This window comes from Flavobacterium chilense (assembly GCF_001602525.1).
GTDB classification, from domain to species: domain Bacteria; phylum Bacteroidota; class Bacteroidia; order Flavobacteriales; family Flavobacteriaceae; genus Flavobacterium; species Flavobacterium chilense.
The window spans coordinates 57,672-115,342 of sequence record NZ_LSYT01000001.1 but is presented as its reverse complement, the minus strand read 5'-3'; the positions used below and the strand labels follow the sequence as shown (position 1 = coordinate 115,342).

The following is a 57,671-nucleotide window of genomic DNA, read 5'->3' as shown; positions in this document are numbered from 1 at the left end:
GCCAGTGAAGCAGGTGATAATTTAAAACACATTCTAAATCACGAAAAACGACGTATTGCAGGCTATTTTCTGTTACAGTTCGATACCGAAGTATTACCGCAGATACATCGTTTAAGACATGCTTATATTCATAACGATGCCAATGATTATAATGTATTAGTACAAAACAACCGTATTAGCGGACTAATTGATTTTGGCGATATGGTGTATACAGCACTTGTCAATAATCTGGCAATCGCTTGTACATATGCCATGCTCGACGAAAAAGATCCGTTAGCAGTTGCAGTAGCCATTGTTCAGGGATATCACCAATCTTATGCATTAACAGAACAGGAATTAGACCTACTCTACTATTTAATTGCAGGAAGACTTTGTATCAGCGTAACACAATCTGCTTACAACGCCTCGCTCGACAGTAATAACGAACATCATTTTATTACCGAAAAACCAGCCTGGGATTTACTGTATAAACTCATTCAGATTAATCCAGTTAAAGCTCAGGATGCTTTTAGAAGAGCCTGTGGATTTACAGGAGTAATAGATAATAACGATTACAGTGATTTACTCGAAGTTCGAAAAAAGAAAATAGGCAGAAACCTAAGTATCGGTTACAAAGACAAACTAAAAATCGTTAAAGGTGCTTTACAGTATTTGTACGATGATAAAGGAAGAACATTTGTAGATTGTGTCAATAATCCATCGCATGTAGGACATTGTCATCCTGTTGTGGTTAGAAAAATGCAAAAACAAATAGCTACTTTAAATACCAATACCCGATATTTAAACGACGCTATAACTGAGTATGCAGAAAAACTAACAGCAACATTACCAGCAAAATTAAGTGTTTGCTATTTTGTAAATTCAGGCAGTGAAGCCAATGATTTAGCAATCAGAATGAGCCGTCATTTTACAAAACAAAAAGATATTATCGTACTCGATCATGCTTATCACGGTACCTCTACTGTAGCAATGGAAATGAGTCCGTATAAATTTGACAGCAAAGGCGGTTCAGGTCAAATGCCCTGGATACACAAAGCAATTAATCCGGATTTATATCGCGGTCCTTACAAATATGGCGATGCACAAGCAGGTGAAAAATATGCTGCAGATGTACAAAGAATTATTGATGAGCTGAAAAAAGAAGACAAAGCTCCAGCCGTATTTATCTGTGAAACCTTATTAGGAGTTGGAGGTCAGATTCCGTTACCGGAAAATTATCTAAAAACCGTTTACGATCATGTAAGAGCTGCCGGAGGTGTTTGCATTGCAGATGAAGTTCAGGTAGGATTTGGAAGAATTGGCGATCATTTCTGGGGATTCGAATTACAGAATGTGGTTCCGGATATTGTGGTTCTTGGAAAACCAATTGGTAACGGTCACCCACTTGCAGCAGTTGTCGTTACAGAAGAAATTGCAGATGCTTTTAATAACGGACTGGAATACTTTAACACCTTTGGAGGAAATCCTGTTTCGATGACCACAGGATTAGCTGTTCTGGATGTTATTCAGGAAGAAGAAATGCAAAAACATGCTCTGGAAACAGGAAATCATTTAATGAACGGCCTTAAAGAATTAATGGCAAAATATCCTGTTATCAGCGATGTTCGCGGACATGGATTGTTTATTGGTGCCGAAATGGTAAAAGATAGAACAACGATGGAACCCGCTATTCCTGAAATAGATATCGTCGTAGAAAAAATGAAGGCAAACGGATATTTATTGAGTACAGACGGACCTTTGCATAATGTCTTAAAAATAAAACCGCCAATGCCATTTAATAAACAAAATGCCGATGAAATGGTAAAATTATTAGATATCGCATTAAGCGAATTGTAAAAAATTTAACCCATAATCCTAAAACTATTTCTGACTTATCCTTTTTATGGATAAGAGCAAACCTGCCTATAATTAAAGTATTAAAATGAATGATAATAATATCCTTTCGGGGAATTCTGTTCCTCTTGAAGGTTTAGAAAAACAATTAGAAGGTAAATTATTTTACGATCATACCATGCGTTTGCTTTATGCTACAGATGCCAGCGCTTACAAAGAAATGCCTCTGGCAGTAGCAATTCCGAAAACTAAAAAAGATATTCAAAAAATTATTGATTTTGCCAGACAGCATAACAGCAGTGTTATTCCGCGTGCAGCCGGAACTTCACTTGCAGGTCAGGTCGTAGGAAACGGAATTATAGTTGATATTTCGCAGGAATTTACCAAAATTATTTCTCTTGATCAGGCAAATAAATCGGTTTGGGTAGAACCTGGCGTTATTCGTGATGAACTTAATCTTTATTTAAAACCGTACCATCTTTTTTTTGGTCCCGAAACTTCTACGAGTAATCGTTGTATGATTGGCGGAATGGTAGGAAACAATGCCTGTGGAGCAAGATCTGTAATTTACGGGTCAACACGTGAACATTTACTTGAAATTAAAGGTTTTCTGGCTGATGGCAATGAAGTTACTTTTGGTTCTTTAACCAATGCTGAGTTCGAAGAAAAATGCAACGGAATAAATGTAGTTAGTCCTTTGGAACAAGCCATTTATGTACAGGCCAGAGATTTATTATCATCAGAATCCAACAGGAATTTATTTGAAAATAACTTTCCAAAGAAAACAATTCCAAGAAGAAATACCGGTTATGCTTTAGATTTATTAGCTGATTCGATGCCTTTTGGAGATTCAGCTGAAAAATTCAATTTTTGTAAATTAATTGCAGGATCAGAAGGAACATTATTTTTTTCTACCGCAATAAAACTCAATCTCGTTGATGCCTTAAAACCTTATGCCGCTTTAGTTTGCATTCATTTTGACAGTATCAACGAATCCTTAAAAGCCAATATCGAAGCTTTAAAATTCAATCCGGACAGTGTAGAGTTAATCGATCACTATATTCTGGAATGTACCAAAGAAAACAGGGAACAAAGCAAAAATCGTTTTTTTGTAAAAGGAGATCCACAAGCCATATTAGCCATTGAATTTTTACGCGATTCACCAGAAGAAATCGATACAATTGCCCAGGAAATGGAAGCTTTAATGCGTTCTAAAAATCTGGGATATCATTTTCCTGTTGTATATGGAGACGATACCAATAAAGTATGGGCATTAAGAAAAGCAGGATTAGGATTATTGTCTAACATTCCCGGCGATGCCAAAGCCGTTGCGGTAATAGAAGATACAGCTGTAGATGTAAACGATCTGCCACAATTTATTGACGATTTTAATGCCATTCTTAAAGAACGAAATTTAAACTGTGTACATTATGCACATGCCGCAACCGGAGAATTGCACCTGCGCCCTATTATAAATTTAAAAACTAAAGAAGGAACAGAACTTTTTAGAACCATTGCAACAGATATTGCGCATCTGGTAAAAAAATACAAAGGCTCCTTAAGTGGAGAACATGGCGACGGAAGACTTAGAGGAGAATTTATTCCTCTAATGTTAGGAGAAGAAATCTATCAAATATTTCTTCAGATCAAACAAATTTGGGATCCCTGGGGTGTTTTTAATCCCGGTAAAATTGTGAATACTCCGCCTATGGATACCAGTTTAAGATATTCTGCAGGTCAGGATACCCCAATACCTGAAACTTATTTTGATTTTACGGAGCATAACGGAATTCTTCGTGCAGCCGAAATGTGCAACGGATCGGGAGATTGCAGAAAAACAGAAAAAAGCGGTGGTACCATGTGTCCGAGTTATATGGCTACACGCGATGAAAAACATACCACACGTGCCAGAGCAAATATGCTAAGAGAAACCATTACAACCTCAACAAAAAAGAACAGGTTTGATGATGAAAATCTTCTTGATGTACTCGACCTGTGTTTGAGCTGCAAAGGCTGTAAATCTGAATGTCCGTCAAATGTAGATATGGCAAAGCTAAAAGCCGAAACGCTACAGCAATATCACGATAAAAACGGTGTCAAACTACGCTCCCGACTCATTGGAAACACACCAAAGATCAATCAAATGTTTGCTTCAATTCCGTGGGCTTATAACTTATCAACTCAGGGTATTTTAGGCAAAATCATCCAAAAAACATCCGGTTTTGCAACTGAGAGAAAACTGCCGGCAATGCATAAAACTACTTTTGCTAAATGGATGAAAAACTACACTCAAAAAGGAGATTTTATAAACGGTATTGTATACTTATATAATGATGAATTTTTGAATTATTATGATGTCGAAATAGGGCAAACGGCCGTAAAACTGCTGAACTCTTTAGGTTATGAAATCAAAATTCCTAAAATTGGCATTAGCGGAAGAACGTACCTTTCGAAAGGAATGGTAAAAGAAGCCCGCGAAATAGCCGAACAAAATATCCTGAGTTTTGAGAAAGCAATACCAAACGATGGTATTTTAATCGGAATAGAACCTTCGGCAATACTCACCTTTCGTGATGAATACCCGGATTTATGCCGTGGGGATTTAAAAGCAAAAGCTAAAACATTTGCTGCTAAAACTTTTTTAATTGAGGAGTTTTTAGCCAAAGAATTAGACGAGGGACGAGTTTCATCAAACAGTTTTACAGAGAAAGCAGAACGTGTTCGTATGCACGGCCATTGTTTTCAGAAAGCCTTATCGTCATTGGTTCCGTTAAAGAAAATTTTAATGTTGCCTAAAAATTATACTGTATTAAATATCCCTAGTGGCTGTTGTGGTATGGCAGGTTCTTTTGGTTATGAAAAAGAGCATTACGATATTTCTATGAAAATAGGAGAACTTGTTTTGTTTCCAACTATTCGGGCAGAAGAACAAGCTACATTAATCTCAGCATCGGGAACAAGTTGCAGGCATCAAATTTCAGACGGAACAGCCCGAAAAGCACAGCATCCGGTCGAAATATTATATACTGCTTTAAAATAGAATTCAAGAGATACAGCAATATAATAAGTTGTTTCAGAACAGATTGACAGCAATTTTATCTGTCAATCTGTTTGTCTTAACTCATTCTTATGACTCGCTTTTTATCAGTTCCATTCCTTGTTTATAGGTTGTAATCTTAAAACCAGAAAAACGTTTTTTAAATTTAGCATCATCAAATAAATTATCATGCTGATATCTTGGCAATAATTCCTGCAGTTCCTTTACTCTTTTATTGAATATTGCGCCAATTTTAAACATAAATCCGGAAATAATAGAATAGGCTAACGGTTTCCCATACACTTCAGATGCCATAGCGATAAACCCTTTATAAGTCAGTTTATGATCGTCAATAGGCAAATGCCATGTTTGACCAAAAGCATCCGGCGTATTCCCAATTAAAGCAGTTGCACGACTCGCATCCGGTGTCCAGATTAAACTTCTTAATTTAGCATCACTCAAAGGCACTTTTAATTTTTTATTTTCTTTTATATTATTAAAAATCAAAGTATTGGTGATACTCTGCGTTTTACCAGGACCATAAAATTCAGGTGCACGGCAAATAACGGCTTCAATTGCTCCGGTTTTCATTTCTTTTAAAAGCATTTCTGCCATTTCTGCCCTTACCTTTCCTTTTCTTCCTACGGGAGCAAAATGAGTTTTCTCTGTCAATATTTCGTCAGTCTGCGGATACATATAAGTATTATCAAAAAACACCAGCTTTGTTTTATTGATTTTACAGGCATCAATAACATTTTGGGTAATAAGTAAAAATTGTTTTTCCCATAAATCAGAATCCATCGGAAGACCTAATGTAAAATAAGCTATTTCACTTCCTTTTACAGCCTCGATCGCTTGTTCTTTAATAGATAAATCAGCAGAAAAAATCGTATCGGTATCGTTTACTTTCTTTGCTTTCCTGCTTACAATGCGAATATCCGAGGTGTAATTTCGTTTTAATTCTCTCGCCAGTTCTTCGCCAATTTGTCCGTTGGCACCTAATATCGTCTGCATCGTTTTACTTTCTTTATTAATCTTTTGTTTATGAAATATTTGGGGCTTTTTATCGCAGTTCATTTCCATGTGATAAAATGTATAACAAAAATATCGTAAAATAATGACATAAAAAGTAAATTCCTGCTCTCAGATCAACAGAATCAGGCTTGTCATACATTTAACAAACGTTTATATGTTATTATTCATACTTTTGCATTTTACCCCAAATTACAATGAATAATCCGGAACAGCCTATACCACACAGCGAACTCGATCGCCTGGCAGCATTAAAACGTTATAATATTCTTGATACCCTTCCTGAACATGCGTTTGATGATGCTACAAAACTTGTTTCGTATATCTGCTCTGTGCCTATCGCCCATATTTCGTTTATAGATGAAAACAGGCAATGGTTTAAATCTGAAATTGGAATTGGAGTATCTGAAGTACCACGCGAAATTAGTTTTTGCCGATATACAATTATGGAATCGGAAATGGTCGAAATAGTCGATACGTACTTAAACGAACGGTTTAAAGATGATCCTAATGTTGTAGACGGATTTAAAGTGAGATTCTATGCCGGAATTCCGCTTACTACACCAGATGGTTATAATATAGGAACCATTTGTGCAATTGATCATGTTTCTAAAAAACTCGATGAAAATCAGCGAAATGCCCTTTCTATTGTAGCAAGACACGTTATAAATCAATTAGAATTAAGAACAAAAAATATCGAACTGTCTGCTCAGAAAAAAATTGCCGAGCGTGCCGTATTTGCCAAAGACAGTTTTCTGGCCAATATGAGTCATGAAATCAGAACACCTTTGAATGCGATAATTGGTTTTACAGATCTTCTTGCACAGACAAGACTGGATGATGTACAGCGTGATTATATCGACAGTGTACAAATTGCCGAAGAAAACCTGCTTTTGATCATTAATGATATTCTTGACCTTTCGAAAATCGAATCGGGCAATTTGATTATCGATGCACATCCGTTTCATTTAAAAAATACCCTTAAACATGTTTATGACTTACTAAAAGTCAAAGTTCCTAAAGATGTTGAATTCAATTTGTTTCTGGATGCCGAAATGCCTGAAATCGTAATTGGCGATCAGGGAAGATTAAATCAAATACTGGTTAACCTTACGGGAAATGCTTTAAAATTTACCGAAGAAGGAGAAGTAACTGTTTCCGTTAAAAAAGTAGCCGAAACTGCTGATGACTATTCGCTTAAATTTTCAGTAAAAGATACAGGAATAGGAATTCCTGAAGATAAACTTGAAACCATTTTTGAACGATTTACACAAGCAGAAGAAAGTACGACAAGAAAATTTGGCGGTACAGGACTTGGGCTTAATATTGTAAAACAGCTCGTTGAATTGCAAAATGGAGAAATTCATGTAAAAAGCAAAACAGGACGCGGTTCTGAGTTTTTCTTTGTGCTTACTTATAAAAAAACAAATCATATTGAGGTAGAAACCAAACCTCTGGCAGGATATAATTTAGGAAAACTTAAAATATTACTTTGTGAAGACAATGTTTTAAACCAGAAACTGGTAAAGAATGTTATCTCTAATTTTGGTTTTGAACTGGATATTGCAGAAAATGGTGAAGCCGGAATAGAACTTTTATCAAAAAACAACTACGATCTGGTACTAATGGATCTTCAGATGCCTGTTAAAGACGGATATCAAACCACCCGTTATATTAGAAATCAGTTAAAATTAAGTATTCCGATTATAGCCATGACTGCACATTCTCTAGTGGGCGAACAGGAACGCTGTTATCAGGAAGGCATGAATGGTTATGTGCCAAAACCTTTTAAACAGACTGTATTACTGGACACTATAAAAACAGTAATGACCAAAAAAAAGAATCCTGTTCATGAAAGAAAAATAGATCTTTCTTTTTTAAATGAAGTATCGTGCGATGATCCTGATTTTATACAAGATATGATTGACTTGTTTTTAGAAAAAATCCCGAATGAGGTTACGCAATTAAACGAAGCCATTCATACCAATGACCATGATAAAGTAATGAGACTTTCGCATAATATGAAATCCAGTCTGGATATCTTTATGCTAAAAGATCTAAGCAATTATTTATCTATTATTGAGAAAGAAGCTAAACTTGGACAATTTAATACCGAAACCGTAGCCAAAATAAATATTTTGCAAAGTGAAATTATTGAGGTCGCTAAAATCCTGAAAGAACTGAGATAAAAGAACATACAGCAATAACTTCTTCAAAAAGATATTGTTTCTCCTGAGCTTTACACGCAACCAAATTTGAGCTTTTCAGACAAGTGAGCATTTGTTTTCTATCCTAATTTTGTGGTGTAAAAGAATCAAAGATGACACAAACTAAAAAATGGCAACGCTTACTTCAGTTTTTAAAACGGGTAACCCTGGCATTTGTGATCCTCATTGGTATTATAACACTTTATATGATGCATCCACAATTTGGCAAAAGACCATCCGGTGAAAAACTGGAACGCATAAAACAATCGGCACAATTTAAGAACGGTAAGTTTCGAAATACCAATAATACACCGCAGCTCACTCAAAGTCTGCGTGTAGCACTCTACGATTATTTGTTTAATAAATCGAAAGAAAGCGCGCCAAATCAGGCTATTCCTTCGGTAAAAATCAATTGGAATACCATTTCAGAACAGGAAAACAGTTTAATCTGGCTCGGGCATTCCTCCTATTTTATTCGTATTGATGGTAAAAATATTCTGGTCGATCCTGTGTTAAGCGGAAGCGCATCTCCGATTCCCGGCGGCGGAAAAGCCTTTAAAGGTTCAGATATTACAACTGCCGAAGCGCTTCCAAATATTGATTACCTCTTCATTTCGCATGATCATTACGATCATATGGATTATAAAACCCTGAAAACTTTACAGACCAAAGTAAGTAAGGTAATTGTAGGTTTGGGTGTTGGTTCGCATCTGGAATATTGGGGTTATACACCCGATCAGATCATAGAAAAAGACTGGTGGGAAGAAATTGATTTAGGTGCTGGTTTTAAAGTTACCGTAACGCCTGCCCGACATTTTTCAGGACGCAGTATCTGGTCTGCCAATACACTTTGGACATCTTATGTATTACAAACGCCTTCGAAAAAATTGTATTTTGGCGGTGATAGTGGTTACGATACTCATTTTAAAGAAATTGGAGAAAAACTTGGACCTTTTGATCTGGCAATTCTGGAAAACGGACAATACGATCTGAGCTGGAAATACATTCATATGATGCCCGAAGAAGTGGTTCAGGCAGCAAAAGATCTAAAAGCAGCCGTTTTATTTCCGGTTCATTCATCAAAATTTGTACTGGCAAATCATTCCTGGTACGAACCTTTGGAACGGGTTTCAAACGAAGCTTTAAAACAAAATCAGTCTTTAATCACTCCCTTAATTGGCGAAATTGTCAACCTCAACAATCTGGACACAAAGCCGGTTTATTGGTGGAAAAAATAAAAGCGATGAAACAAATAGAAGATATACACGGCATTCAAAGAGCCTGCTATTCTAAGAGCAGTAAATCGGGTGAGCAATTCATAAAAGAGCACGGTATTTCGTTTATTGTTTCGGGCGAAATTGAAGCTTATGATGGTAACACCAAACATTATTATCATAAAGGTGATGTGGTACTTTTCCGGAAAAATGCTTTAGTCCGTTTTGTGAAATATCCGCCAAAAGATGAAGCTTTTGAAGCCATTTCGATTATACTGGATGAAGACCTCCTCAAGGAATTTGCCCAACAACAGGAAATTTCATCCGAGAAAAATCCAAAAGAAAGTTTGTTTAAACTGGAACCTGACGAACTGATTACGTCCTGTTTTAAAGGACTTGAATCCTGGTTTGGAAATAAAATCAGTGCCGAACTGGCTGAGATTAAAAAGAAAGAAATGATTTATCTTTTGTTGCGAAATGATAAGGCTTTGAAAAATGTCCTGTTTCATTTTGCAATGCCGGGAAAAATCAATCTCGAAGCTTTTATGAATACCAATTTCAGGTTTAATGTGCCTTTAACACAGTTTGCTTTTCTTACCGGCAGAAGTCTGGCCAGTTTTAAAAGAGATTTCGAAAAACTTTTTCAGACATCGCCTAACAAATGGTTGCAGCAAAAAAGACTGGAAGAAGCATATTACTTACTTTTCAATAAAAAAATGAAACCCAAAGATGTGTATCTGGAAGTGGGATTTGAAACCTTATCTCATTTTTCATTTGCTTTCAAAAACAAATTTGGCATAAGTCCATCCGGTATTTACCATTAAAATTTAAAGATCAATAAGACTGTTTTAAAAACAGGCACTTCTGTACCAACCGGAAGAGCCAGGCATTCTTTTGTCATAAAAAACCGGAATACTTCCTAAACTGAAACAATGCAGGATTGGCTGTCATAAAAAGAAATCACTTATTTAACTCCTATTTTTTTAACTCTAAAAATAAAACAATGAGCAAAACCATTTTTATCACCGGAGCATCTTCCGGTATCGGACAAGCTACGGCTTTATATTTTGCAGGACAAGGCTGGAATGTAGTCGCTACGATGCGTCATCCTGAAAAACAAGATGTATTGAAAAACAGCGAAAATATGCTGGTGTTAAAACTGGATGTCGAACAGCCTAAAACCTTTAACAACGTCATTAAAGCTGTTCTTTCTAAATTCGGAAGTATTGATGCTTTGCTAAACAATGCAGGTTACGGACAGCATGGTTTGTTTGAAGCCACTACTTATGAGCAGATTCAACGTCAGTTTTCTGTAAATCTTTTTGGTGCAATGGAAATCACCAGAGCATTACTGCCTCATTTTCGCCAACAGCAAAAGGGCACAATTATTACCATTACATCTGGTGTTGGTCGTGTAACCGTTCCGTTGGTATCTATTTATGCCGCATCTAAATTTGCTTTGGAAGGCTTCTGCGAATCGCTTTCGTTTGAACTGGCATCACAAAACATCAAAGTAAAAATTATCGAACCGGGCAATATCAGTACGAATTTCGAACAAACTACAAAGGCCAACTTTGCAACAGATGAAGCGCTGACAGATTATGCGGATTACCTGCAAAAAATGGAGGCTGTTTTTAAAGGTATTTATAGTGGTGGCGGATCAACAGCAAATGATGTGGCAGCTACTATCTTCAAGGCCGCTACAGATGATACAAATGTATTGCGTTATGTTGTAGGTGCCGATTTACAGCCTTTAATCGATATTCGAAACGGCGGAACAGATGAAAACTATATGAACGTACTCAGAAGCACTTTTGTTCCTGAAAACTAAATCCCTAAAAACAATAAAGAGAAAAAGGCATTTGCTTTTTTCTCTTTAGTTTATGATCTCGTTACAAGAAACAGGTTGTTATTTTCTCCCGTGACACTTTATGATAATCCGAATTGTTTTTTCATATCAGCAATAAAAACAGCATCACTTTCTTTTTCTCTTTTTTCCAGCAAAGCTGCGGCATCAGGCGTTGCGGCATATCTTAAACGATCTGTACCATCTGTAGCGGCTTCGTAAATTTTTGCGGCTACTACGCGCGCCGGAAAACTGTTTGCACCAAGACTCTGAATCAAACTCATTAAGTTATCCATCAAGCCCTGATATTCAGTTAGGTTTTCATCGTTTTTAAAATCAAAAGAGCGTCCTGCAAAATCAGTAGCTGTTGCGCCTGGTTCGACAATTTTGACTTTTCCGCCAAATGCTGCTACTTCAAAATTAAGCGACTCCGAAATTCCTTCAACTGCAAATTTGGTTCCGTGATACAAAGCGCCAAAAGGAAAAGTCAATCGTCCGCCCATAGAAGAAATGTTGATAATGATTCCATCTTTATTTTTTCTAAAATGCGGCAATACTTCTTTAGTAACATCCAATAAACCAATCACATTGGTATTGAACTGACGAATAATGCTTTCTCTTTCAAACACTTCTAACGGGCCATAGGCTCCATATCCGGCGTTATTGACCAAAACATCTATTTTTCCAAAACGTTCAATACCTTCACGTACTGTTTTCTCAATACTTTCGGGATTTAAAACGTCCAGCGAAGCTACCCACACATTATCTAATACGGTTAGTTCGGTTTCTTTTTCGGGTGTTCTCATTGTGGCAATAACGTTCCAGCCCTGTTCTGCAAAAAATAGCGCTGTTGCTTTACCAATGCCACTGCTGGCTCCTGTTATTAATACGGTCTTATTCATTTTTTTTGAATTAAAATTAATAAGACAAATTTCCTTCATTTTTTAAAGATTTTATGTCCTGAAAAGCTCAAAGTCTATGTTCTGAAAAGCTCATTATTAAATGATTATTTTGCTTTGAAATATTGGAATTTGAAAATGTAGTACAGGATTCTTTTTTGCATTGTAATCCTAAAAGGGTCAATAAGTTAAAAACACATTCTGCACATGTGAATTTGATAAGAACTCCAGCTTTAAATATAAAATTCTAAAGCCATTCTGCATGTATATTTACCAATAAATCAATTAAACTTTTACGATAATGGAAAATGTAAATAATCCCTCTTCAGAAAACTATTGTAAATGTTTTCACAGCAGTATTTATACAGCAGGCAATACCGATTTTATATACACAAAAGCGTATCAGGGAGATTGGGGTGACTGGGATGACCAGCCGGAAATTGTCATTATAGAAACGAATGTTTATGATCTGTCGGTTAACGATACGCGGACAGCAGAAGATTCTATTGTTTAAAATTTTTAATCTTACATTTGGTTTAATTGATTCTTAAAAAACAACCGATTCCAGAAATTCGATCACTTCACCGTTTGGACTGTAAACTAAACTATTACTCACCGTTACGGATTTTCTTAGGCTTTTTAATTCCAGTGTTTCTTTTTCTGATAATGGTTTTGCGCCATTTTCGATGGCCTCTTTGTATGCTTTTTTGGCATCTTCAACCACAAAACAAATATGCAAAAGTGCATTTTCGATATAAGGATCACCTGCTTTTCTTTTGCGTCCCTGAGTGGGAAAATTAGCATTGTTGTCGCATATCTCCAGGTAGCAGTCAAAAGCTTTATTTTTCATCATGACGCACTTTTCTAAGTTAAATTCGGGCAGGCTCCAACTGTGTGTTACTTCAAAATTAAGCGTTTTATAAAATGCTATTGTCTCTTCAACATCGTACGCTTTAATGGCAAAATGATGAAATCCTTTTATATTGTTATTCATTATAATTATTTTGATGCAAATATGTTTTGTAATGGCTTTCGAAAGATAGTTTAGGATTTATTTCAGGTTAAACCATTCCTTTACCTCTTCTAGTATATTTTCTTCTCTTGCAATACTTTCAAACTCATTTGTAGCAATATTATGCTGATAATCCTTCTGCCATTTTTTATGATTTTGAACTACCGCTTTTATCGCATCACAAATAAATACAAGTTCCTGATTTGTCATTATCGGATGCAGTGATAAACGCACCCATCCCGGTTTATTGCTTTGATTTTTCTGAAGCAGTTCATCTGTAAATTGCTTCGATTTTTCTTCATCAATATCAAACAAATAATGGGCATACGTACTCGCACAAGACCAGCCGCCACGAACCTGAATCCCAAAACGGTCATTTAGAAGTCTTACGATTAAATTATAATGAATATCTTCGACTATAAAAGATACACACCCAATTCTGTCTGCCTGAGTATCTCCTAAAATTTTTAAACCGTCTATTTCCTGAAGTTTAGAAAAACAAAGGTCCAGTAATTCTTTTTCTCGTTTTTTAATGTTTGTTACGCCCATTTCATCTTTCAGTCCTAAGGCTAATGCGGCTCTGATTACCTGTAAAAATCCCGGAGTTCCGCCATCTTCCCTCACTTCTATTACATCACTGTAGCTATATTTCCCCGAAGGATTAGTCCATTTTACATTTCCTCCGCCAGGATTATCCGGAATCGTACTTTGATACAACTTCTCATTAAAAACCAAAACTCCGCAAGTTCCCGGTCCGCCTAAGAATTTATGTGGCGAAAAGAAAATAGCATCCAGTTGTTGTTCAGGATCTTCCGGATGCATATCTATTTGAACATACGGTGCCGAAGCTGCAAAATCAACAAAGCAAAATCCGCCATTTTGATGCATGATCTTAGCCAGTTCATGATACGGAGTAATAATTCCGGTAACATTGGAACAGGCTGTAAATGAACCAATTTTTAAAGTTCTGTTGGCATATTTTTTTATTTCCTGAGCCAGTATTTCGGGATTGACCAGATTGTTTTCATCTGCGGGTAAAATCACAACATCTGCCTGGGTTTCATACCATGGAACCTGATTAGAATGATGCTCCATATGCGTGATAAAAACGACTGGTTTATCAAGCTCATTTGTCTGAACCGCAGATTTGTTATCTGTAGAACGCAAACCTATAAAACGCTGTAATTTAGATAAACCCGCTGTCATTCCGGTTCCGGTTGTAACCAGAACATCAGATTCGTTTGCGTTAACATGTTTTTTGATTAATTCTCTCGCATGCTGATAGGCATATGTAGAAGCTTTACCGGTCTGACTTGAAAATGAATGCGTATTGGCGATCATTGGACCTATTTTATTGAGCATAATATCTTCAATAGGTACATATAACCTTCCGCTGGCAACCCAATCGGCGTATATTAAATCCTGTTCTCCGTAAACAGACTCAAAACTGTGATGTACTCCTAATGTATTTCCTCTAAATTTAGAGAAATAAGGTTCTAACTGAGTTGATTTCGGTTTTCTCTCAATAGCATTCATTTCCTGATCATTTTAATTAACTTATATTATGGGTGATTGAATTTGTAATTTCAGGGCACAAGCAATCACACCAGAAATACTACACAACATATTGCCAATCTTTATTGGATTACAGAAGTGTTTTTCTTGTGCCTTGAAATAGTAAACTAAAACTTTAAATGTTTAAAGCTTATTATCTAAAAGTGATTTTAGCGTTGACTGAAGTTCTTCTCCATGCAGATTTCTGGCTACAATAATACCTTTTGAATCTACAAGATAGTTAGCCGGAATTGCTCTTACACCATATAATTTAGCAATTTCGCTGTTCCAGAAAAGTAAGTCCGAAACCTGAATCCAGTTTAAATTATCGTCTTTAATTCCTTTAACCCAGTTTTCTTTCTTTTTGTCCAGAGAAATTCCAATAATATTAAATCCTTTATCATGAAATTCTTTGTAAGCTGCTACAATGTTTGGATTTTCTCTTCGGCATGGTCCGCACCATGAAGCCCAAAAATCAACCAATGTATATCCTTTTAGGTTTTCTGAAAAACGAACCGCTTTTCCTTCGGGATCTTTTGATACAAAATCCGGTGCTTTTTTTCCAATCTGCAATCCGCCCAGTACTTTTACCAGTTCCTGAAGCTCTTTCACGTAAGTGCTGTTTTGCTGACTTTTATCCAGCAAAGCAATGTTTTGTGTAATTTGTTCCGGTGTTAATCTATACGACCAGTTTCTATACAAGACATAAGCCGAAACTATAGACGCTGGATGTTCTGTAATAAATTTGCTGATTTCTATATCTTTCGATTTTTTGTATTCTTCAAACAAATCCTGAGATGCTGAACCTTCGACAACTGAATTACTGTAATATTTTACCGGGCTCAGTTTTACTGAAACAGGTCCTTTTTCAAGGAAAATGTATAATGGAGAATTGGTTGTGTTTACGCTTAAGCCATATAATTCCGGTGTTTTAACTTTAGTTTTAAAACTGAAATTTCCGTTGGTTACTTTTACAGAATCAATGGTAGTAAACATTTTATTATGAAACTTCTGCAAATACACGTATTGCGCTACTGTATCTACGACTGTTCCTTTTAGTTGTAAATTATTTTCTTGTGCCTGAACTCCTGTTGTGGCAAGGCATAAGGTCAAAAAAGCTATTATTTTTTTCATTATAAGTTTGGGTTTTAAAAATTAGACATAGTAGTTCCATGGTCAATAGTAAAATGACCTGAATATTTATATGATAAAAGAGGGATTTTTTTAGAAGAAAAGCTAAGTGTATTGCATTCGGAGCGCCTGAGAGTGGTTTCCTTTTTTCGAAAACAGATTAAGTTGTTCCGTACAGCTGTGTAATAAAAGTTGTGTTTTCATTTTAAAACTAAATCATTTTAATAATAATGTCTTATTCAGATTTTCTAAAAGAAATCTTTCTTATCTGTCCGCCATAACGGAAGGATTTAGCACCTTATTTGGCAACAGGTTGCTAAGACTTCATTGGGCCTACTCCCTCAGTCTTTCTGGATAAGTCATGTAGAACTTTTTTCTACTCTGCAAATATAATATAAATTCTACCAACTTAGTCGAGTTTAAAAATATTTTTTTGAAAATAACTTAAAACATTTTGAAAACGGAATTCTTTTGAACTTTCAAACAAGACATAAACACTTGTTTTACAAACACATAAATCACTAAATTAAATTTTACTTTCTTTTACAAAAATTATTTTAAAATAAGTTCTGCTATTGTTTCTTTACAGGAAAATACTATCAAAACAACTGTCCGGAGAGAAATTCAAGGGTTTATTTTCTTCTAAAAAAACTGATTTTAAAATACCTTTTAACTGATAAAGTATCAACAGCAGCAGGTTTTTCGCTATATTTGAAAATAGAAAAACAGTTTAATGCAAGATGGAATAAAAAATAGTATCACAAGAACAATCATCATTTTGATGCTTTTTTTGTTGTGTCTTCCATGTTCTGCCAAAAGAGAAATTAAACTAACACTCGATATTCCTCTTAACGAGATCGAAAATAAATTTAGCAGTACACAATCCGGTATTTGTTTTATAACGGCAGTTAAAAAAGCTTCGGTTTCATTTGAGGCTAAAGTGGTGAAGAAATATCATTCTAATAACTTTTCTTCTTTCCAACACGTTATTCTTACTTCTCCCCTTTTCAGCACTTCATTTCCCGAAAAGAAAGTGTCGAAAATTATTCCCATTTATATCTTACACGAACAATACCTGATTTGATTTTTGATTTTAATTCTGATGTACTTCAATACTATTACTATTGAAGCGATTCCCTTTGTTTTATCATTAAATTTCAATTCAAATTATTATGAACAATTACAACTATATGTATGGCGGAATGTTTACTACGGCATTGCGCTGGGTAGCAGGCTGGACTTATTTTTCTGCTTTCTGGAGAAGGCTTGTTTTAGAAAATAAACTTAATCCTGATGAAGCAGGATATATTGGCGAAAAATTCAATCATTTCTTACCTAATGCGCTGGGTATAAAACCTGTTATTGAACATCTTGTTTCCAATCCTGAAAGTCTCTGGTGGGCAATGGTATCTTTTACGCTTATCGAAGGAATTGTTGGATTATTTTTTATGCTTGGTCTTTTTACCCGATTGATGAGTTTTGGTGTTTTTAGTCTGGCATTCGGTATTTTATTAGGTTCAGGATGGTTAGGCACTACTTGTCTGGACGAATGGCAAATAGGTGTTCTGGGTGTTGCTGCCGGATTTACTGTTTTTATGTCCGGTGGAGGAAAATATGCTCTCGACGAATATTGTATTCGGAAAAATAAATCTTTTACCCATAAAAAATGGTTTGCAGTTATAGGCTCCGGAATTTTGCCTGTAAAAGATAAAACTGCCGGCAAAATAGTATTAATTGGTTCTGTTTTTATCTTAGGATTAACGTTATATACCAATCAATATTTTCATGGAGGAGTTTATGGCAAACTGCATAATCTTTCGGTTCGTCCACATGTTATCATTAGTAATGCCTCTGTTCAAAATGAGGTGCTGACTTTTACCGTATTCAGGGATGAAGGTGCAGATGTTTATGGCTCTTTCCTTATCGGAATCCAATTAAAAGATGAAAACGGCAACATTATTTTTGAGCAGAATCAGGCACAGCTTTCACAACTCCCTCATAAACAAATCAAAAATGATTATGTTGCTAAAGTAAAACCCGGAAAACACAGCCTGATTTTACCTTTGGGTGCAAAAGCTACATTGCATTTTCAAATACCTTCTTTTAAAAATACCAGCAAAAAATACACATTGGAACTCACAGATATAAGCGGACTTAACTGGACACAAGAAATAACGATACTATAAAGTTGAATGCTAAAAGCTTCAAAAACAATTTTCTATTCGCATTTTTACAATTATTTATCAGTATCTTAAAGTAACTTTGGCAGATTGCAATAAAATTTCAAAACTGATACATTCCACGACTGAAAAAAAACTTTATATGTTAAAGATTATTATCATTATTATTACTGCCCTGATTTCTCTTATTCCCAACTATATCATGGGACAATCCGGAGAAACGAATAAAGGAAAAGCGACTTATGGCGATTGGGGTATCGAAACTCAGTTTATCAGTAAAACGATAGCGCCGGGTAATGATTTTTACAGTTATGTTAACGAAGGCTGGTTTAAGCTTGCAACAATTCCGGCTGGTGCTTCAGGATTTAGTAATTATAACGATGTTCAGAATAAAGTGAACCAAAGAATAGCAGGTATCATTCATGGAGATGTAACTGTTGAAAATACTTCAAAAGCTGCCCTGCAACAAATTACAGCACTTTATTCCGGTTATGTTAATACGGATAACATCGAAAAACTGGGATTAAAACCTATTCAACAGGATTTAAAACATATTCTTGCTTTAAACAATTATCAAGATGTGGCAAAATGGATGGCAAATCCTAAATCTTTTAGTATTGTATCCATCCATGCCTCGCCGGATCTTAAGGACAGAAGCAGATTTCTTATTACGCTTAGCGAAAGTGGTATTGGTTTGCCTTCGCCGGAATATTACGAAAAACAGGACGGCCCTTATCCGGGTTATCGAAAGGCTTACAAAGAATACATCATTAAAACTTTGCAGCTTGCCGGAATTTCGAATCCTGAAAAACGGGCAAATGACATTCTGGATATTGAAACCCAGTTAGCCGCAGTACAATGGACACCCGGACAAATACGTGATACTAAAATCAATTCGACTATATTATCGGTTTCACAGCTTAATGATTATGCACCGGGATTTCCGTGGAAAGTATTTTTAGCCAACAGGCAGGTTGAAAATGTGACTGAACTAATTTTACAGGCAGATTCTGCCCTTAAGGCCAAAGCAGCTTTATTTGCCAAAACGCCTGTTGACGTCTGGTCTTCGTATCTGGCATTTCACTGGATTGTAAACCACTCTACTCTTTTACCTGCTGAATTTCGCAAGAACCTTTTTGACTTTTATTCTGCTACTTTAAGCGGAATTACAAAAGATGCACCGAGAGAACAGAAATCCATACAGTATGTTAACAATCGTCTGGATCAATTGATTGGAAAATTATATGCAGAACGTTACTTTCCTGTTGATTACAAACAGCGTATTAAGGATTTGGTTGATTATCTGCGTAAAGCTTTTGTTGCCAGAATTGAAAGACTGGACTGGCTGGACGACAGCAGCCGAAAAGAAGCTCTGGCAAAACTGGATGCTCTTACGGTAAGAATTGGTTATCCTGATGTTTGGCGTGATTATTCGGTATTAAAATTTAATGCCAACAATCCTGTTGGTAATGAGCACCGTATTGCAAAAGCAAAATGGGATTATGAACGTTCCCTTCTTACTAAAACTTTTACGAGTAAAGAATGGTATGATGTTCCGCAAACTGTTGATGCTACAAGCAGTAAATTATACAACTCGATTGAATTTCCGGCGGGAATTTTACAGCCTCCGTTTTTTGATCCTTTTGCAGATGCTGCAGTAAATTTTGGGGCTATTGGTGCGATAATCGGACATGAATTAGGGCATTGCTTTGATGATGAAGGATCAAAGTTTGATGGCAATGGTGTAATGCGCGACTGGTGGACTCCGGAAACCCGAAAATCTTTTGAAGCCCGAACCACACAACTTGTAGAACAATATAATGCTTTTACCTCACCGGAAGGAATTCATATTAACGGAAAACAAACTCTTGGCGAGAATATTGGCGATCTAACGGGACTTGCGGTTGCCTACGAAGCGTACCAGTTGTATCGTGCTGATCATGATAACAATCCGCCAGTTTTAGACGGATATACTGCTGATCAGCGCTTTTTTATATCTCTGGCTCAGGTAAGCCGTAGTCTTTATACTCCTGAAGCGTATCGAATGGCAGTAACAAAAGACTATCATTCTCCGGCAGAATATCGCGTAAATGGTGTTGTTCGAAATATCGATGCCTGGTACAAAGCTTTTAGTATAAAACCGGAAGACAAACTGTATTTAGCACCTGAAAAAAGAGTACGCATCTGGTAAAAAAAAGCCGGAAACAATGATGTTTCCGGCTTTATAAAAATTTTAATGTATTATTATTTCCCTAATAAATGATTTTTTAGTTTTTCATCTATCGGTTTATCAGACAACCAAATACCAAAAAGTGCTTTTTTAAAATTAAGTCCTTTAACCTTACCTTTTAGTTTATCATTTTTATAAACATATACAGAAGACTCAGTTGCAGAATACATAAACTTAAACACATCTCCTTTATTAATATCACCATGTAAAAAACCTAAAAATTTTGCAATTTCAGATTTTAAATCATCTTCTTTTTTACCTAGTGTTTTTTCAAAGCTATCATCAAAAATTTTAATTAGTTTATTAGAAGTTAATCCTGAAGAGGTAATCTGAATTCGCATTCCCATTTCTGAATTATCTGCAATAATATACTTTGCATCTTGTCTTAACTGTGATAAATATAAAGCCTGTACAAAGCCATTTGAGGAAGATTTTGAGATCGTTCCGCCACCATTTAATGACAATTTTGCATCTAAAAATTCAATTGTTCTTGGCACATTTACACCATCAATAGTAAAAGTTTTTTGTGCAGAAACTGTTGAAATTTGAAAAGTAAGAATCAGAGTGATTAATTGTAAGATTTTCATTATGATATATTTTTAATTTTTTGCAATTTACCACTATTTTTAGGGTTTATAGTAATGAAAAAGCTTTTTTATAAGAATCAAAATTTAGAAATTACTCCAAACAATTCAAAAGGAATTGACAATCAATAATTTATTTATAAAAAAGAATTGGGCTTTATATTCTTAAAATTATCCTGATTTCCAAAATAATCAGGAAAACAAGGTGTTTATTATAATTTTCCTTCATAATAAAACAAGTATTTATACGTAAAAACGCTGCACACTATATTTTTATATTAGCCCTGTAAAAATGTTAACTTCTAAATTCCTGCAATAACACATGAGCAATTTCTATCTTACAGCGCTGTTACCAATACAAAAAGAACATCATTACTATTTACCCAACAGGAATTTCCTTCCTTTTAATGGCAAACCCATGTACCAGCATATGATTGAAAAATTACTGGCAATTCCGGAGTTTGAAAGTATAGTAATTAATACCGACTCTGATGAAGTGAAGGAATATTGCAAATGGAATGGAAGGTTAAGAATCATTGACCGTCCAAAATCACTAACAGGCGAAGATGTAAAATCAGATCAGATTACGGCTCATACACTGGAGAAAATTTCAGGCGAACATTTTATTGAATTGCAAAGTTTTAATCCGTTAGTCACTCAATTTACGATACTGGATTTTATTAAAATATACAAGGAATATGTAGTGCCGGGAGAATATTTTGATTGTGCCTATAGCGTTCAGCGACATGAATTAAGAAATTTTGATCTTGATAAAAGGGAACTGAATGATACTTATCCGTTTGTATTGTTCGAAAATAAAATTCTTCATGGGTTTACCCGCTCTGTTTTTCATAAATACAGAAACCGAAAAGTTGGAAAAATGCCAATGCATACTGAAGTAAGAGAAGTCGAAAATACACTGCTGGATTCAGAAACGAATTACGAATTAGCCAAACTCGTTTATGCAAACCGTGATAAGTTTCCTGCTATTTTTCATAGTGGCGTTTAAGTAGAAAATACATATCATAAAAGTCCGTCTGAGAATTTTCTTCTCAAACGGATTTTTTTATTTTAAACATCATACAAAATCCTAAATCAAAATGTTGAATATTATAAAATCTGTTAATTATAATTACTCTGAGCTATTTCCTGTGATAATTAGTCAAAATTCAATAACTTAGTAAATAAGTAATACCACTAAAAAATAGCATAAGCCTAAACAAGAGATTATGGATATCACTACAGCAGAAAAAAACAATGTAACCATCAAAAAAGTTTTACCTGTTATTCTGGCTACTTCTATTTTTATGCAGATGCTTGATTCGACAATTTTAAATACCTCCATTACAGCTATCGCCAAAGACTTGCACGAGTCTCCGCTTGAAATGCAAAATGCGATTATTAGTTATGTATTGACTTTGGCACTTTTTATGCCGGTTAGCGGTTTTTTATCAGACAAATTTGGGACAAAGAAAGTTTTCATTTTTGCCTTGTTTTTATTTAGCACAGGATCTTTATTTTGTTCCCTTTCTCAAAACCTTACACATTTGGTTTTTGCACGTGTTGTTCAGGGAGTTGGAGGAAGTTTAATGACTCCCGTTGGAAAACTGGCACTCATTAGAACATTTCCAAAAAATGAATTATTAAAAGCCATGAACTTTGCCATTATTCCTGCCCTTATTGGTCCGGTATTAGGTCCGTTAGTAGGAGGTTATATGGTTGATTATTTGTCCTGGCACTGGATTTTTCTAATCAATATTCCTTTTGGCCTTATTGGTATACTATTAAGTTTAAAATACATGCCTGATTACAAATCGCCAATAATCGATTTCGACTTAAAAGGGTTTCTTATTTTTGCGGCAGCCTCACTTCTACTCTCCATTGCACTCGAGTTATTTGGTAATACAGCTCGTGTATCATCAGTTTTAATGATCTTTATGGCTGGTTTCTTAATGCTGTATTGGTATTATCGCCATGCGGTTAAAGACAATAATCCTATTTTTCCATTAAATCTGTTTCAGGTACGAACTTTTCGCGTAGGCATATTAGGAAATCTGGCAACACGTTTAGGGATTAGTGCGATTCCGTTATTACTTCCTATGATGATTCAGATTGCTTATGGACAATCAGCAGTAACTTCGGGATGGATTGTAGCACCAATGGCTGTAACAGCAATGTTTGGAAAATCGGCAGTAATTAAAATTTTAAATACTTTTGGATATAGAAAAACCCTGATGGTCAACACTTTTATTATTGGTGTTTTAATTTGCGCTTTGGCTATTCCATCCATACACAACTCTATTTACTGGTATATTCCTATTATCTCTGTTCTGGGTTTCTTTAACTCGATACAATTTACTTCTATGAACTCTATTTCTATTGCCGATTTAAGAAATTATCACACCAGTAGCGGTAACTCATTGGTTTCTGTCAATCAGCAATTGGCGATCGGATTTGGGATTGCTTTTGGTCTTTTGGTACTTAAAGTTTTTCAGGGCGATGTAAAGCTTATTCATAACGAAATTCACAATGCCTTTCGTTACACTTTTCTGGTCGTAGGTTCTTTGACTATTTTGTCCGGTTTAGTTTTCAGGAGACTGCATTTTAAAGATGGCGACAATTTAAAATCGGCTGTTTAGTTCCATTTAGAACATCTCACTATTGTTATTTATACGAATAAACCAATAGATCAAAAATCTTATTCTGAGCTCTTACAGGGCTAAAAACAGCAGGTTTACACAAATTCAAAACATTTATGATAGAATTTGAAAGACCGTTTTCGACCTCGCGTTTAACTTCGCTTTATAAAATATTCCCTAAAACAGAATACAGCTATAAACGATTAAACTATGAAAAAAACTTTCAACCTGCTTCTGGCTTTCTCTACACTCACGTTAAGCACTTTTGCAAAACCTGTACAAACTGATGATCCGTCTTTACTTTGGTTTAAAAAAACAACCGAGGTTATCCATTTTCAATTAAACAAAGCCGCCCAAACTTATAAACCGGGAAAAAATCCGCGTTCTGTAAATCCTGACGGAACTGTACGACTGGCGGGATTAACAGACTGGACAACAGGTTTTTTTCCGGGAAGTCTTTGGTACGGATATGAACTTACAGGAGATAAAACATTAGCTGGTGAAGCTAAAAAGTTTACACTCGCTTTAGATTCAATCCGAAACATAAAAAGCACTCATGATGTTGGTTTTATGCTGTATTGCTCTTACGGAAATGCATACAGAATTACAGGCGATAAAATTTATCTTCCTGCTCTGGCAGATGGTGCAGCAAACCTTTACGCCCGTTTTAGCCCAATTGTAGGGACGATTCGTTCCTGGGATTTTGCCTGGCTGCATTATCCGGTTATTATCGATAATATGATGAATCTGGAATATTTGTATTGGAGTGCCAGCCAATTTAACAAACCTGAATATGCAAATGCTGCCAGTACGCATGCATTAACGACCATAAAAAATCATTTTAGAAAAGATTACAGTTCTTACCATTTAGTAGATTATGATCCAAAAACAGGTAAAGTAATCCATAAAGGCACCCATCAGGGCGTTACTGATGAGTCGGCCTGGGCACGCGGACAAGCCTGGGGATTATACGGTTACACGATGTGTTATGCCAATACCAAAAATCCAAAGTTTCTGCAACAGGCAGAACATATTGCCGCTTTTATTATGAACCATCCAAGAATGCCAAAAGACAAGGTTCCGGTTTGGGATTTTGATGTTCATAATGCCATGGATACTGAAGTTCTGGCACCAAGAGATGCATCTGCTGCTGCCGTTATAGCATCTGCTTTACTGGATTTAAGCACTCAGGTAAAAGACGGAAAAAAATATGCTGATTATGCCGAAGACATTCTGAAATCATTATCATCTGATACTTATCTCGCAAAAGAGGGCGAAAATAATTTCTTTTTATTAAAACACAGTGTTGGAGCTTTTTTATACAATTCAGAGATTGATACTCCACTTGATTATGCTGATTATTATTATCTCGAGGCACTAAAAAGATACGCCACAATCAAAAAAATTGAAATCTAAGCCAATAAACTGAATGACCAGCCAACGGAAATAAAGACCTGAAATTAGGTTTGTCAGGTTAGGAATGATATAAAAGTAGTCCTGCTCAAATGATAACCAGTTTGCCAAAAACATTTGAAATCTAACTCACTACTAAAATTCCTGACCTGACAGCCTTATTTAAAACCGGAAATATTCTGATGTAAACTGAATTGACTTTAAGAATATCTGACGTAGTACCTGATAAGAATACAGCAATAATAAAATGCTAACTATTAGTCTCTTAAAAAATAATCTTATGTGCAAAAAATTACTTTTATCCGTTTGGTTCATCATCTTGATTTTCAACTTTTCGTATGCTCAGATCAACGATATAAACAACATTAAAACCAAATATCAAAACTGGCTTACAGGCGAAAATCTGGATTATTCAAAATCGCAGGTTAACGAAAGATACAGCCGTTATCTGACTAACGGAATAGCCGCCAAAAACCTTTCGGCTTATGATTTTGCCAATCCCGGACCGGTTTGGAATTTTAATGTTGGTGCAGACCAAAATGCCTATCAGGTTCTGGTGGAGCAAAAACTAATCCGTCTTGTATTTTTATATCAGTTAAAAGGTTCAGTAACCAATCCTAATCCGGATTATCATAGTGTGACAGTCCGCAATATGATTCTGTCCCTTTTTAATTATATGAAAGCAAAAGGAATCAGCAGTACAACTGATTTTGCTTACCTCGCCATTCCTGCCACTGAAGAAGTTATTAGCAGCGGTCACGGGGTTTGCTTACGTTCGTCCGGATATGCCACTTCTGTTTTTTTGATGAAAGACGAATTAATCGCTGCAGGAGAATTTAATCATCATATGGGAGCACTTAAAACCTTAACTGCTTTTATAGCGCCGGATTATCCGTATTTTAATTTCACCAATCCCGGTTTTAATACTGATATTATTCGTTCATCGATACAACAACGGCTATGTTATATATTGGCTCAGGACGATACTGACCCTGATAAATTAGCCAATATGAATTTCCTGAAAAGATACATTGACAATGCACTAAAAATCAGCAACGGCTGGAACGATTGTATCAAACCTGATTTTATTACTTATCATCACAGAGGAGCGTATTCAATTTCGTATGGTGTAGATGCCTTACATCAGTCTTCGATTATGAATATGATGCTAAAAAATACGGCTTACGAACTGAATCCGGAAGCACAAGGCAATTTAAAAAATGCCATTTTAAACTATAGTAAATTCAGTAAAGGTTTTGAAATGCCTTTGGGTCTTGCCGGAAGGTTTCCTACCAACACAGACGGACTGAACGATTTAAGACCGGCTTTGGCATATTTATATATAACAGATCCTGTTGCTAATGCAGATGCCGGAAGAGAATTTCTGAGACTGTGGAATCTTTCTGCTACAGCAAACACTAATTTGCTCAGACAAAATGTATTATCGATTACTATGGTTTATACTCCGGGCGGTGTAATGGATATTCTGCAAACGTTAAACTCCAGTCTTACTGCACTTCCGGAAATAACCGAAGCACAATTTAATTTTCCGTACGCAGGTTTGAGTGTCCATAAATACAATGGCTTTCAGGCCAGCATAAAAGGAACAAGCAAAAACATCTGGCATTTTGAAAACTCAACTACCGAAAATGTTTTTGGAAGATATACTTCTGCCGGAGCTTTAGAACTTTTTACAGCAGGAAACCCAACCACACGAAACACAAACGGTTATATTGAAAATGGATGGGATTGGTCACATGTTCCCGGAACAACGGTTGCATATCTTCCGCTCAGTGTCCTGGGAACCGGAACCATGCGCGAAATGAGCGGAAAATCTTTTCTGGCAATGGGTTCTTTAGATACTAATGGCGTTTTTGGTATGGATTATAAAGACATTAATTCTGCTACGGGAATGACCGCTTTAAAATCTAATTTCTTTTTTAAAGACATCATCCTTTGCCTTGCTTCAAACATAAAAGATGCAAACGGAACCTATCCTGTTCATACCACTTTATTTCAAACCGCATTGGCAGACAGCAATACTGCTACTTACGTAAACGGAACAGCTGCTACAGGAACAAATTATAGCCAGACACAAACAACAGGTTCATTCTGGGCTACAGATGCTATTGGAAATGGTTATGTAATCCCATCAAATACGACCAATACTGATGCTGTTACCATCAATAGGTCTGTACAAAACTCACGCAACAATAGCAACACGGCAAATACAACCGGCAATTTTACTTCGGCATATATCAATCATGGTATTGCGCCTGCTGCTGCAAAATTTCAATATGCCGTTGTGATACAGGGCGGTCAAACCAAAACGCAGCAGTTAGCGAATAATTTTGCTTCCTATTTTAAAATATACCATCAAAACAGTCAGGCCCATATTGTACAATACATTCCTGATGCGATATTTGGCTATGTTATTTTTACTGCGGCTACAGTATTTGCATACGATGTTGTAGTAAGTGTAGATAAACCGGCTATTGTAATGACTCAAAAAACCGATGGCGGAAACAAATTAAAAATAAGCCTTACCAACCCGAATTTAGGTTTATTGTCTTCGAATGAAACCTATACATGGAGTCAGATTAGTGCACAAAATTCGATTTTAAACCGGTTACCACAAACGGACATGGTTACGCTAACTCTTGCAGGTAACTGGACTTTAACAACAACGGTAAACAATGTAACTGCAATTAGTAATGGTGCTAATACAGAAGTAACATTTAGTACCATTAACGGTTTCACCATACAAACTGAATTGACAAAATCAACTTTAGGAATTAATAATCCGGAGACAGAACAATCAAATGAGTTAAACGTAATTGTGGCGCCAAATCCTACTCAGACAGAATTTAGAATAAATGTTACAGAAGATCCTGCCCAACCTGTTTCAGTTCTTGTTTTTGATACTTTGGGAAGACGAATAAAAACTATCAAATCAAATTACGGACAACCAATATTATTAGGCAGCGACTGGACTCCGGGCATTTACCTTGCTGAAATTCGCCAGGGAGAAAGAAAAAAAACGGTTAAGCTAATAAAGCAATAACCTGATTTTTATGACCATCATGAATAAATAAAACTTTATGAAGCTATCTTTGATATTCAAAATGAAATCAAACAGCTTTTTACTATAAATAACCACAAACTATCTAAATCATTTAATTAAAAATCTGAATGAAAAATTTAAAAACTATTACAACCGTATTATTTCTATCGGTGATGGTTTTCACAACCAATGCACAAGAAACCCCAGCGCTCAGCAAAGAAAGTTTTGATGTTGTAAACCTTAAATATCCGGGGCTGGAAAAAGTAAATCAGCTTTTTAATTCAGGAAAATATGATGAGGCAGCAAGAGAATTACTAAGTTATTACCGTAATCGCAAAAACATTAAAAATCCTGATTTTAATGTGGGAGATGAAGCACGTTTTAGAGGAAAAGATATTGGCAAAGCCAATCAGGAAAAAGCAGATAATGCCTTATTACATCTCTTTAAACCGCAAAAAGGCTACGGATTTTTCGATTACGGAAAAGATATCAATTGGGATTACTGGCCTGTAAAAGACAACGAAGTTCGCTGGCAGCTGCACCGTGTAACCTGGTGGCAATCTATGGGAATGGCCTATCGCAGCAGTGCCGATGAAAAATATGCTAAAGAATGGGTTTTTCAATTTCGGGATTGGGAAAAGAAAAATTATTTGGGACGTTCTGCAGAAAATGACAATATTGCCTGGCGTCCGTTAGAAGTTTCAGAACGTTTACAGAGCCTTCCGGGAACATTTAATTTATTTGTGATTTCGCCCAACTTTACACCTGTTTTTTTAATGGAATTTTTAAACAGCTTTAACAAACAAGCCCCTTATATCCCAAAACATTACAGCAAAGAAGGAAATCATTTGTTGTTTGAAGCACAACGTGTTTTAGGAGCCGGAGCTTCTTTTCCTGAATTAAAACAAGCCGAAGATTGGCGTAAAAGCGGTATCGAAATCTTAAACAGAGAAATAAAATTGCAGGTGTTTGATGATGGTGTGCAATGGGAACTCTCTCCTACTTATCATGTAGCCTGTATTGAGATTTTCTTAAAAGCTTACAATTCGGCAAAAATGGCGGGAGTCGAAAAAGAATTTCCGGAAACCTATAGCAAAACCATCGAAAAAATGATTGTGGCTACCGCCAATATATCTTTTCCGGATTACAACAATCCGATGTTTGGAGATTCCTGGCCAATTGAAAAAAATGCCCGAATAAAACAATTTTCAGGCTGGTCGAAACTATTTCCTGATAACGGACTCATTAAATATTTTGCTACTGATGGCGCAGAAGGAAACCTGCCAGATTATCTCTCAAACGCATTGCCAAATGGCGGTTTTTATACCTTTAGAAACGGATGGAACGATAAAGCCACCGTAATGATTGTAAAAGCCGGGCCACCAGCAGAGTTTCATGCGCAACCGGATAACGGAACTTTTGAACTTTGGGTAAAAGGACGCGATTTTATGCCGGACACAGGATGTTATTTATACAGCGGTGATGCCGAAGTAACCAAAATGAGAAACTGGTTTCGCCAAACAAGAGTACACAATACGCTTACTTTGAATAATGAAAATATGGTTATCACCAAAGCCATACAAAATAAGTGGAAAACCAGTAAAAACCTTGATATTTTAACCTATACCAATCCAAGCTATACTGATTTGAACCATCAAAGAAGTATTCTTTTTATGGACCAAAAATACTTTCTTATCATTGATAAGGCTATTGGCAAAGCAACCGGAAATTTAGGCGTTCATTTTCAGCTGAAAGAAGACAGTAAACCTGTATATGATAAGACAAGTAATAAAGTTTATACCACTTATGAAGATGGAAACAATCTCCTCATTCAATCCTTAAATACAGACAAAGTAACGCTTAGCGAAGAAGAAGGAAAAGTATCCTATGTTTATGCCAAAGAAATGGCAAGACCTGCTTTTGTCTTCGAAAAGTCTAAAACTGATGCCGTAACGCAGCAATTTATATCAATTGTTTATCCCTACAATGGTAATAAAACTCCTGAAATCATTGTTCAGCCAAATGCAGATAATGATTTTGAAAAAGGAAACATCAGTTTAACGATTCTGATTGATGGTAAAAAGAGTAACATTAAAGCCGTTTTAAATGATTAAGCAACTTTAAATCCTCTTTAAAAGTTATATTTTAAAAGACGTCTGAAAGTATTTTCAGGCGTCTTTTTTATTTATAATCGAGTTTATAAAATCATAGATTGCGCCTTTATCCCGTTTAAAAAACCTTACCTATTGGTGTATTTATGGCAAAAGAAACTTCAAGCCGCATTCTGTCCGTTTTAAATTCATCAGTTTTATCTGAATCAAGAAAATAAACAAATAAAAGAACAACTAAAAATCACCTCAAAAAAGAATCATTTTGCTTAACAATACGCTGAATTTTACTTAACTATTATCCAATACAAAATATTTCAAAATTGATCAGTAATAGCGGTACTTCTTTATAAAATTATTTCACAAAAAACACTACAAAATCCTGATTTTCCCTTTATTTACGGGCAACGAAAACGTTATATTAATCAAAATCAATAGCATTTTGGACGTATTCAAAACTGTCATGTATACCCGATTTCTATATTTGTTTTTCATTAAATCCAAAAAAAACATGACTAGACCAAAAAAAATGAACCGACATCAGACAAACCTATTATTGTTTAACAGACGTAAAATTCCCCAGCCTGTTTTTCAAGTTAATAAATTGTTATAGATTTCTGCGCGATCCATATTAGATTTGCAAAAATCATGAGATCAATACCTTTTCGCTTTCGGGCAAAATAGTAGCGGATTAAATAACAAAGACCCAACCAAAATAACATCAATAAGAAATAAGCCCAAAACTTATTCTGATATAAAAAAAATTATGAAAAGGACTCTATTTTTATTTTTGCTCCTGGCAACTTGCAAAGTAATGTACGGGCAGGATATTATTACCGTAAAAGGTGTAGTAACAGATGCACAAAACATGCCTATGCCGGGAACAACAGTTTCTGAAAAAGGAACTAAAAATTCTACCGTTACCGCTATGGACGGTGATTATCAAATTAAGGTAAAACCTAATGCTATATTGGTATTTTCTTTTATAGGAACAAAAACCAAAGAAGAACAGGTAAAAAACAGAACACTCATCAATACTAAATTAATAGATGATGCCAATAATCTTGATGAAGTAGTTGTGGTAGGTTACGGTACAAAAACCAGAAAAGACTTAACGGGAGCTATCTCTTCTGTAAAAGGTCAGGAACTGGCTAAGATTCCGGTACAAAACGTTGCACAGGCTTTACAGGGACGTATTGCAGGTATGCAGGTTACAATGCCTGACGGAACACCGGGAGCAGAACCATCATTACGAATTAGAGGCGGAACTTCGATTACACAGAGCAACGAACCTTTGTATGTAGTTGACGGAGTAGCACAAACAGGCGGACTAAGCTTTCTGGATCCAATGGATATTGAATCTATAGATGTATTAAAAGATGCATCCTCTACCTCTATTTATGGTGCTCAGGGTGCAAACGGAGTTGTTTTGGTTACCACCAAAAAAGCAAAAGGCGGAAAACTATCTATTAGTTACGATACTTACGGCGGTATAAAAACAATAGCCAAAACACTTCCGGTTATGAATCCTTATCAGTATACACAGTTATTGTACGAGGCGGCTACTGATGACGCCAGAATGCAAAAATTCGTAAACGTTTTTGGTACTTATGATGAACTTGAAGGTTTGTATAAAAACAGAAAAGGAATCAACTGGCAAGACGAGGTTTTTGGCAATGCTGTAGAAAGTCAATACCATAAAATAAGCATTAGCGGTGGTGAAAATGATACCAAATACAACGCTTTTTATTCTGTTAATAACGATCAGGGAATTATGCTGGGAAGCGCCTCTGTAAAGAATATTGCAAAACTGAATGTAGTGAATAGCATCAGTAAAAAATTTACTGTAAATGCAATTGTTAACTATTCAAATCAAAAAGTAACCGGATTATCTACAGGCGATGGCGGAAATGCCCGATTAAGCATGCTGCAAAATGTATTACAATACAGACCAACAATTGGCAAAATCGGATCAGATGAAGATCTTAAAACCTTATTTATCGATCCGTTAGACAATCAGGATTCACCAACATTACAAAGTCCGCTGGTTACAATCGACAGTCAGAAAAGAGAAGCCGTTACCAGAGCGATTAATATGAGTTTACAACTTCAGTATAATATTACGCCAAATTTAATTTATCGTGGTTTAGTGAGTTACACTGATAATAGTGTTAAAAGCAAATATTTTAACGATTCCAGAGGTATTCAGGCCATCAGAAGCGGTGGTGCAAATGGCGGAGTAACCAATAATACCTCGACACGTTTAAACTATAACAATGTATTAACCTATACCAATACATTCAATAAAAAACACAAACTGGATGTTACAGCCGGACAGGAATACATCTACAATTATAACGAAGGAATTACGGCTACTGCATCTGCTTTTCCGGAAGTTAATTTAGGCTGGGATAAATTACAATTGGGAACCATTGCCGGGATTCCGACCACTTTTGCCGAAGACGATAAACTGTTGTCTTTTTTCGCCAAAACAAACTATTCTTATAAAAACAGATACTTATTTTCTGCCAGCATCAGAGCCGATGGTTCTTCTAAATTTGGAACTGAAAACCAATGGGGATACTTCCCGTCAGTTTCAGCAGCGTGGAGAGTTATCGAAGAAAATTTCATGAAAAAACTGCCTGTTTTCTCTGATTTAAAATTCCGTTTAAGCTATGGTGAAGCAGGAAATAACCGAATTGCAAATTATGCTGCTTTGGGTATTTTTAACTCCGGTTCATATCCGTTGAACAACCAAACGAACATTACGGCATTTCAAAACAATCTGCCAAATCCGTTTCTGAAATGGGAAGCTACAAAATCGACCAATTTAGGTATTGACATAGGATTTTTTAAACAAAGAATATCTTTAACTACAGAGTTATACGATAACAAATCTAAAGATTTACTTTATAACACCCGTGTTCCTGCAAGTTCAGGTTTCAAAAAGCAATTTCAGAATATTGGAGCTACTTCTAACCGCGGAATCGAGTTTACTTTGAATACGGTAAACATCAAAAACAACAACTTTACCTGGAACACGACTTTAAATCTTGCTTTTAACAAAACCAAAGTTCTGGCTCTCAGCGAAGGCGAAAACTCACTAATCACCAATAGTTATACAGACAAAAGTGACTACATTTTACAAGTTGGAAAACCAGTTGGAACCATGTACGGTTATGTGAGAGACGGTTTGTATCAGGTGAGCGATTTTGATTATAATCCAACAACTAAAGCTTATACCTTAAAAAGTGGCGTTGTAAGCGACAATATTGTAGTACAACCCGGATTTATTAAATTTAAAGATATCAGCGGACCAAACGGAACTCCTGATGGTGTAATTAATGATTATGACAGAACGGTTATTGGAGATGCAAATCCTAAATACACAGGAGGTTTAAACAACACCTTTAGTTACAAAGGAATTGACCTGAGTATATTTCTTGATTTTACTGTGGGCAACGACATCTACAATGCCAATGTATTAAACAACTCAAGATTAAATTTAGACAACCTGAATACACTTGCCATTTATGCAGACAGATGGACAACAATCAATGCTGCCGGACAACGTGTAACTGATCCTGCTGAACTAACGGCTTTAAATGTTGGAAAAACCAATCCGGCTTTCAACGGAAACACAACAGGACGTTTGTACAGTGATATTATCGAAGACGGTTCATTTTTAAGAATCAACAACATTAGCCTGGGATATACATTGCCTAAAGACTGGTTAAAAAAATCTAAGATTTCTAATCTGAGAATCTATTTTACAGCCTATAATTTATATGTATTTACCAAATATTCCGGATATGATCCTGAAGTAAGTGTGATCAATAATGCCATAACCCGCGGAGTAGATTTTAGTGCTTATCCAAGAAGCAAGTCCTTTGTTACAGGTTTGAATATCACACTATAATTTAAAGTTTAAAAAGATGAAAAAATATATATTTTCCCGTAGAGCAATACTAGCTGCAGGCATTACCTGTTTGTTGCTGCCTCTTAATTCCTGTGATAAAGAACTAGACACTACGCCTTACTCCTACTTCACGACTGCGAACTTTTTTTCGAATGTAAACGAAGCCTACATGGCAACATTAGGTGTTTACGAATCAATGTCGTCTCTGGACAGTTATGGCTGGAATATTTCTCTAATTTTTGATGCCGATACTGATATTGAACAAATGACCGGAATTGGTGCCGATGACTGGAGAACAATCGCACATTATCAGGGAATCTCTCAAACTACAACCTTTTATACCGCATGGAGCAAATTGTATGAAGGTGTTGACAGAGCCAATGTTGTGATCGAAAGAATTCCTCAAATGGATTTATATACCAACGGAACTCAGCCTCAAAAAGATCAATTGAACAGAATGCTTGGCGAAGCAAAGTTTTTACGCGGATTCTACTATTCTGAACTCGTTCGTTTATGGGGTGATGTACCCTTTAAAACCAAAAGCTCACAATCTGGAGATAATCTAAAAGTAGGTTTGGTGGACCGTTATGAAATCTACACCCAAATTATAAAAGACATGCAGGAAGCTGCTCTTGTATTGCCGGAGCAAACACCTACAGATGAACGTATCAATAAATGGGGTGCAAAAGCAATGCTGGCAAGAGTAGCCTTATTTGCCGGAGGATATTCTCTTGCTGCTGACGGAACAATGAAACGTCCTTCCAATTACAAAGACTATTATAAATTGGCACAAAAAGAGATTAATGATGTCATGGCTCAAAATCCGTACAAATTAAATCCGTCTTATTCAAAAGTATTCAAAAACCAATGTCAGCATGTACTGGAACCTACAGAAAATATTTTTCAGGTTGCCTTTTACAATCCTGCCGGAACATTAGGAAATGCATCATGGGTAGGTAATTTTAATGGTCCTGCAACAGCAAACGGAGTTTACCCGTCTAATATCTCCAGATGTTTAGTGCCAAAACCATTCTACAACAGTTTTAATGAAGCAGATCAACGCAGGGATTTTTCTATTGCAACTTATTCTATAAACAATCTTGGGAACAAATTACCGCTTTTAACCACCAATCAGGACGAAAGATGGACCGTTGGAAAATGGAGCAGAGAATACCAAACCAATGCAACAGCCGAAAGAGTTTATACACACATCAACTGGGTGATTATGCGTTACTCTGATTTGCTTTTAATGCGTGCCGAAGTAGAAAATGAATTAAACGAAGGTCCCAATGCAATCGCTTACGATGCCATTAACCAAGTTAGAAAAAGAGCTTTTGGAGCAGATATTCAGGGAAGCAGAATCGCCATTGACTTAAAAACAAAAGGATCAGGATATACCAATGCAGCCAACGTTGTGATACAAATTACAGGCGGTGGCGGTACAGATGCAGCAGCAGCTGTAATAACACTTGCAAGCGGTGGTATTGGTACAATTGGAATGTTACGTTCCGGTGATGGCTATACTTCTGTGCCAACAGTAACCATTACAAGTACAGACGGAAAAGGTACCGGAGCAACAGCAACCGCAAGACTTTTAACCAAACCGGCACCTACAGAAATGAATTTGCCAACAGGACTTAACAAAGATAGTTTCTTAAAAGCCCTGCAACAGGAAAGAGCCTGGGAACTTTCAGGCGAAGGAATGCGAAGAGCAGATTTGATCAGATGGGGAATATTAGCAGATAAATTAATCGAAACAAGCGCCGCTGTAAAAGCAATCCGATCAACTTACTTCTACCCTTCTGTCACCAATTTTGTGGCCGGAAAACACGAATTATATCCTTATCCGCAAAACGAAACAGATGTCAACAAAAGTATTACGCGTCAAAATCCAAAGTATTAAAATTCCTTTTGAATCAAAAATTACATTTTAAACATTTAAAACTAAAATTATGAAAAAGATAGTATTAGTCTTCAGTTTGATCCTAATGACGACATTTACGTTTGCCCAGGACAAACCCAGAGATATGAAAGTGCTAAGAGATTCTATTTTTACAGTCATGAACCTGAGCAAGGTAAACCGACAAAAAATGCACGACCTTATCGCTGAAAATGGCAAAGGACAAAAAGCAATTAAAGATGATCCGGCACTATTTTATGACCAGAGACAAGAAAAACTCGAAGCCTGGAAAAAAGAAATAACAGCCAGAGAAAAAGCAATTCTGACTCCGGAACAATTTCAAATATGGAGAGATTTTGTCAAATCGTTAAATAAACCTAAGTCATAATAGGAATCAGCTCAAAATAAGAGCATATTTTTTTTAGATAATTACCCGATTTTTGGACATTAATGCAGAACTTGCCGTTCTGCATTAGTTGTTTTCAGTAGAGTATAAAAAGCTGTTGGTACAATTAATGAATTTTTATTTAAACACATAGAAACATAGGGTTTTATGCTTAAAAAGAATTACAAAAAAGAAACACATTTCTTCTACATAGCGATGTCTATTCAAATAAGTAAAACACCTTTTTCTGAGTTTACAAGATCTTTATTTCTATGAGCTAAAAGATAATTATACCAAACAGATACTATAAAATAATAAAATTGACACTATGAATACCTTAAACGATACGCCAACATCTCAATCGTATGCAATCGGGATAGATATTGGCGGTACTTCACTTAAATGTGGCGTTGTTAATGAACTTGGCGAAATCCTCTTTTCTTTTTTGGTTTCTCTAAGCGAAGCAAAAACCGAAGAAGAAATTATCACATTGATTGTTAATGCTATCACACAATGTACAGCGCAATTAAATGAACCTATTGTGGGTATTGGAATTGGTTTTCCCGGTCTGATCGAAAATAATGTAATCGTTGGTGGCGGAGTTAATCTTCCGGGATTTGAGCAATTGCCTTTAGGTAAAATCCTAAACGACCGAACCGGACACCATATCGTGATTGATAATGATGCCAACCTAATGGGACTTGCCGAAGTAATGTACGGTGCAGCCAAAGACAGCGATGATGCTATTTTTCTAACTATTGGTACCGGAATTGGCGGTGCTATCATGATTGACAAAAAACTTTTTGGGGGCTATAAAAATCGTGGTGCCGAATTGGGTCACACCGTAATTCAGCAAAACGGAATACAATGTGCCTGTGGCGGACAAGGCTGTTTAGAAACCTATGCTTCTGTCACCGCATTAATTAAACATTACAAAACGCAAAACAATATTGCAGACGAAAATATCGATGGCAAAACCATTATCGAAAAATACCTTGCCAACGAAGACCACGCTATAAAAACCATGCAGCATCATTTTGATTATCTGGCTGCCGGAATCGTAAATTGTGTGAACATATTTAGTCCGCAAAAAGTGATTATTGGCGGAGGTATCAGCGAAGCAGGTCAGTTTTATATTGATGAATTAACCCACAGAGTAAAAAAGACGGCAATTCCGGTTTCTTTTTCCAATACCGAAATTGTAGCCGCAACTCTTGGCAACAAAGCTGGCTTATTAGGTGCATGCGCTAATGCTTTCCAGAAATTCAAAAAAACAGAATACGCGTTATAATAAAACCTTACTTCAAAATTAATCATGCAAAGACATACAGTTTGTTTTCAGATGATGATTGAATAGCGTCCAGCTTTAGCTGGATGTAAAATGATACGAAGCGAAATAGGCTTTAGCCAAACCAGTAATAGTTTGGCTAAAGCCTTTTCTATTTAAATCTAAATTCCCTGGCTAAAGCCAGGGGCAATTCAAAAAAGCTTCTTGTTATTTACTAAAATCTTTGTGACCTTTGCGGTTAAATTAGCCACGAATTTCACTAATCTGCACAAATCAAAAATTTACAGCTCTAAAAAAATCTCCAAAATCTGCGTGAAATAAACTTTGCGCCTTCGCGACTTTGCGAGAAAAAAACTTCGCGAGCTTTGCGGTTAAGTTAGCCACGAATTTCACGAATCTGCACAAATCAAAATTTACAGCTCTTATAAAAAAATCTGAAAAATCTGCGTGAAATAAACTTTGCGCCTTCGCAACTTTGCGAGCAAAAAACCTCGCGAACTTTGCAGTTAAATTCGCCACGAATTTCACAAATCTGCACAAATCAAAATTTACAACTCTTAAAAAAATCTCCAAAATCTGCGTGAAATAAACTTTGCGCCTTCGCGACTTTGCGAGAAAAAAACTTCGTGCTCTTTGCGGTTAAATTAGCCACGAATTTCACAAATCTGCACAAATCAAAATTTACAGTAGTTAAATCCGCATCAATCTACCCCAATTAAAGGCTTTTAGATAAATTTAATATCATTTTGTACAAATTCAAAACCTTACTAAAGCATTGATCATTAAATTCGTTTTGTATTTAAGAAATTACAAATCAAAAAATAATCTGTTAAAATAGGTAGAGCTCATGTTTCAAAAAAGCATATTGTTTTTAAGTCTATTGATGGTTTTGAACATTCCATTTTTAAGCAATGCACAAACTTCCCGTCCCAATATTCTGATCATTATGACTGATCAGCAGACAGCTGACGCGATGAGTATTGCCAGAAACAAAGATTTGCATACACCCGCAATGGATAAACTGGCTCAAAACGGAGTCAGGTTTACCAAAGCCTATTGCGCCCAGCCTTTATGCACGCCGTCACGCGCTTCTATAATGAGCGGAAAAATGCCTTATGAAAACGGATTTATAGGAAATGCACCCGAAAAAGACGGACAATGGCCGGAAAATCTCCTGATGATGGGGAAAATTTTCCAAAACGGAGGTTATAAAACCGGATATGTCGGCAAATGGCATTTACCAGTTCCAACAACCAAAAAAAGTCAGCATGGATTTGAATACATCGAAAACACCAATTTTCAGGATTATAATGATGCAGCGACACCTTCTTTCTGTGCCCGTTTCATCAAAGAAAATAAAAACACACCTTTTTTACTCGTAGCTTCCTTTTTAAATCCGCATGACATTTGCGAATGGGCACGCGGAGAAGATTTAAAAATGGATGTTTTAGAAAATGCACCACCCGCAGACCAATGTCCGCCGTTGCCTGCCAATTGGAAAATCCCCGATCAGGAACCTAAAATTGTACGCGATCAGCAAAAAGTAAGTTTCAGAACCTACCCAACAGTCCATTGGACTTCTGATCAATGGCGTCAATACCGTTGGGCATATAACCGTTTAGTAGAAAAAGTAGACCGTTATATCGAAATGGTTTTGGCTTCTTTAAAAAAGTACAACATCGAAAAAAACACCATTATTATTTTTACCGCAGATCATGGGGATGGTTATGCAGGTCATAGCTGGAACCAGAAACAAATTCTATACGAAGAATCAGCCAAAATACCCTTTATCATTTCTAAAATAGGCGAATGGAAACCGCAAACCGATGATATGCTGGTTTGCAATGGTACCGATATTATCCCTACAATGTGTGGATTTACAGGAGTACCCAAACCATCTTATTTAAAAGGAATCGACATCAGTAAAAAAATAGAAAACCCAAATCAAAGTCTTCGCGATACGCTGGTAATCGAAACCGATTTTGCCGATAACGAAGAACTCTTAAACATTAGTGGACGTGCCGTAATTACGAAAGATTATAAATATATCGTTTATAACAAAGGAGATTTAAAAGAACAGCTTTTCGACTTAACAAAAGATCCGGGAGAAATTACCAATCTGGCAGTAAATCCATCCTGTAAAAAAGAACTAATCGCCATGCGTCGTTACCTGAAACAATGGTGTAAAAAGAACGGAGATTCTTTTGTTTCAGGAATATAATTTGATTTTAAAGTAAATTTTATGAAAAATATAGTTGCCTTATTTTTATCATTCACAACAGTTTCTGTTTTCAGCCAGCAATCTGCCATACTAAAACTGACCGCAGAAAAACTGCATTCAAGAGTTCGTGAATGGCCTTATCCTGTAAACGGAATAACGGTTCCTACCAATGCTCCTGCTCTGCTTTGGCCGGCAACAAATGGAAAAGAAATGGTGAAACCAATGGAAAGCGGCAGCGAAGTTCCCGAAGATCCAAACATTGGTAATGTTCGTTACAAAGTAATCCTTGCCAGCAATAAAGATTTCAGCAGGGATTTAATTGCCAGTGCAGAACAGCGCTGGGCTGTTTATCCGCTTCACCAGGCTTTAAAACCAGGAAAATGGTACTGGAAATATGGTTATGCTTTAAAAGGCAGTAATCTATGGATATGGTCTGCTGTGTTCGATTTTGTGGTCGATGCCCAATATACCAATCAGAAAGTATCTCCGCCAATAAGCGAAGTTTTAAAACGCAACGAAGGATCGCACCCGCTTTTATGGAACATGAATCATATTGGCGAAGATTTTTACAAAAACAATCTCAACAATCCTGAGGCCAAAAAATTTATCGCTTTCGCGGAAAAACTAATGCTGGCTCCGCTTCCTACCGAAAAACCACAAAGAATAATTGATACCACAGGCAAGAATAAATTAGAAAAAAAGATCATTATAGAACGTATGTATCACGGTTTTGGTGATGCAGTGGGCAATCCGGTTCGTAATTTATGCATTGCTTATCAATTGACTAAAGACGAACGTTTTATTCAGGATGCCAAACGCAGAGCCTTGAATCTTGCTGCGATGAATCCGGACGGATTAGCTACAGGCGATGATTTTACAAGCGGAGCCGTACTTGAAGCAATGGGCTGGTTTTATGATGCCGGATATCAGTTTTTAACGCCACAGGAAAAAGAAATCTTTATAAACAGCATTACCATCAGGGCAAAACGAGTGTACAATCATTTGCCTAATCGTTTTGAGTTGCATGTAAGCGACAATCACGTTTGGCAGATTACTTTGAGAAATCTTGCCATTGCAACCGTTGCCGTAATCAATGATGTTCCCGAAGCCAAAGAATGGCTGACCTATATGTACGAAGTCTGGTCGGCACGTTTTCCGGTTTTAGGCACAACAGATGGCGGTTGGCACGAAGGAAACGGCTATTTCAGAGTTAACTTTAAATCCATCATTTACTTATCCCAAATGTTTGGCGATTTTAGCGGAGTCGATTATTTTAAATTACCATGGATGGAAAACCTTCCGTATTATATGCTGTACACACATCCAAACGGAGCTGCAAGTACCGCAATTGGTGATATGTGGGAGAATATTCCATACATTGTAAAAGGCGAAGCCTGGTTTGCTGATGCACTGACTTATAAAATGAATAATCCCTATTTAAACTGGTATGTTAATGAAATAAAACGTGATTATCCCAGCTATTATCATGGTACAGATGATTTCTTATTCTTTAGATTACTAAACTATAAACCTAATAAAAATCTTCCTGCAACCTCGCCGGAGAACTTGCCTAAAACCCGCAAATTTGGCGATGTTGGTGTAGTCGCCATGCACGAAGATTTGACTAAAGCCAACAAAACCTTAAGCAGTTATTTATTCAGCAGTCCGTTTGGTTCTTCGGGTCATGGTCATGCGTCACAAAATGCTTTTACCATTAATTATAAAGGAAAAGTAATCTTTGGCGGAACAGGTTATTACAGCAATTTCAGCGACAAGCATAACCTTTTATATCACAGAACATCAAAAGCTTACAATACAATTCTAGCCGATAGTTTAAATCAGAAAATTGGTGAAGAAGGTTACGGATGGATTCCCAGAGCGATTTCAGGGCAACACATTCAGTATGCTTTAGGCGATGCCAGCAATGCGTATGGCGCAATAAAAAGCGATTTCTGGTTAGACCGATTCAGACAAATTAATGTTATACCCAACAAAGAAAATGGTTACGGAGAATCCGGTGTAACCCTATACCGCAGACATATGCTGCAATTAGAAGGCGGTTATATTGTTTTATACGATGAATTAGAAGCTAAAACTCCCGTAAAATGGACCACACAATTTCATTGTCCGTATTATACCATCGAAAGAGAAAATTCGGCGAATGCCAAACAACAAAATTTCAGGGTACAAACCGATTTAGGAAATGTCAATGCCAGCGTTTTTGCCAATACTCCTTTAAAAATGGATGTTCATAACCGATTTTTTGAACCTGCCGTAAACTGGAACAAAGTCACGAATGACGAAGGCGAAATCAAAGATTTTAAAAACCAATGGCATGCCGGAATTACTTCAGAACCCAAACAAAAATTCAGGTTCTTAACCATTATTCAGATTAAAGATGGAAGAACAGAAGTGATCAAAACCATTTCAGACAATACAGGTTTATCACATCTGCAAATTGGGAATTGGGAGATTAAGGCACAATTAGATGGTGAAAAACCTGCCGCTTTACAGATTTCCGGTAAAGAGATTAAATCATTATTTAGCTATGGTAATGTGCCGGTAAAATTTGAAGGAAAAGCTTACTCCCCAAAAATTGCAGGAAGTTCATTATTGCTGGAATTGGATGGTACCAAAGTAAACAAGCAAGAAGCCATAGACGAATTACCGGATGTAGCCAAATATGATAAAAATTAAAACAAACGAGATGTTCGCTTTTTCTTTAATTTAGAGCCCAATCTCTTCTGTAAAAGAGAAAATAAACAACCACAAAACAATTATAATACTAATATTCATGAAGAAAAAGATTGCTATTATTGCCCTTTTCTGCATTCTTCTTTTCGCAGCCAAAAGCCATGCACAAGTTCAGGATCGATATTTTCGTAATATTTCGGTTGATAAAGGCTTGTCGCAAAGTTCGGTTTTTGCCATTCAGCAGGATACACTCGGTTTTATCTGGATTGGAACTCAGGACGGACTTAATCGTTATGACAGCAAAGGTTTTAAAGTCTACCGACCAGTCAAAAACGTTAAAAGCAGCTTGCAATCGTATTATATCCGAAGTTTATTTACCGATCATAAAGGGCAATTATGGGTTGGTGGCAATCAGGGAATCAGCGTTTACAATTACAATACAGACAGTTTTACCAATTATCAACTTCCGCGTAATATTGGCGAATGGTATATTTCGTCTATAACCGAAGACAAACAGCATAGAATCTGGGCAACCTCGATTGTAGGCGATGTTTTTGTACTTCATCCAAAAGAAGAGAATTTTACGGCTGTAAAGTTTAATGCTTCTTCTCATGAAATCAAAAAAATTGCTTACATCGGACTTTGGGAACAGCAAATTATTTTAGGAACCGATGTAGGACTTTTTAAACTGAAACAAAATACACATCAGCTGATTAAAGTAAACTTAGGGACAAAAAAAACATATATCAACGACGTTTATATTGATGGCAAAAAATTGTGGGTTGCTACTGAAGGCGAAGGTGTAATACGATATAATGCCGAAAACGGACAGACTTCTTCTCTGCTTCACAGCGCCGGAAGCAATAGTGTTGCCGACAATAACATTCGATGCGTAGGAAAAGATACAGAAGGGAATATCTGGCTGGGAACTTTTAAAGGGCTTAGTATTTTTAATCCAAAAAGCAATTCGTTTACCAATTATTACCACCAGATATCACAGCCTTATACCATTAGTCAAAATTCTGTACGTTGTTTTTTTAAAGACAAGCAAAACGGAATCTGGCTGGGAACGTATTATGGCGGTTTAAACTACTATCATAAAAACGATATCAAGTTCAATCTGTTGAGTCAAAACTCTGGAAAACCGTCCTTAAATGATGAAGTGATTGGAGTTATCAAACAAGATTCAAAAGGTAATTTCTGGATAGGAAGCAACGATAAAGGCTTAAATTACTGGAATAAAAATGCCAATACGATTACCTATTATTCCAACAGCGAAAACAATCCAAACAGTTTAAGTTCTAACAATATCAAGGCGATTGCATTTGATGACAACGGTAATGTATTGATTGGCACACACAATGGCGGACTAAATTTACTAAATCAGAATAGCGGTTCTGTACAGCGTTTTCGCCACGACGAAAATAATCCAAACACGATTGCAGGAGATCTGGTTTATAGTTTATTAAAAGATTCCAAAGGCCGAATTTGGGTAGGAACAAGATCCGGATTAGATCAGTTTCATCCGGAAACCAAAACGTTTACACACATTCATCTGGATAAAGCCGGAAAAAGGCTGACCTCAGATGATATTACATTTTTGTTTGAAGACAGCAAACACAGAATCTGGATTGGAACTACAAACGGCGTAACGCTTTTTTATCCTGATACGCTCTTGTTTGGAAACATCGGACACGGAAAACTTAGCGATGATATTGTAAATTGCATTACCGAAGATCAAAAACACCGCATTTGGATTGGTACCAGAGAAGGTTTACGATTGTATAATGAAACTCAGGAATCCTTTATTAGTTTTAAAGCAGGAAAAGATTTCGTAAAACAAACCATTTACGGCATAATTCCCGATGATGATGCCAATCTTTGGATTTCAACCAACAGCGGTTTAATCAAATTTAATCCGGATAAAGGTTCTGTTCAGACTTTTGATGAAAGCGATGGTTTACAGAACAAACAATTTAATGATTATGCTTTCTGCAAGGCTCAGGATGGTATGCTACTTTTTGGCGGAATAAAAGGAATTTCGTATTTCTATCCTTCCATGATTAAACAACAGCCGCTTCCGCTAAAATTAAGTTTTACAGCATTAGAAGTTTTAAATAAAACAGTAGCGGTTGATGATGAAACAGGTATTTTAGAAGCGCATATTGATCAGGCAAACGAATTAGAAATTGGACCGGAATACAAACAGTTCAGTATCTTTTTTAATACATTCAATTATATTTCTTCAAACCGGACTTACTATTATTATAAACTGGAAGGAATCGATAAAGACTGGCAGCGTACAGATGAATTAAAGGTAAGTTACAGTAATTTACCCGCCGGAAAATATAGCTTTCAGATCAAGGCAATTGGACCAAATGGTGAAACGAGTGCCATTAGAAATTTAAAGATTGTAATTCTTCCGCCCTGGTATAAAACCATCTGGTTTTCATTGTTATTAGTAACGATTATTGGTACAGCCGGATACATTGGTTTCAGGATTATAAAAGAACGAATAAAAGCCGTTCAGCAATTAAAACTGGAACGTATAGACAAAGAAAGGGTAAGTTATATCAATCAGGTAAAAATGGATTTCTTTACTAATGTATCGCATGAATTAAGAACGCCTTTAACACTGATTTTAGCACCTTTAGAAGAATTATTAAAAATACCGTTTGCCGATAAAGTTTCCAAAAAGAAACACGAATTAATGTTCATCAATGCCAAAAGACTTTATAATTTGGTCGATCAGCTTTTTGAGTTTAGAAAAACCGAAATGGGAACCCGACAACTTAAAGTAGGCAAAGGAGATATTGTAAATTTTACACAGGAAATTTTCGAATCATTCAAGCCGCTTTCAGAGAAAAATGGTATCCAGTATTCTTATCATACTGCTGAGCCGCAACTTTTGTTTTATTTTGATAAAGATGCCATGGAGAAAATCCTTTTTAATCTTTTATCTAATGCTTTTAAATACACCAAAACTGGTCAAAGTATTCATGTTGAACTGATCAGAAAAAATGAAACGGTACAAATAAAAGTCGCTGATACAGGAGTTGGAATCAGCAAAGAAGATCTGTCTAAAGTTTTTGACCGTTTTTATCAGGTAAACAATCGCGAGATGAATTTGGGTTCCGGTGTTGGTCTCGCCTTTACAAAACGTCTGGTCGAATTGCATCATGGCGAAATTTCTGCCGAAAGTACTCCTGAAGAAGGAAGTACTTTTACAGTAACGATTCCAACTTCAGATCAAGTTTACAAAAACGATCAGCAAATCGAAACTTCATTGTATGACTTGTCTATTATATCAGATAATGAACTGGATGAAGACGCGGCATCAGAAGAAGAAAACCAAATCATCGAAAGAGATCAGCCTGTTAAACTGCTTATTGTAGACGATAATAAAGAGATTTTAGATTATCTGCAGGATTATTTCAGTAAAATATATGAGGTTATAACCGCTAATAATGGTCAAATGGCTTTGGATCTTTTAGAAATTCAGCCGTTTGACCTGATCATCAGCGATGTGATGATGCCGGAACTCGACGGTTTGCATTTCTGTAAAAAAGTAAAACAAAACATCAATACCTCTCATATTCCGCTGATGCTTTTAACGGCAAGAAATGAAACCAGCCAACAAATAAAAGGGCTCGAAATGGGTGCCGATGATTATATTACCAAACCCTTTTCGACTCCGTTACTGGCAGCAAAAATTACAAACCTGTTACGTTCCCGTAATCGATTAAAAGAATACTATTCTGTAGGCAAAGAAATGGTTCCGGAGAATATTGCTTTTAATACACTGGACGAAGAATTTCTAAAACAAGCCATTCAAATTGTCGAAGATCATCTGGCTGATTCTGAATTTTCGGTAGATCAGTTTAGCAAAGAAATCGGTATGAGCCGATCAAACCTTTACTTGAAATTAAAGGCCATAACTGGCGAATCTGCAATGGATTTCATAAAACGAATCCGATTTAAAAAAGCAGTTGAACTCATGCAAAGCAAGCGCTATACGATTGCACAAATCACGTATATGTGTGGTTTTAACTCGCCATCGTATTTTTCTACAGCCTTTAAGCAACATTACGGTTGTATGCCAAGTGAGTATTTAGCCAAAACAGATGATCCGAAAGAATAACAAAATTTAAAACAACACAAACTACATACAATGAAAAATAACAACTCATTTCAATAAAAATCTTTTAAAACCGAGTCTGTAAGAGACTAAAAACGATCCTTATTTCTTATTCTGAAAAGCCTTAACTCGTACAAGTGCAAAATGCATTTGGAATCGAGAAGCCACAACTATGTCTTTTTGGAATGGATTTCCATAAAAATTATATTAAAAAACAACAATTATTGCAACTCATGAAATTAATGAAACTTCACTTTTTACTCGCATTCGTTTTGCCTTTAACCGTCTTGGCACAAACAAAAGCAACCATTAGCATTCAGAATAATTCGATTGTAAACCGAAAAAAATCAGTAATAGCCATAAAATGGAAAACAGTCCTTTCCTCCTTTCCACAAATCGATACAGCAAATTTTATTGTAATAAACAGCATTACCAAAAAACAAGTTCCTTTTCAACTGGAACATCGTGGTAACCCGGCGATTCAGAATCTTTTGGTGCAAGTAGATGTTAAAGCAAAATCGTCTCTTGTACTTTCTGTCCAAAAAGGGAAACCTGAAATATTTACTGCCAAAACTTATGCACGTTATGTGCCGGAACGACTGGATGACTTTGCGTGGGAAAATGATAAAATCGCATTTCGTGCTTACGGAAAAGCATTGGAAAAAACCGAAGGAGACGCTTACGGTTATGATGTTTGGGTAAAACGAACCAATAAATTAGTGCTAAACGACCGCTATAAACGAAACGATTATCATATCGATCATGGCGACGGATTAGATTATTATCATGTTGGTTATACGTTAGGTGCCGGAAATATGGCTCCGTTTGTAAAAGACACCATTCGTTATTCCGGAAATTATCATAATTGGAAAATTTTAGACAATGGTCCGCTTCGATCTACTTTTCAATTGCGTTATGATTCCTGGAATGCCGGCGGTATAAAAGTGACCAATACAAAAATCATTTCGCTTGACGCCGGTTCTCAGTTAAACCGAATCGAAAACGTCTATACTTTCGATGATAAAAAACCTTTGGATGTTGTAGTTGGAATCATCAGACGTGATAAAGCAGGCGTAATGTACTTAAACGAACAACAAGGTATTATGGGCTACTGGGAACCTGCTTCTGACAAAGACGGTACTACCGCCGTGGGTTCGATATTGAGTACTCCGGCAAATAAAATGTGGGTTGATAAAGAACAGTTATTAACCAAAACAGCCGTAAAAAATAATGAAACCATTGTGTATTATAGTGGTGCAGCCTGGGATAAAGCAGGTCAGATTACTAACTCAAAACAATGGCAGGATTATTTAGATCATTTTAATCAGGAACTTCAAAATCCTTTGAGTATAAGTATCAAATAGTACTTATAATAAACAACTTCAATACCTAAAAAATTAAGATTACTAATAACCAAAAACTTAAAAAATGTCAATTAACTTATTTGATTTAACGGGAAAAACAGCGCTCATTACAGGAGGAGTTCATGGTCTGGGAATGGCAATGGCAAAAGGACTGGGACATGCAGGTGCAAAAATTGTAGTAAACGACCACTCTTCGCAGGAAGCGGTAGACAATGCTATCGCCGAATACAAAGCTGAAGGAATCGAAGCACACGGATACTTGTTTGATGTAACCGATGAAGCTGCTGTAATCGCTGCAATTAACAAAATAGAAACCGAAGTAGGTCCGATCGATATTTTAATCAACAATGCCGGAATTATCAAAAGAACTCCAATAATTGAAATGGAAGTAGCAGATTTCGAAGCCGTAATAAAAGTAGATTTAACAGGTCCGTTTATCGTTTCTAAAAATGTGGCTAAAGGAATGATTGAACGCGGAGGCGGAAAAATCATAAACATGTGTTCGATGATGAGCGAATTAGGAAGGGATTCAGTAAGTGCGTACGCATCGGCAAAAGGCGGACTAAAAATGCTGACCAAAAATATGGCTACTGAATGGGCTAAATTTAATATTCAGACTAACGGAATTGGTCCGGGATATTTCGCAACAAGTCAAACCGCTCCTATTCGTGTAAACGGACATCCATTTAATGAATTTATTATGGGAAGAACGCCTGCAGGACGTTGGGGAGATCCCGATGATTTGCAAGGTGCAGCTATATTTTTAAGCTCAAAAGCCAGTGATTTTGTAAACGGACATGTGGTATATGTAGACGGTGGAATTCTGGCTACTATAGGGAAACCATCTAACGAATAATACTTTTTAAACACATAGAAACATAGTTTTTCCAGCTTAACAAAAGGCGTTTCACTTATTTAAAACAAACATAGCTTACTGTTTTTAAGCTATGTTTTTAAAAATAAAGTCACTCCTGATAGTTATCGGAATAAAGAATTAAAAAGATTTAAAAAAAATCTGCTAAATCTGCTAAATCTGCGTGAAAAAAAATCAGCATATAGAATCTAAAATCAACACACAATCTATGTGTTTAAATAAAACATATTCAAGGTCTATTGATATATTAAAAAATAAAAGTAAAATGTTAAAAAGTAAAATAGATAAAGCGACAGGTTTTGAGAAACGATTCGAAAACATCAATACTGTTGTTTTCGAAAATTCTGGCGATGCTTCAAAAGCCGTAGCGCAGGAAATTGCAGCTTTAATTCAATCCAAACAAAAAGAAAATAAACCTTGTATATTAGGTTTGGCAACCGGTTCTTCACCAAAAGGATTATATGCTGAATTGGTTCGTTTACATAAAGAAGAAGGTTTGAGTTTTAAAAACGTAATCAGTTTTAATCTGGATGAATATTATCCAATGGAGCCGGATTCTATCAATAGTTATGTTCGGTTTATGAAAGAACTGTTGTTAGATCAGGTAGATATTTTACCGGAAAATTATCATATTCCTGACGGAACTTTATCAAAAGAAGCCATTGCAGATTATTGCCATAATTACGAAGCTAAAATTGAAGCTTTAGGCGGAATCGATTTACAGATTCTGGGAATTGGAGGAAACGGACACATCGGTTTTAATGAATCAGGTTCGTTACAAAACTCTAAAACACGTTTAGTAGCATTAGATCATATTACAAGAGTAGCGGCAAGCGGTGATTTTTCGGGATTGAGCAATACGCCAAGAACCGCTATTACCCTTGGTGTTAAAAAAATTATGGAAGCCAAACAGGTTATTTTAATGGCTTGGGGCGAAGGAAAATCGAATATCATCAAAAAATCAGTTGAAGGTGAAGTCACCAATCAAATTCCTGCATCGTTTTTACAGGAACATAACAATGCAGTTTTTGTTTTAGATAAAGAAGCTTCTTCAAAACTTACCAGAATTAACAAACCATGGTTAGTAGAGAAAATTATCTGGACAGATAAATTAATCAGAAAAGCAGTTTTAGGATTGGCATTAGATCTAAAAAAGCCTATTTTAATGCTTACCGATGCTGATTATATCGAAAACGGAATGAGTGATTTATTGGCAGATTCAGGTCCCGCTTACGACATCAATATTAAAATATTCAATAAATTACAAAATACGATTACAGGCTGGCCAGGCGGAAAACCAAATTCTGATGACACCAATCGTCCGGAAAGAGCAGAACCTGCAAAAAAGCGTGTATTGATTTTTAGTCCGCATCCTGATGATGATATTATTAGTATGGGAGGAACTTTTATGCGTTTGCAGCAACAAGGTCATGAAGTTCACGTAGCGTATCAAACCTCTGGAAATATTGCCGTTGCCGATGATGAAGCATTACGATTTGCCAGTTTCGTATGCGATTACAACGATAAATTTGGTATAAAAAGTCCGGAAGCCGAAGACATTTATAAAAAAGCAACAGCCTTTTTAAAAAACAAAAAAGCCAGTGAAATTGATATTCCGGAAGTTCGTTATTTAAAAGGTTTGATTCGAAAAGGAGAAGCGCGTGCTACCAGTCATTTTGTAGGTTTGCCGGATGCGCAAATTCATTTTATGGAACTTCCGTTTTATGAAACCGGAGCAATTGAGAAAAAACCTCTGGGGCAGGAAGATATTCAACTAACAATGGATTTGATCGAAAAAATCAAACCTCATCAAATTTATGCAGCAGGAGATTTAGCAGATCCGCACGGAACGCATAAAGTATGTCTGGATGCTGTTTTTGAAGCTGTAAAAGCCTTAAAACCAAAATCATTTATGGATGATTGCTGGTTATGGTTGTACCGCGGTGCCTGGCAGGAATGGGGAATTGATGAAGTCGAAATGGCAGTGCCAATGAGTCCGGATCAGGTATTGGCAAAACGTCACGGAATTTTCAAACATCAATCTCAAAAAGACGGAGTTGTTTTTCAGGGAACTGATGCCAGAGAGTTTTGGCAGAGAGCCGAAGACCGTAACCGGGAAACAGCTGAATTATACCATCAGTTAGGGTTGGCAACTTACGCTGCAATGGAAGCTTTTGTAAGATGGTATTACTAAGCTAATTCTATAATAATTTATCAAATTTATTGTAAAAGAGACCTTATGAATATCATAAGGTCTCTTTTTTTACTTTTTTAAGAGATATTACACTTTTCATCTACATAATAATTTTTCATGACATTTCAAAAAAAAATTGGTTGCAAATTATAAAATGAAACAACATTTTAAAATCAAAAATTTACTCTTATCATTTCATAAGTGTTTCTATTTTCAAAACACCAGAAGTGAACGTTCTGGTTCTGTTTTTTCTTTCTTCCTTTAAAACTGGGAACTGACAATCTTTTTCATCGTTAAATTACTACAATACAGATTGTTATATTTAACAAAATCTTATATTATTCTCTCTCAAAAACAGCTGTTTTTTGATCGTTTATTTTACTTTTTTCTGTTCAAAAATCTGTATTTTTTTGTACTGAACTCACTTTAAAACTTGTTTCATATTATAACTTGAAACATATAGAACCACATCTCAAAGCTAACTTTTCATAAATTTGAGTATCCCCTTCCCAATCAAATACAATCATCTTTTCTGAAAAACATCATTTACTAATTTAATGTGGTTTTATAAATTGTTCGTACCCACAAAGCAACCTCAAAGCCTATGGAACAATCTATACTTTTTAGCAACTATGTCAAAAAACTGATTTTAGTTCTATTTATTGTTACTTCATGTACTATAAATCTCTACGGGCAAAATTGCTCTGTAAATGCAGGTGTACTTAATGTTACTATATGCGAAACAGACGCGTTAACGCTGGTCGGAAATGTACCTTCTCCTATTATTGGTAATGTGTTATGGACACAAATATCAGGGCCGGCAGTCGTTATAAATTCACCAAACAGTCCAACCACAACTGTTGACGGCTATACCGGAGGTAATACTTATATTTTTAGATATAGTGCGACTTGCGGTGACGGAGTATCAACGTATCAGGATAAAGTGGTCAATGTAAAACCCATTACAATTGCCAATGCGGGCAGTAATCTCACGAGTTGTCCTAACAGTACGGGAACGCTCACCATTATGGCCAATACACCAAAAAATACAGGCGAAACAGCCTATTGGGAGATTGTTGGGGCCAATAATGCGGGAGTTGTCATTAATTTTCCAAATCTGCCTACCTCATCAATTACATTGCCTCAAACAAGTTGTGGCGTCACTACACTTCAATGGGTAATCGAAGGTCCTGAATATGCACCGGGACAACGATGCAGAACAACATCACAAATTACAGTTACCAATTATGGCGGAGTTAAACCAGTTTCTGCGGGACCGGATCAAACCTTAAGTAATTGTTATACTACCACACAAACTACCAATCTAAACGGTACTTATGGAGGTTGTAACCTAAACGGACAAAACGGACAATGGACTTTTGTTAGCGGTCCTAATACGCCAACTATTGCTAATCCAAACTCAAACAATACTCAGGTTTCGAATCTGGTTCAGGGAACATATACTTTTAGATGGACGGTAACGGGACCTTGTGCTTCCGGAAATGATCTTGTTACGATTACAGTTCCTGCCGGAACCCAAAATGTAACGACATTGCCCGGAGGTGATGAAAACATATTCTTTTGTGACAACAATATCAATCAGGTTACACTTGTAGCTCAAACGCCTTTGTACACAGGAGAAACAGTGCAATGGACACAAATTTCAGGAGATCCGGGAGCTGTAATTGTTTCACCAACAAATTCGACTACTCTGGTTACAAATATATCCAGTACAGGAGGTCCTTATAAATTTAGATACACACTGACCAATAACAATACAGGCTGTATTTTTACTAAAGATTATAATGTGCAGTATAATGGCTCTACAAGATCTATTGTAGCCAATAATGGCAATGATATGGTAGGAAGCTGTAATGCGACTGTGTTTACTATTCCGCTGGCGGTTACAGGAAGTGGCTCAAATCAATACAGGATTGTAAGCGGTCCGGCAAGTTCTCCGTTAGGTCCTTTTCCTACTGCCCTACAGGATATTGGAAATACTTTAACCTTAACCTTGACAGCATCCGGAGATTATAACGTAGAATTTATCAGAAGCGAAAACGGCTCACTTCCTGTCAATTGTGATTTTGGATTTGACACTCTGAGTATTCTGGTTTCCGGAGCACCAACGCCTTCGAATGCTGGTTCTGATGTAAGTTTGCCGTGTGGTGATACGACTACCATGTTATCCGGAGTTGCAACAGATGACGGAATGCATTTTTGGAGTCAGCTTAACGGTCCTAATACGGCTACTATTACCGATAGTTTTGCTGTAGATACACAAGTAAGCGGGCTTATTCCCGGAACATATGTTTTTCAATATATTACAAAAGGTGGTGGTGCAACATGCGGTTTTTCTGTTGCTACAGTAACCATATATGTTTCATCAAGTACTTTAGGAGTAACTGATGCAGGACCTAATCAGATTGTTTGTGTTAATTCGCAGGTTCCGTTGGCAGCCACACCGGCACAAAGCGGAGAAATTGGAACATGGAGTCAGGTTTCAGGCCCAGGTACAATTACATTTTCAAATGTTAACGATCCAAATGCAATAGCCAAGGGGTTTACCTCAAGTGCATCTGCTTACCAATTACAATGGACTGTTTCTTATCTGCATCCCGGTCCTTCGTGTAATGTATCTGTTTCTGATACTGTAACGATTACTACAAATACTTCAAACGCTGCTTCAAATTCTAACGCAGGTCCAAATGCCTGTTATCCTTCAGGAACAAGTTCTTTTAACCTTGGCGGAAACAGCCCGGGAACACTTGAAACCGGAACATGGTCAGTATCTCCTTCGGCAGGAGTCATTTTTGCTAATGTAAATGATCCTAATACGCTCGTTAATGTTCCTGGAAATGGCACGTATGTTTTTACCTGGGCTATTGAAACAGCAACAAGATTATGTGATCCTAATAAAAGTAGTGTTTCTGTTACTATCGCCAATACTCCTCCAACAGCCAGTGCAGGTCCTGATCAGGAAATATGTGGTAATACCATAACAATGGCTGCAACTGCAAGTAGCGGCGGAGTTGGTACCTGGACAAGAATTTCAGGAGTTGGAGGTTATACGATAAGTAATGAGCATGATCCAAATGCAACTTTTACATTTGCATATAGTGGCTATTATATTTTCAGATGGACAATAAATGCTGATGTTTGCGGCTCTGCGTTTGATGACGTTAATATTACTGTTGGAATTCCGCCTCATACTGCCAATGCAGGTCCGGATCAAAATATATGTAACAGTACAAGTGTTACCATGGCCGGAAATATCTATGATAATTTCTTTGAAAGCGGACAATGGTCTTTACTTAGCGGAGCTCCTAATCAGCCTACTATTGTAAATCCGTCTAATCCAAATACCGTAATTAATGGGCTTGTTGCCGGAACCTATACTTTTAGATGGACTATTACGGCAAAAGATATCTTTTTATGTTCAGGTACATTCGATGATATGATTGTTACTGTTACTCCTGCCGCCAATGCCGGAGCGGATCAGACGTATTGTGATGTTAGCAGCATACAACTCATTGGAAATAAAAACTCTAAAGGAACCTGGACACTTACCAGTACATCAGGAAACGTTAATGATGTTGTCATAACCCAATCTCCGCCTAACAGTTATATAGCAAATGCTACTGTTGTACCGGGAAATAGTTATGTGTTTACCTATACTACAAGTAGTGTAACCAATCCGGATAATTCTGTTTGTCCGGGATCATCAGATTCAGTTACTATAGAAATCTTTAGCGGAGCCAGTATTGATCCGGATGCAGGCCCTGATCAGATTTTATGTATTCCTGATGTTGCCGCTACTACTACTCTTAACGGAAATATACCTCCACCGGATGTTACCAATGCTGAATGGCGTTTTGTGTACCAGCCCGCCGGAAGTTCCGCAGTAATTAATACTCCGTCAGCACCACTAACTACACTTTCAAACTTAACTGTACCCGGGCTTTATATTTTAGAATGGGTATTTGAAAATCCTGCGTGCAGAGCCTTATCAGATATTGTGAGAATCCAGGTCAATGCAGCTCCAAGTACAGCAAATGCAGGCCCTGATGATACAGCAGCCTGTCAGACTACTTATAAAACTGCTGCGGTTCCGCCCACTGTAGGTATCGGAACATGGTCTTTTGCCAGCCCCGCTGATGATCCGTCAGGAGGTGCTGTGGTTATTGACAGCCCAAACAGTCCTACGACAACCTTATCCAATATTACGACCTTAGGAACCTATAGATTAACCTGGACAGTAACAAACGGACCATTTACCAATCCGTCTCTATGTCAGCCTACTTCAGATACTGTCGAAATAACGTTTAATGATATACCGCCATCTATAGCAAATGCAGGCCCTGATCAGGAATTATGTGATGTGAGTACAACCACTATGGATGCCGTTGCGGTAACTTCTGGTTTAGGTACCTGGATTCAGCTTTCAGGACCAAATACTGCTTTTATTTCAGCGCCAAATAATGAGAAAACACCCATGTTAGGATTGGTTCCGGGAACCTATGAATTTAAATGGACAACTAGTACTTTAAATTTAAATGGATGTATTTCAGAAGACCAGGTTAAAGTTACAATCTATCAACTGCCATCAACGGCAAATGCGGGACCAGATCAAACGATTCCGCAATTTATACCGGTAAGTTTAAATGCTGTACCGCCAACAGTTGGTACCGGAGTCTGGACTCAGGTATCCGGTCCTACCAATATTGTTTTTGAAGATACTTCGCTGCCAGCATCTGCAATTGCAGGAACTATCGCGGGAACTTATGTATTACGATGGACGGTAACAAACGGAAATTGTGCTGTTTCATCAGATACTGTTACCCTTACTATTCTGGCAGTCGCAGATCTTGAATTAACTAAATCTGTTACACCAACAACAGGAAGTGCCGGAGACATTGTAACCTTTACAATACAGGTTTTTAATAATAATTCATTGGGAGGAACTGTAGATGCTACAGGTGTTGCAGTTCGCGATTATATTCCGTCAGGATATACCATTGTACCGGGTTCTGTCAATTTAGCCGGACAATATAATGTTGGTGATAATACCATTTCCTGGTATGGTCTGATGATTCCAAACGGAACAAAGTTAAACTTAACGTTTCAGGCTACTATTAAACCAACAGGATCTTATGTAAATGTTGCCGAAATTATTGCTTCTGATCAATTTGATCCTGACAGTACACCAAACAATCATATTCCTACTGAAGACGATCAGGACAGCGTGGGCATCATTTTGGATGTTGCTGACTTATCGCTTCATAAATCAGTTTCTCCGGCAACAGTCAGTATCAATGACAATGTAATATTTACGATTTCTGTTACCAATAGCGGTCCAAACAATGCAACAGGAGTTACTGTTTCAGATCATTTACCTTCAGGATATACTTATGTAAGTGATAATGGTGCCGGAAAATATAATAATACTACAGGAATCTGGAATATTGGAAACCTCAATAATGGTAACTCTATTTCGCTTCAGATTACAGCAAAAGTTAAAGTGGCTACTGCAGCCAATTATATTAATGTTGCCGAAATACAAACTTCAAAACAACTCGATCCTGACAGTACTCCCGGTAACGGACTTCCGGAAGATGATATGGATAATGCTGCTATTACTTTAAAATCAGCCGATTTAGAACTTAGTAAAGCTGTTTTCCCAACATCGGCATCTGCAGGTCAAAAAGTAGATTTTACGCTGACTCTGGTTAATAAAGGTCCGGGAAATGCAACGGGTGTAAGCGTACAGGATATTATTCCGGTGGGATATACCCTGGTTCCGGGATCTGTATCTAATGGTGGTTTGTATCAGGCTGCAAATGCATCACTCGACTGGAAAAACTTAGTATTAGCAAGTGGGACAACCTTAAGTCTTACTTTTAGTGCTATTGTAAATTCGTCCGGTAATTATTTAAATACGGCTCAGGTAACAGCCAGTGATTTACCGGATCCTGACAGTACGCCTAATAATGATGACGGTGATCAGAGCGAAGATGATGAAGCAAATGCAAAAATTACCTTTATAGGTCCGTCTGCTGATTTGTCTCTGGTTAAAAATGTAGTGGCCGGAAACACAAGTCCTGTCGTAGGAAGTCAGATTTCCTTTGAACTTGTTATTACGAACAGCGGACCAGATAATGCAACGGGAGTTCAAGTTAAAGATCTTTTACCATCTGGTTATCAGTTTGTAAACTACAGTTCCTCAGCAGGTATTTACAACAATATCACAGGTTTATGGAATGTGGGTACTGTAGATACCGGAGTTTCTGAATCTCTTATTATTGATGCAAAAGTATTGCCGAGCGGAGATTACTTTAATATTACTCAGGTAACAGCAAGCGACTTGCCGGATCCTGACAGTACACCTAATAATGATGATGGTGATCAGAGTGAAGATGACGAAGCCAATGCTGCTGTTACGCCTATTCAGCCTTCTTCGGATTTATCATTAACCAAATCAGTTAATAATCCAACGCCAATTGTGGGTTCACAAGTGATCTTTGAAGTTACAATGAACAACAGTGGTCCGCAAGACAATACTGGTGTTCAGATAAAAGATGTATTACCTTCAGGTTATACATATGTCGGATTTACGGTTTCAACAGGAATTTACAATCCAACAACAGGATTATGGACTATTGGTAACATACCAAACGGAAAATCAGAAGCCTTGCAAATCATAGCTACTGT

32 protein-coding genes and 1 riboswitch (2 of these 33 cut by a window edge) are annotated in these 57,671 nt (G+C 36.6%); of the genes, 26 read left to right on the top strand and 6 right to left on the bottom strand.

Features of this window, described 5'->3' with window-relative positions:
- On the top strand, positions 1 to 1,836 hold the 3' portion of the coding sequence (locus tag A4F88_RS00380; protein WP_068840565.1) for an aminotransferase class III-fold pyridoxal phosphate-dependent enzyme. 462 nt of this gene lie to the left of the window's left edge; the window shows 1,836 of its 2,298 coding nt (coding positions 463–2,298); its start codon lies beyond the left edge, outside the window; it ends in the stop codon at positions 1,834 to 1,836.
- A gap of 85 nt (positions 1,837 to 1,921) precedes the next feature.
- Positions 1,922 to 4,873, top strand: coding sequence for an FAD-binding and (Fe-S)-binding domain-containing protein (locus A4F88_RS00375; RefSeq protein ID WP_068840564.1), 2,952 nt, complete (start codon positions 1,922 to 1,924; stop codon positions 4,871 to 4,873).
- An 87-nt stretch (positions 4,874 to 4,960) separates the two neighbouring features.
- Here the strand turns inward: A4F88_RS00375 and A4F88_RS00370 are convergent, their stop codons facing one another.
- Positions 4,961 to 5,884, bottom strand: coding sequence for an NAD-dependent epimerase/dehydratase family protein (locus A4F88_RS00370; protein ID WP_068841417.1), 924 nt, complete (start codon positions 5,882 to 5,884; stop codon positions 4,961 to 4,963).
- Positions 5,885 to 6,099: 215 nt separating this feature from the next.
- Between A4F88_RS00370 and A4F88_RS00365 the strand changes: the two genes are divergently transcribed.
- The 4 genes from A4F88_RS00365 to A4F88_RS00350 all read left to right on the top strand — a co-directional run bounded on the left by A4F88_RS00365 (position 6,100) and on the right by A4F88_RS00350 (position 11,154).
- Positions 6,100 to 8,091: an ATP-binding protein gene (locus A4F88_RS00365; protein WP_068840563.1), complete on the top strand. Its 1,992-nt coding sequence runs from the start codon at positions 6,100 to 6,102 to the stop codon at positions 8,089 to 8,091.
- A 131-nt stretch (positions 8,092 to 8,222) separates the two neighbouring features.
- Positions 8,223 to 9,347: an MBL fold metallo-hydrolase gene (locus A4F88_RS00360; protein ID WP_068840562.1), complete on the top strand. Its 1,125-nt coding sequence runs from the start codon at positions 8,223 to 8,225 to the stop codon at positions 9,345 to 9,347.
- Positions 9,348 to 9,352: 5 nt separating this feature from the next.
- Positions 9,353 to 10,147 (top strand): helix-turn-helix domain-containing protein, encoded by a 795-nt coding sequence (locus A4F88_RS00355; protein ID WP_068841416.1) that lies wholly within the window; start codon positions 9,353 to 9,355, stop codon positions 10,145 to 10,147.
- A gap of 179 nt (positions 10,148 to 10,326) precedes the next feature.
- Entirely contained in the window at positions 10,327 to 11,154 is an 828-nt protein-coding gene (locus A4F88_RS00350; protein ID WP_068840561.1) for an SDR family oxidoreductase, read from the top strand.
- 98 nt (positions 11,155 to 11,252) lie between these two features.
- Here the strand turns inward: A4F88_RS00350 and A4F88_RS00345 are convergent, their stop codons facing one another.
- Positions 11,253 to 12,071 (bottom strand): SDR family oxidoreductase, encoded by an 819-nt coding sequence (locus A4F88_RS00345; RefSeq protein ID WP_068841415.1) that lies wholly within the window; start codon positions 12,069 to 12,071, stop codon positions 11,253 to 11,255.
- Between the two features lie 298 nt (positions 12,072 to 12,369).
- Here A4F88_RS00345 and A4F88_RS00340 point away from each other — a divergent pair, with 298 nt between their 5' ends.
- On the top strand, positions 12,370 to 12,582 hold the full coding sequence (locus tag A4F88_RS00340; protein WP_068840560.1) for a hypothetical protein: 213 nt from the start codon (positions 12,370 to 12,372) through the stop codon (positions 12,580 to 12,582).
- Between the two features lie 33 nt (positions 12,583 to 12,615).
- Here A4F88_RS00340 and A4F88_RS00335 read toward each other — a convergent pair whose 3' ends face one another.
- The 3 genes from A4F88_RS00335 to A4F88_RS00325 form a co-directional block, all read right to left on the bottom strand.
- Positions 12,616 to 13,062, bottom strand: a complete 447-nt coding sequence (locus tag A4F88_RS00335) for a VOC family protein (protein WP_245178981.1) — start codon at positions 13,060 to 13,062, stop codon at positions 12,616 to 12,618.
- A 57-nt stretch (positions 13,063 to 13,119) separates the two neighbouring features.
- Positions 13,120 to 14,616, bottom strand: coding sequence for an aminotransferase class V-fold PLP-dependent enzyme (locus A4F88_RS00330; RefSeq protein ID WP_068840558.1), 1,497 nt, complete (start codon positions 14,614 to 14,616; stop codon positions 13,120 to 13,122).
- 162 nt (positions 14,617 to 14,778) lie between these two features.
- Complete coding sequence (locus A4F88_RS00325; protein ID WP_068840557.1) at positions 14,779 to 15,768, bottom strand: TlpA disulfide reductase family protein; 990 nt, start codon at positions 15,766 to 15,768, stop codon at positions 14,779 to 14,781.
- Positions 15,769 to 16,026: 258 nt separating this feature from the next.
- A riboswitch (SAM riboswitch) is annotated at positions 16,027 to 16,126 on the bottom strand.
- Between the two features lie 372 nt (positions 16,127 to 16,498).
- Between A4F88_RS00325 and A4F88_RS00320 the strand changes: the two genes are divergently transcribed.
- From A4F88_RS00320 to A4F88_RS00310, 3 genes are all read left to right on the top strand, one after another.
- Positions 16,499 to 16,849, top strand: a complete 351-nt coding sequence (locus tag A4F88_RS00320; protein ID WP_068840556.1) for a hypothetical protein — start codon at positions 16,499 to 16,501, stop codon at positions 16,847 to 16,849.
- An 88-nt stretch (positions 16,850 to 16,937) separates the two neighbouring features.
- Positions 16,938 to 17,951, top strand: coding sequence for a TQO small subunit DoxD (locus tag A4F88_RS00315; protein WP_068840555.1), 1,014 nt, complete (start codon positions 16,938 to 16,940; stop codon positions 17,949 to 17,951).
- Between the two features lie 136 nt (positions 17,952 to 18,087).
- Positions 18,088 to 20,136 carry a M13 family metallopeptidase gene (locus tag A4F88_RS00310; RefSeq protein ID WP_143155079.1) on the top strand — a complete coding sequence of 683 codons (2,049 nt, stop codon included), beginning with the start codon at positions 18,088 to 18,090 and terminating at the stop codon, positions 20,134 to 20,136.
- A gap of 53 nt (positions 20,137 to 20,189) precedes the next feature.
- Here A4F88_RS00310 and A4F88_RS00305 read toward each other — a convergent pair whose 3' ends face one another.
- Complete coding sequence (locus tag A4F88_RS00305; RefSeq protein WP_068840553.1) at positions 20,190 to 20,762, bottom strand: chalcone isomerase family protein; 573 nt, start codon at positions 20,760 to 20,762, stop codon at positions 20,190 to 20,192.
- A 319-nt stretch (positions 20,763 to 21,081) separates the two neighbouring features.
- On the opposite strand from A4F88_RS00305, the gene A4F88_RS00300 reads away from it, so the two are divergent.
- From A4F88_RS00300 to A4F88_RS00220, 16 genes are all read left to right on the top strand, one after another.
- Entirely contained in the window at positions 21,082 to 21,768 is a 687-nt protein-coding gene (locus A4F88_RS00300; protein ID WP_073075458.1) for a cytidylyltransferase domain-containing protein, read from the top strand.
- 220 nt (positions 21,769 to 21,988) lie between these two features.
- Positions 21,989 to 23,398: an MFS transporter gene (locus A4F88_RS00295; RefSeq protein WP_068840551.1), complete on the top strand. Its 1,410-nt coding sequence runs from the start codon at positions 21,989 to 21,991 to the stop codon at positions 23,396 to 23,398.
- 210 nt (positions 23,399 to 23,608) lie between these two features.
- The gene (locus tag A4F88_RS00290) at positions 23,609 to 24,814 is read left to right on the top strand and encodes a glycoside hydrolase family 88 protein (protein ID WP_068840550.1); all 1,206 of its coding nucleotides are present in this window, start codon (positions 23,609 to 23,611) and stop codon (positions 24,812 to 24,814) included.
- Positions 24,815 to 25,091: 277 nt separating this feature from the next.
- Entirely contained in the window at positions 25,092 to 27,875 is a 2,784-nt protein-coding gene (locus A4F88_RS00285) for a polysaccharide lyase family 8 super-sandwich domain-containing protein (protein WP_068840549.1), read from the top strand.
- Positions 27,876 to 28,003: 128 nt separating this feature from the next.
- Positions 28,004 to 29,989 carry a heparin-sulfate lyase HepC gene (hepC, locus tag A4F88_RS00280; protein ID WP_068840548.1) on the top strand — a complete coding sequence of 662 codons (1,986 nt, stop codon included), beginning with the start codon at positions 28,004 to 28,006 and terminating at the stop codon, positions 29,987 to 29,989.
- 760 nt (positions 29,990 to 30,749) lie between these two features.
- Positions 30,750 to 33,902 carry a SusC/RagA family TonB-linked outer membrane protein gene (locus A4F88_RS00275; RefSeq protein ID WP_068840547.1) on the top strand — a complete coding sequence of 1,051 codons (3,153 nt, stop codon included), beginning with the start codon at positions 30,750 to 30,752 and terminating at the stop codon, positions 33,900 to 33,902.
- A gap of 16 nt (positions 33,903 to 33,918) precedes the next feature.
- Positions 33,919 to 35,805 (top strand): RagB/SusD family nutrient uptake outer membrane protein, encoded by a 1,887-nt coding sequence (locus A4F88_RS00270; protein ID WP_068840546.1) that lies wholly within the window; start codon positions 33,919 to 33,921, stop codon positions 35,803 to 35,805.
- Between the two features lie 49 nt (positions 35,806 to 35,854).
- Complete coding sequence (locus A4F88_RS00265; RefSeq protein ID WP_068840545.1) at positions 35,855 to 36,190, top strand: hypothetical protein; 336 nt, start codon at positions 35,855 to 35,857, stop codon at positions 36,188 to 36,190.
- A gap of 325 nt (positions 36,191 to 36,515) precedes the next feature.
- Positions 36,516 to 37,478 (top strand): ROK family protein, encoded by a 963-nt coding sequence (locus tag A4F88_RS00260; RefSeq protein WP_068840544.1) that lies wholly within the window; start codon positions 36,516 to 36,518, stop codon positions 37,476 to 37,478.
- 844 nt (positions 37,479 to 38,322) lie between these two features.
- Positions 38,323 to 39,696, top strand: coding sequence for a sulfatase family protein (locus A4F88_RS00250; protein WP_068840542.1), 1,374 nt, complete (start codon positions 38,323 to 38,325; stop codon positions 39,694 to 39,696).
- Between the two features lie 21 nt (positions 39,697 to 39,717).
- Positions 39,718 to 42,393, top strand: coding sequence for a DUF4962 domain-containing protein (locus tag A4F88_RS00245; RefSeq protein ID WP_068840541.1), 2,676 nt, complete (start codon positions 39,718 to 39,720; stop codon positions 42,391 to 42,393).
- 97 nt (positions 42,394 to 42,490) lie between these two features.
- Positions 42,491 to 46,531, top strand: coding sequence for a hybrid sensor histidine kinase/response regulator transcription factor (locus A4F88_RS00240; protein ID WP_068840540.1), 4,041 nt, complete (start codon positions 42,491 to 42,493; stop codon positions 46,529 to 46,531).
- 134 nt (positions 46,532 to 46,665) lie between these two features.
- Complete coding sequence (locus A4F88_RS00235) at positions 46,666 to 47,892, top strand: DUF4861 family protein (protein ID WP_245178978.1); 1,227 nt, start codon at positions 46,666 to 46,668, stop codon at positions 47,890 to 47,892.
- Positions 47,893 to 47,956: 64 nt separating this feature from the next.
- Positions 47,957 to 48,748: a gluconate 5-dehydrogenase gene (locus A4F88_RS00230; protein WP_068840539.1), complete on the top strand. Its 792-nt coding sequence runs from the start codon at positions 47,957 to 47,959 to the stop codon at positions 48,746 to 48,748.
- Positions 48,749 to 49,031: 283 nt separating this feature from the next.
- Positions 49,032 to 50,960 carry a glucosamine-6-phosphate deaminase gene (gene nagB / locus A4F88_RS00225; RefSeq protein ID WP_068841413.1) on the top strand — a complete coding sequence of 643 codons (1,929 nt, stop codon included), beginning with the start codon at positions 49,032 to 49,034 and terminating at the stop codon, positions 50,958 to 50,960.
- A 604-nt stretch (positions 50,961 to 51,564) separates the two neighbouring features.
- Positions 51,565 to 57,671 carry the 5' portion of a PKD domain-containing protein gene (locus tag A4F88_RS00220; RefSeq protein WP_068840538.1) on the top strand. The gene runs 4,318 nt beyond the window's last position, so only the first 6,107 of its 10,425 coding nucleotides appear in the window; its start codon is at positions 51,565 to 51,567; the stop codon falls past the right edge of the window.

Bases quoted from the DNA above. Each gene is read 5' to 3' on its own strand.
- A4F88_RS00375 (WP_068840564.1), top strand. From the start codon at position 1,922: ATGAATGATAATAATATCCTTTCGGGGAATTCTGTTCCTCTTGAAGGT.
- A4F88_RS00370 (WP_068841417.1), bottom strand. From the start codon at position 5,884: ATGCAGACGATATTAGGTGCCAACGGACAAATTGGCGAAGAACTGGCG.
- A4F88_RS00365 (WP_068840563.1), top strand. From the start codon at position 6,100: ATGAATAATCCGGAACAGCCTATACCACACAGCGAACTCGATCGCCTG.
- A4F88_RS00360 (WP_068840562.1), top strand. From the start codon at position 8,223: ATGACACAAACTAAAAAATGGCAACGCTTACTTCAGTTTTTAAAACGG.
- A4F88_RS00355 (WP_068841416.1), top strand. From the start codon at position 9,353: ATGAAACAAATAGAAGATATACACGGCATTCAAAGAGCCTGCTATTCT.
- A4F88_RS00350 (WP_068840561.1), top strand. From the start codon at position 10,327: ATGAGCAAAACCATTTTTATCACCGGAGCATCTTCCGGTATCGGACAA.
- A4F88_RS00345 (WP_068841415.1), bottom strand. From the start codon at position 12,071: ATGAATAAGACCGTATTAATAACAGGAGCCAGCAGTGGCATTGGTAAA.
- A4F88_RS00340 (WP_068840560.1), top strand. From the start codon at position 12,370: ATGGAAAATGTAAATAATCCCTCTTCAGAAAACTATTGTAAATGTTTT.
- A4F88_RS00335 (WP_245178981.1), bottom strand. From the start codon at position 13,062: ATGAATAACAATATAAAAGGATTTCATCATTTTGCCATTAAAGCGTAC.
- A4F88_RS00330 (WP_068840558.1), bottom strand. From the start codon at position 14,616: ATGAATGCTATTGAGAGAAAACCGAAATCAACTCAGTTAGAACCTTAT.
- A4F88_RS00325 (WP_068840557.1), bottom strand. From the start codon at position 15,768: ATGAAAAAAATAATAGCTTTTTTGACCTTATGCCTTGCCACAACAGGA.
- A4F88_RS00320 (WP_068840556.1), top strand. From the start codon at position 16,499: ATGCAAGATGGAATAAAAAATAGTATCACAAGAACAATCATCATTTTG.
- A4F88_RS00315 (WP_068840555.1), top strand. From the start codon at position 16,938: ATGAACAATTACAACTATATGTATGGCGGAATGTTTACTACGGCATTG.
- A4F88_RS00310 (WP_143155079.1), top strand. From the start codon at position 18,088: ATGTTAAAGATTATTATCATTATTATTACTGCCCTGATTTCTCTTATT.
- A4F88_RS00305 (WP_068840553.1), bottom strand. From the start codon at position 20,762: ATGAAAATCTTACAATTAATCACTCTGATTCTTACTTTTCAAATTTCA.
- A4F88_RS00300 (WP_073075458.1), top strand. From the start codon at position 21,082: ATGAGCAATTTCTATCTTACAGCGCTGTTACCAATACAAAAAGAACAT.
- A4F88_RS00295 (WP_068840551.1), top strand. From the start codon at position 21,989: ATGGATATCACTACAGCAGAAAAAAACAATGTAACCATCAAAAAAGTT.
- A4F88_RS00290 (WP_068840550.1), top strand. From the start codon at position 23,609: ATGAAAAAAACTTTCAACCTGCTTCTGGCTTTCTCTACACTCACGTTA.
- A4F88_RS00285 (WP_068840549.1), top strand. From the start codon at position 25,092: ATGTGCAAAAAATTACTTTTATCCGTTTGGTTCATCATCTTGATTTTC.
- hepC (WP_068840548.1), top strand. From the start codon at position 28,004: ATGAAAAATTTAAAAACTATTACAACCGTATTATTTCTATCGGTGATG.
- A4F88_RS00275 (WP_068840547.1), top strand. From the start codon at position 30,750: ATGAAAAGGACTCTATTTTTATTTTTGCTCCTGGCAACTTGCAAAGTA.
- A4F88_RS00270 (WP_068840546.1), top strand. From the start codon at position 33,919: ATGAAAAAATATATATTTTCCCGTAGAGCAATACTAGCTGCAGGCATT.
- A4F88_RS00265 (WP_068840545.1), top strand. From the start codon at position 35,855: ATGAAAAAGATAGTATTAGTCTTCAGTTTGATCCTAATGACGACATTT.
- A4F88_RS00260 (WP_068840544.1), top strand. From the start codon at position 36,516: ATGAATACCTTAAACGATACGCCAACATCTCAATCGTATGCAATCGGG.
- A4F88_RS00250 (WP_068840542.1), top strand. From the start codon at position 38,323: ATGTTTCAAAAAAGCATATTGTTTTTAAGTCTATTGATGGTTTTGAAC.
- A4F88_RS00245 (WP_068840541.1), top strand. From the start codon at position 39,718: ATGAAAAATATAGTTGCCTTATTTTTATCATTCACAACAGTTTCTGTT.
- A4F88_RS00240 (WP_068840540.1), top strand. From the start codon at position 42,491: ATGAAGAAAAAGATTGCTATTATTGCCCTTTTCTGCATTCTTCTTTTC.
- A4F88_RS00230 (WP_068840539.1), top strand. From the start codon at position 47,957: ATGTCAATTAACTTATTTGATTTAACGGGAAAAACAGCGCTCATTACA.
- nagB (WP_068841413.1), top strand. From the start codon at position 49,032: ATGTTAAAAAGTAAAATAGATAAAGCGACAGGTTTTGAGAAACGATTC.